General features: G+C 36.4%; 54 protein-coding genes (1 of these 54 only partly in view). 19 read left to right on the top strand and 35 right to left on the bottom strand.

Going from position 1 to position 57,671, the window contains the following annotated elements:
• Positions 1–160: 160 nt before the first annotated feature.
• The gene (locus G440_RS0103950; RefSeq protein ID WP_026450110.1) at positions 161–1,000 is read right to left on the bottom strand and encodes a 1,4-dihydroxy-2-naphthoyl-CoA synthase; all 840 of its coding nucleotides are present in this window, start codon (positions 998–1,000) and stop codon (positions 161–163) included.
• A 189-nt stretch (positions 1,001–1,189) separates the two neighbouring features.
• Here G440_RS0103950 and G440_RS0103955 point away from each other — a divergent pair, with 189 nt between their 5' ends.
• Both G440_RS0103955 and G440_RS0103960 read left to right on the top strand, forming a co-directional pair.
• Positions 1,190–2,308, top strand: a complete 1,119-nt coding sequence (locus tag G440_RS0103955) for a C1 family peptidase (RefSeq protein ID WP_026450111.1) — start codon at positions 1,190–1,192, stop codon at positions 2,306–2,308.
• A gap of 109 nt (positions 2,309–2,417) precedes the next feature.
• Positions 2,418–2,897: a hypothetical protein gene (locus G440_RS0103960; protein ID WP_026450112.1), complete on the top strand. Its 480-nt coding sequence runs from the start codon at positions 2,418–2,420 to the stop codon at positions 2,895–2,897.
• Here the strand turns inward: G440_RS0103960 and G440_RS0103965 are convergent.
• From G440_RS0103965 to G440_RS0103980, 4 genes are all read right to left on the bottom strand, one after another.
• Positions 2,889–3,719: a CvfB family protein gene (locus tag G440_RS0103965; RefSeq protein ID WP_026450113.1), complete on the bottom strand. Its 831-nt coding sequence runs from the start codon at positions 3,717–3,719 to the stop codon at positions 2,889–2,891. The genes G440_RS0103960 and G440_RS0103965 overlap by 9 nt on opposite strands.
• A 129-nt stretch (positions 3,720–3,848) precedes the next feature.
• Positions 3,849–5,513 (bottom strand): 2-succinyl-5-enolpyruvyl-6-hydroxy-3-cyclohexene-1-carboxylic-acid synthase, encoded by a 1,665-nt coding sequence (menD, locus tag G440_RS0103970; RefSeq protein WP_026450114.1) that lies wholly within the window; start codon positions 5,511–5,513, stop codon positions 3,849–3,851.
• 31 nt (positions 5,514–5,544) lie between these two features.
• Positions 5,545–6,609 (bottom strand): isochorismate synthase, encoded by a 1,065-nt coding sequence (locus G440_RS0103975; RefSeq protein WP_026450115.1) that lies wholly within the window; start codon positions 6,607–6,609, stop codon positions 5,545–5,547.
• On the bottom strand, positions 6,609–7,034 hold the full coding sequence (locus G440_RS0103980; protein ID WP_026450116.1) for a PaaI family thioesterase: 426 nt from the start codon (positions 7,032–7,034) through the stop codon (positions 6,609–6,611). Before G440_RS0103980 ends, G440_RS0103975 begins: the two co-directional genes overlap by 1 nt.
• A 45-nt stretch (positions 7,035–7,079) precedes the next feature.
• On the opposite strand from G440_RS0103980, the gene G440_RS0103985 reads away from it, so the two are divergent.
• Together G440_RS0103985 and G440_RS0103990 are read left to right on the top strand one after the other, a co-directional pair.
• Entirely contained in the window at positions 7,080–7,721 is a 642-nt protein-coding gene (locus G440_RS0103985; protein ID WP_026450117.1) for an alpha/beta hydrolase, read from the top strand.
• Between the two features lie 350 nt (positions 7,722–8,071).
• Entirely contained in the window at positions 8,072–8,488 is a 417-nt protein-coding gene (locus tag G440_RS0103990) for an SRPBCC family protein (protein ID WP_026450118.1), read from the top strand.
• A 272-nt stretch (positions 8,489–8,760) separates the two neighbouring features.
• Here the strand turns inward: G440_RS0103990 and dnaK are convergent, their stop codons facing one another.
• On the bottom strand, positions 8,761–10,674 hold the full coding sequence (dnaK, locus tag G440_RS0103995) for a molecular chaperone DnaK (RefSeq protein ID WP_026450119.1): 1,914 nt from the start codon (positions 10,672–10,674) through the stop codon (positions 8,761–8,763).
• Between the two features lie 272 nt (positions 10,675–10,946).
• Between dnaK and G440_RS0104000 the strand changes: the two genes are divergently transcribed.
• The 5 genes from G440_RS0104000 (at position 10,947) to G440_RS0104020 (ending at position 19,415) form a co-directional block, all read left to right on the top strand.
• Positions 10,947–12,218, top strand: a complete 1,272-nt coding sequence (locus G440_RS0104000; RefSeq protein ID WP_026450120.1) for an MFS transporter — start codon at positions 10,947–10,949, stop codon at positions 12,216–12,218.
• Between the two features lie 270 nt (positions 12,219–12,488).
• Positions 12,489–13,247 carry an SDR family oxidoreductase gene (locus tag G440_RS0104005; RefSeq protein WP_026450121.1) on the top strand — a complete coding sequence of 253 codons (759 nt, stop codon included), beginning with the start codon at positions 12,489–12,491 and terminating at the stop codon, positions 13,245–13,247.
• A 123-nt stretch (positions 13,248–13,370) separates the two neighbouring features.
• Entirely contained in the window at positions 13,371–16,421 is a 3,051-nt protein-coding gene (locus tag G440_RS19445) for a DNA polymerase III subunit alpha (RefSeq protein WP_084426568.1), read from the top strand.
• A gap of 228 nt (positions 16,422–16,649) precedes the next feature.
• The gene (gene dinB / locus G440_RS0104015; RefSeq protein WP_026450122.1) at positions 16,650–17,867 is read left to right on the top strand and encodes a DNA polymerase IV; all 1,218 of its coding nucleotides are present in this window, start codon (positions 16,650–16,652) and stop codon (positions 17,865–17,867) included.
• Positions 17,868–17,990: 123 nt separating this feature from the next.
• Positions 17,991–19,415, top strand: coding sequence for an L-serine ammonia-lyase (locus G440_RS0104020; RefSeq protein ID WP_026450123.1), 1,425 nt, complete (start codon positions 17,991–17,993; stop codon positions 19,413–19,415).
• Position 19,416: 1 nt separating this feature from the next.
• Here G440_RS0104020 and G440_RS0104025 read toward each other — a convergent pair whose 3' ends face one another.
• A complete protein-coding gene (locus tag G440_RS0104025; RefSeq protein WP_026450124.1) occupies positions 19,417–19,881 on the bottom strand; it encodes a nuclear transport factor 2 family protein in 465 nt (154 codons plus the stop codon).
• A 71-nt stretch (positions 19,882–19,952) separates the two neighbouring features.
• Here G440_RS0104025 and panB point away from each other — a divergent pair, with 71 nt between their 5' ends.
• Entirely contained in the window at positions 19,953–20,771 is an 819-nt protein-coding gene (panB, locus tag G440_RS0104030; protein WP_026450125.1) for a 3-methyl-2-oxobutanoate hydroxymethyltransferase, read from the top strand.
• Positions 20,772–20,940: 169 nt separating this feature from the next.
• Positions 20,941–21,597: an RluA family pseudouridine synthase gene (locus G440_RS0104035; RefSeq protein WP_245574822.1), complete on the top strand. Its 657-nt coding sequence runs from the start codon at positions 20,941–20,943 to the stop codon at positions 21,595–21,597.
• Here G440_RS0104035 and G440_RS0104040 read toward each other — a convergent pair.
• The 16 genes from G440_RS0104040 to G440_RS0104120 form a co-directional block, all read right to left on the bottom strand.
• Positions 21,594–22,247 carry a response regulator transcription factor gene (locus tag G440_RS0104040; protein WP_026450127.1) on the bottom strand — a complete coding sequence of 218 codons (654 nt, stop codon included), beginning with the start codon at positions 22,245–22,247 and terminating at the stop codon, positions 21,594–21,596. The genes G440_RS0104035 and G440_RS0104040 overlap by 4 nt on opposite strands.
• On the bottom strand, positions 22,247–23,044 hold the full coding sequence (locus G440_RS0104045; protein ID WP_026450128.1) for a sensor histidine kinase: 798 nt from the start codon (positions 23,042–23,044) through the stop codon (positions 22,247–22,249). Before G440_RS0104045 ends, G440_RS0104040 begins: the two co-directional genes overlap by 1 nt.
• A gap of 664 nt (positions 23,045–23,708) precedes the next feature.
• Positions 23,709–24,059, bottom strand: a complete 351-nt coding sequence (locus tag G440_RS0104055; protein ID WP_026450130.1) for a hypothetical protein — start codon at positions 24,057–24,059, stop codon at positions 23,709–23,711.
• Between the two features lie 154 nt (positions 24,060–24,213).
• Positions 24,214–25,347, bottom strand: coding sequence for a DUF2891 domain-containing protein (locus tag G440_RS0104060; RefSeq protein ID WP_026450131.1), 1,134 nt, complete (start codon positions 25,345–25,347; stop codon positions 24,214–24,216).
• A gap of 143 nt (positions 25,348–25,490) precedes the next feature.
• Positions 25,491–28,358 (bottom strand): M16 family metallopeptidase, encoded by a 2,868-nt coding sequence (locus G440_RS0104065; protein WP_026450132.1) that lies wholly within the window; start codon positions 28,356–28,358, stop codon positions 25,491–25,493.
• 244 nt (positions 28,359–28,602) lie between these two features.
• A complete protein-coding gene (locus G440_RS0104070; protein ID WP_026450133.1) occupies positions 28,603–30,144 on the bottom strand; it encodes a YifB family Mg chelatase-like AAA ATPase in 1,542 nt (513 codons plus the stop codon).
• Positions 30,145–30,262: 118 nt separating this feature from the next.
• Positions 30,263–30,640: a hypothetical protein gene (locus tag G440_RS0104075; protein ID WP_026450134.1), complete on the bottom strand. Its 378-nt coding sequence runs from the start codon at positions 30,638–30,640 to the stop codon at positions 30,263–30,265.
• Between the two features lie 197 nt (positions 30,641–30,837).
• The gene (locus G440_RS0104080; RefSeq protein ID WP_026450135.1) at positions 30,838–31,692 is read right to left on the bottom strand and encodes an N-acetylglucosamine kinase; all 855 of its coding nucleotides are present in this window, start codon (positions 31,690–31,692) and stop codon (positions 30,838–30,840) included.
• Between the two features lie 3 nt (positions 31,693–31,695).
• On the bottom strand, positions 31,696–32,691 hold the full coding sequence (gene gap / locus G440_RS0104085; protein ID WP_026450136.1) for a type I glyceraldehyde-3-phosphate dehydrogenase: 996 nt from the start codon (positions 32,689–32,691) through the stop codon (positions 31,696–31,698).
• Positions 32,692–32,753: 62 nt separating this feature from the next.
• Entirely contained in the window at positions 32,754–33,737 is a 984-nt protein-coding gene (gene pfkA / locus G440_RS0104090) for a 6-phosphofructokinase (protein WP_026450137.1), read from the bottom strand.
• Positions 33,738–33,984: 247 nt separating this feature from the next.
• Positions 33,985–35,829, bottom strand: coding sequence for a CocE/NonD family hydrolase (locus G440_RS0104095; RefSeq protein WP_026450138.1), 1,845 nt, complete (start codon positions 35,827–35,829; stop codon positions 33,985–33,987).
• Positions 35,830–35,835: 6 nt separating this feature from the next.
• Positions 35,836–37,146, bottom strand: coding sequence for a tRNA lysidine(34) synthetase TilS (gene tilS / locus G440_RS0104100; protein ID WP_026450139.1), 1,311 nt, complete (start codon positions 37,144–37,146; stop codon positions 35,836–35,838).
• 12 nt (positions 37,147–37,158) lie between these two features.
• Positions 37,159–37,863: a DUF3307 domain-containing protein gene (locus G440_RS0104105; protein ID WP_026450140.1), complete on the bottom strand. Its 705-nt coding sequence runs from the start codon at positions 37,861–37,863 to the stop codon at positions 37,159–37,161.
• Positions 37,864–37,865: 2 nt separating this feature from the next.
• A complete protein-coding gene (locus G440_RS0104110) occupies positions 37,866–38,555 on the bottom strand; it encodes a hypothetical protein (RefSeq protein WP_026450141.1) in 690 nt (229 codons plus the stop codon).
• Between the two features lie 119 nt (positions 38,556–38,674).
• The gene (locus G440_RS0104115; RefSeq protein WP_026450142.1) at positions 38,675–39,982 is read right to left on the bottom strand and encodes an anthranilate synthase component I family protein; all 1,308 of its coding nucleotides are present in this window, start codon (positions 39,980–39,982) and stop codon (positions 38,675–38,677) included.
• Entirely contained in the window at positions 39,970–40,524 is a 555-nt protein-coding gene (locus G440_RS0104120; protein ID WP_026450143.1) for an NADPH-dependent FMN reductase, read from the bottom strand. The genes G440_RS0104115 and G440_RS0104120 overlap by 13 nt, the downstream gene beginning before the upstream one ends.
• Before the next feature lie 282 nt (positions 40,525–40,806).
• Between G440_RS0104120 and G440_RS0104125 the strand changes: the two genes are divergently transcribed.
• The 3 genes from G440_RS0104125 (at position 40,807) to G440_RS0104135 (ending at position 43,890) form a co-directional block, all read left to right on the top strand.
• On the top strand, positions 40,807–41,340 hold the full coding sequence (locus G440_RS0104125) for an RNA polymerase sigma factor (protein WP_026450144.1): 534 nt from the start codon (positions 40,807–40,809) through the stop codon (positions 41,338–41,340).
• 6 nt (positions 41,341–41,346) lie between these two features.
• On the top strand, positions 41,347–42,141 hold the full coding sequence (locus tag G440_RS0104130; protein ID WP_026450145.1) for an anti-sigma factor: 795 nt from the start codon (positions 41,347–41,349) through the stop codon (positions 42,139–42,141).
• Positions 42,142–42,684: 543 nt separating this feature from the next.
• Positions 42,685–43,890 carry an LETM1-related biofilm-associated protein gene (locus G440_RS0104135; protein ID WP_026450146.1) on the top strand — a complete coding sequence of 402 codons (1,206 nt, stop codon included), beginning with the start codon at positions 42,685–42,687 and terminating at the stop codon, positions 43,888–43,890.
• Between the two features lie 99 nt (positions 43,891–43,989).
• Here the strand turns inward: G440_RS0104135 and G440_RS0104140 are convergent, their stop codons facing one another.
• The 10 genes from G440_RS0104140 to G440_RS0104185 all read right to left on the bottom strand — a co-directional run bounded on the left by G440_RS0104140 (position 43,990) and on the right by G440_RS0104185 (position 52,129).
• Positions 43,990–44,745, bottom strand: a complete 756-nt coding sequence (locus G440_RS0104140; protein ID WP_026450147.1) for a LytR/AlgR family response regulator transcription factor — start codon at positions 44,743–44,745, stop codon at positions 43,990–43,992.
• A gap of 284 nt (positions 44,746–45,029) precedes the next feature.
• Entirely contained in the window at positions 45,030–45,335 is a 306-nt protein-coding gene (locus G440_RS0104145) for a 2TM domain-containing protein (RefSeq protein ID WP_026450148.1), read from the bottom strand.
• Positions 45,336–45,346: 11 nt separating this feature from the next.
• On the bottom strand, positions 45,347–45,664 hold the full coding sequence (locus tag G440_RS0104150; protein ID WP_026450149.1) for a 2TM domain-containing protein: 318 nt from the start codon (positions 45,662–45,664) through the stop codon (positions 45,347–45,349).
• A gap of 1 nt (position 45,665) precedes the next feature.
• Entirely contained in the window at positions 45,666–45,968 is a 303-nt protein-coding gene (locus G440_RS0104155) for a 2TM domain-containing protein (RefSeq protein WP_026450150.1), read from the bottom strand.
• A 99-nt stretch (positions 45,969–46,067) separates the two neighbouring features.
• Positions 46,068–47,396, bottom strand: a complete 1,329-nt coding sequence (locus G440_RS0104160) for a histidine kinase (protein ID WP_026450151.1) — start codon at positions 47,394–47,396, stop codon at positions 46,068–46,070.
• A 210-nt stretch (positions 47,397–47,606) separates the two neighbouring features.
• Positions 47,607–48,269 carry a tetratricopeptide repeat protein gene (locus tag G440_RS0104165; RefSeq protein WP_026450152.1) on the bottom strand — a complete coding sequence of 221 codons (663 nt, stop codon included), beginning with the start codon at positions 48,267–48,269 and terminating at the stop codon, positions 47,607–47,609.
• Between the two features lie 91 nt (positions 48,270–48,360).
• Complete coding sequence (locus G440_RS0104170) at positions 48,361–48,777, bottom strand: DUF2141 domain-containing protein (RefSeq protein WP_034258938.1); 417 nt, start codon at positions 48,775–48,777, stop codon at positions 48,361–48,363.
• Positions 48,778–48,949: 172 nt separating this feature from the next.
• Positions 48,950–51,106 (bottom strand): TonB-dependent receptor, encoded by a 2,157-nt coding sequence (locus G440_RS0104175; protein WP_026450154.1) that lies wholly within the window; start codon positions 51,104–51,106, stop codon positions 48,950–48,952.
• Positions 51,107–51,398: 292 nt separating this feature from the next.
• A complete protein-coding gene (locus tag G440_RS0104180; protein WP_026450155.1) occupies positions 51,399–51,602 on the bottom strand; it encodes a helix-turn-helix domain-containing protein in 204 nt (67 codons plus the stop codon).
• Positions 51,603–51,604: 2 nt separating this feature from the next.
• Positions 51,605–52,129 carry a DUF2975 domain-containing protein gene (locus G440_RS0104185; RefSeq protein WP_026450156.1) on the bottom strand — a complete coding sequence of 175 codons (525 nt, stop codon included), beginning with the start codon at positions 52,127–52,129 and terminating at the stop codon, positions 51,605–51,607.
• Positions 52,130–52,347: 218 nt separating this feature from the next.
• On the opposite strand from G440_RS0104185, the gene G440_RS0104190 reads away from it, so the two are divergent.
• The 3 genes from G440_RS0104190 to G440_RS0104200 all read left to right on the top strand — a co-directional run bounded on the left by G440_RS0104190 (position 52,348) and on the right by G440_RS0104200 (position 54,499).
• Positions 52,348–52,944 (top strand): YdeI/OmpD-associated family protein, encoded by a 597-nt coding sequence (locus tag G440_RS0104190; protein WP_026450157.1) that lies wholly within the window; start codon positions 52,348–52,350, stop codon positions 52,942–52,944.
• Complete coding sequence (locus G440_RS20570; protein ID WP_051285137.1) at positions 52,945–54,060, top strand: adenylate/guanylate cyclase domain-containing protein; 1,116 nt, start codon at positions 52,945–52,947, stop codon at positions 54,058–54,060.
• A 79-nt stretch (positions 54,061–54,139) separates the two neighbouring features.
• Complete coding sequence (locus tag G440_RS0104200; RefSeq protein WP_026450158.1) at positions 54,140–54,499, top strand: hypothetical protein; 360 nt, start codon at positions 54,140–54,142, stop codon at positions 54,497–54,499.
• Between the two features lie 16 nt (positions 54,500–54,515).
• Here the strand turns inward: G440_RS0104200 and G440_RS0104205 are convergent, their stop codons facing one another.
• Positions 54,516–55,844, bottom strand: coding sequence for an NAD(P)/FAD-dependent oxidoreductase (locus G440_RS0104205; protein WP_026450159.1), 1,329 nt, complete (start codon positions 55,842–55,844; stop codon positions 54,516–54,518).
• A gap of 113 nt (positions 55,845–55,957) precedes the next feature.
• Between G440_RS0104205 and G440_RS0104210 the strand changes: the two genes are divergently transcribed.
• Both G440_RS0104210 and G440_RS0104215 read left to right on the top strand, forming a co-directional pair.
• Entirely contained in the window at positions 55,958–56,452 is a 495-nt protein-coding gene (locus tag G440_RS0104210) for an RNA polymerase sigma factor (RefSeq protein ID WP_026450160.1), read from the top strand.
• A 5-nt stretch (positions 56,453–56,457) separates the two neighbouring features.
• Complete coding sequence (locus G440_RS0104215) at positions 56,458–57,102, top strand: hypothetical protein (RefSeq protein ID WP_026450161.1); 645 nt, start codon at positions 56,458–56,460, stop codon at positions 57,100–57,102.
• A gap of 281 nt (positions 57,103–57,383) precedes the next feature.
• On the opposite strand, the gene G440_RS0104220 is transcribed toward G440_RS0104215, so the two are convergent.
• Positions 57,384–57,671 carry the end of a lysophospholipid acyltransferase family protein gene (locus G440_RS0104220; protein WP_026450162.1) on the bottom strand. 516 nt of this gene lie beyond the right edge of the window, so 288 of the gene's 804 nt are visible here — the last part of the coding sequence; the start codon falls outside the window, past its right edge; its stop codon occupies positions 57,384–57,386.

Genomic DNA, 57,671 nt, shown 5'->3' on the forward strand with positions numbered 1-57,671 from the left:
GTATTTTGCAAATGTTAGATTATAACTGTTTTTAATAGCATCGTTCTGCCTGAGGAGTTAGCAGACAATTGCAAAGTATCATAACTTCTAATTAACAAGTCCGTTTTCTTTACTGAACACTGAATACTGAACATTGATCACTGATCACTGATCACTAAATTTAAGGCAACCACTTCTTATCAAAATTCGGTTTGCGTTTTTCGAGGAAAGCGTCACGGCCTTCTTTCGCTTCTTCTGTCATATAAGCTAATCTGGTAGCTTCCCCAGCAAATACTTGTTGACCGACCATGCCATCATCGGTTAGGTTCATTGCAAATTTCAGCATTTTTATAGAAGTTGGGCTTTTTTCAAGAATTTCCTGTGCCCATTCATAAGCAGTATTTTCCAATTCGGCGTGTGGAATTACGGCATTTACCATTCCCATTTCATAAGCTTCTTGCGCAGAATAGTTTCTTCCGAGGAAAAAGATTTCTCGAGCCCGCTTCTGCCCTACCATTTTGGCTAGATAGGCACTTCCGTAGCCACCGTCAAAACTGGTAACATCGGCATCGGTTTGTTTAAAGATTGCATGTTCTTTGCTTGCCAACGTAAGGTCGCAAACTACGTGTAAACTATGTCCGCCACCAACGGCCCAGCCCGGTACCACACAGATAACGGCTTTTGGCATAAAACGAATCAATCGCTGTACATCAAGAATATTTAAGCGGTGATATCCATCTTCACCTACGTAACCTTGATGGCCACGTGCTTTTTGATCGCCACCACTACAAAAGCTATAAACACCATCTTTTGAAGAAGGTCCTTCCGCAGAAAGCAGCACAACGCCAATAGAAATGTCTTCTTGGGCATCGTGAAAAGCATCAAGCAATTCCGCAGTGGTTTTGGGGCGAAACGCATTTCGAATATCGGGCCTATTGAATGCGATACGAGCCACTCCATTCGATTTTTTATAGGTTATATCTGTATATTCTTTTGCTGTTTTCCAGTCGGGAGAATTCATATTTCTTATTTTTGTTTCCAAAGATAGAAGATATTGTTTAGTATCATTTTCTATTTTCTTTGAAATTCCATATAAAATCTCTGCGACCTCTGCGTCTCTGCGGTGTCAAATTTACCGCAAAGGCGCAAAGTTGGCAAAGAAAAAATGTCTTAAACTCTTCAAATAAATAATAACAATAAAAAATAAACAATGCGCAGCCTTCTTTTTTCCCTAGCAATCCTCTTCACCTTAAGCCTTTCGGCGCAAGAAACATATAAATTTACAACGATTACGGATCTTGAAACCTCGCCTGTAATTAGCCAAGGAATTACGGGAACCTGTTGGAGTTTTAGTAGTATTTCATTTTTTGAAAGTGAAATTGTTCGGTTAACAGGAAAGCTGATCGATTTAAGTGAAATGTACCAAGTGAGAAACACATATCCCTTAAAAGCTGAAAACTATATTATGCGTCAAGGGAAAGCGCAGTTTGGCGAAGGTGGCTTGGCACACGATGTGATAAATTCTGCAGCTAACTTCGGATTAGTTCCTGAAGCAGCTTTTAGCGGGCTTTTTGCTGGAGAAACAAAGCATAACCACGCCGAATTGGCCGCTGTTCTTGAAGCAATGCTGAATACTTACGTAGAAAATCCAGGGAGAAAACTCAGTAAAAAATGGCGTCAGGCTATTGACGGAGTTCTAGATGTTTATATCGGTAAGAACGTAGCTAATTTCACTTTCGAAGGAAAACAATACACACCGCAGACATTTATGGCGATGACAAAGATTAATCCTGAAGATTATAAAAGCATTACCTCCTTTACTCAGGCTCCGTTTTATTCGAAATTTATTCTGAACATTCCTGACAACTGGAGCAATGGCAGTTTTTATAATGTACCCTTAGACGAAATGATGGCAACCATAGACCATGCATTGGAAAAAGGTTTTACGGTAGAACTGGATTGTGATGTTAGCGAACGGAGTTTTTCTTCCAAAGAAGGAATGGCAGTGATTCCAAAAAACCCTGAAAATAGTTTAAAAGCATTAAACCAAATCTATCCTGAAAAAGAAATTACACAGGAATACCGCCAAGACGAATTTGAAAATTATGAAACCACAGACGATCACTTAATGCATATTACTGGATTGCTTCACGATCAAAACGGCACAAAATATTACAAAGTTAAAAACAGCTGGGGAAGCGATGAATCGCGCGTGGCAAATGGAGGTTATGTATATTTTAGTGAGGCCTATATGCGTTTAAAAGCTATTAGTATTACGGTTCATAAAGATGCGCTTCCAAAAACTATCACTAAAAAATTAAACCTATAATTTCAGACTTTCTAAAGTTTAAAATACCGGAAGCGCTCAGTTTCACATCTCAAGTCTAACATCTCAAAATCTATTTAAACTTGGCTTAACTTTTGTTATCTTTGTTGCGATGAAAAAATTGCTGTTTCTTTTATTATTATTTCCTTTGATTGCTTCGGCACAGTTAGACTTTGAGACCAATAAATTTAAATTGGACTTTGTCAAGCTTCCCGAAATTGAAAGCTTGATGACAACTTCCTTGCCTTCAAATTCAGGTTTTTCTAATAAATATTCCAAAAAGCTTCCTTCTTTTAAAATGAGCAAGGATAACTATCGCGAACCGGTGAGTATGTATGAAGCAATGGCTACCAGTGATAGCTATGTGAAATCTGACCTTAAAATTTCGTTGGATCCAAGAGAATATGGAATTTACGGCGGCAATAGCAGCTACAGTGCAGATGGCTCCACAAAGGTTAAAAACATTTCCTATAAAGAATCGCGAGGATATTTAAGACCGGAGCTTATGCCCTATTCTTACGGCTTTTACCAACGTCCTAGACGTAGCGGTTTCTATGTGGATTATGGAATGTATGGTACGCCATCACAATAATTCTATACCGTCTTCCTTGATTTTAATTTGCTTGTCTTTGTAAAGTGTTCCAATTGCTTTTTTAAAGCTTTTTTTACTCATTCCCAATAGATTCTTTATTGAATCGGGATCAGATTTATCGTGAAGCGGTAAAAACCCTCCAGCTGCCTCCAACTCTTCGCGAATAAATGTAGCATTAGGCTCGATACTTTTGTAGCCCACCTTTTGCAAAACTAAATCGATTTTATTATCGGGACGAATGTTTTTGACGAAGGCTTTCATTCTATCGCCAGTACGGATATCTTCAAAAATATCCTCAATGTAAATAAGACCTTTATGAACTCCGTTAACTATAACGTTTGCACCTTTTTCAGTTAAATGCGTCACTAAAATATCAACTTCTTCGTATGGCTCAACCGTTAAAGTATCGTTTTGAAGAAAATGATTTGTTTTACTGGAACCTACAAGACGAGTTGTTTTTTCATCAATATATAGGTACACAATATACCAATTCCCCGTTTTCATCGGGCGCGCCTGTTCCTTGAAGGGTACAAAAAGTTGTTTTTCCAAACCCCAATCCATAAATGCTCCGTATTCAGTAACATCGCTGCAATGCAGATAACCAAAAGTGTTTAGCTTTAGAAAAGGTTCCAAGGTTGTAGCAATGGGTCTTTCCTCATTATCAAGGTAAATAAAAACTGAAATCTCATCGCCTATTTCATATTCCTCAGGCTTATATCTATGTGGCAAAAGCACCACATTTTCATCTTCATCACCCAAATATAGACCCGGTTCAGTTTCCCGAAGAATCTCTAAAGTATTGTATTCGCCCAATTTTATCATAAATGCAAAGGTACTGTTTTAAAGTAAAAATAAATGTGAAATAAACTACGGATAATTATTCCTCAGCGTTCCCATAAAGGTTCACAGAGATACGTATAATAAATAATCGATTCTTATGAAATATATTTTTTATGAAATAAACTTAAAATAGTCCAACAAGACTTTATCATTAACGTTTGACGGCGTAAAAATTTCCAATAATGAAGGACCTTCATTTTGGTTGAAGAAATCTTTTAATTTCGTTGTTAAGTCTTCCTTTTTATCAATAGCTTCATAATTGAAACCATACATTTCTGAAAGATATTTCGCAGTCAGATTATGTTTTGTCTCAAAAAAAGTGTCATAAACATCGGAATCTTTTTCCCCGGGAAGTATTCTGAAAATACCTCCGCCACCATTATTGACAACAATTATTTTAAAATTCTTAGGAATATAATTGTTCCAAAGGGCGTTGCTGTCATAAAAAAAGCTGACATCTCCAGTTATAAATACGGTAGGTGATTTTGAAGCGTAAGCCGCACCAATAGCAGTGCTCGTGCTGCCATCAATCCCACTTGTTCCTCGATTACAGAATACTTCGGTGGAAGCATCAACATTAAATAATTGCGCATAGCGAATAGTGGCACTGTTGCTTAATTGCAGTTGCACGTTCTTTGGAAGTTCGTGGAACACTTCACAAAAAATCATAAAATCTGAATAAGGAAGATTTTCTTCAAAAGTTTTCTGGCGGAGCAATCGGTGTTGTTTAATTGCTAACCAATGCTTTTGATAATCGCTATTCAATTCTATAGTCTTCGGAAGAAATTTAGATAAAAAATAATTGATATTCGTTTTAAAATGATGTTTCAATGCGAAAAATGTATCGTAGGCTTTTTTAGTATCCACATGCGAATGTTCTTTTGGCGGGTAACTTCGCAAAAAAGCCTTTATCCTTTTTGAAACGACCATTCCGCCGAAGCTTAATAAAATATCAGGTTGCAGCTCCTTAAAACCTTCATCATCCAATGGACTAATCAGGACGTCTATAGCCGAAATAAATTTTTCATTGTAAAGATTCGAAGTGGTTTCGGTCAATACCAAAACACTTTCATCTTTTGCCAATTGTTCAACAAAGCGTTGTTCTATGCTGTTTGGATCCAGGACGCCAACCAAAATTATTTTCTTTTTACTCTTGTTCCAAGTGTCTATAAAAGGAGTTAATTCTTCTTCAAAAGTTACAATCGCCTCACGAGATGGAACGTTTTGCGGCCAAACCAATTGGTGTTCGGTGGTTTGATACAAGGGCTCCGAAAACGGAATATTAATATGAACAGGTCCGCTCAATTCTATAGCACTATTTAGCGCAGTATTTATTTCAGTCTCATTTTTTATTTGAAAATCTTCCCCCTCAATGCAATTGGCACTGTAAAGAATATGGTTTGCAAAAACATTTTCTTGACGGATGGTCTGTCCATCGCCTATGTCAATTCTATCGGCAGGTCTGTCTGCAGAAATAACCACTAAGGGAATATCGCTATAAAACGCTTCGGCAACAGCGGGATAATAGTTGAGCAACGCCGAACCAGAAGTACAAAGAACGGCTACAGGTTTCTTCAGTTGTTGTGCCATCCCGAGTGCAAAAAACGCAGCAGAGCGCTCATCAACAACACTAAAACACTCCATATCTGGATGCTCACCAAAACCAATAGTTAGTGGCGCATTTCGAGATCCTGGAGAAATTACTATATGATTAATCCCTTTTTCTAAACATAATTGAATAAGGGTTTGTGCGAGGATTTTATTTGAGAATTTCATACCCTACAAAGGTACGAAGTAAACGAAAATATTATAGCATTGGCTGCAATACTTGTAGCATGGTTTGCATTTTATTTTGGGTTTCTTGCCACTCTTCTTTTGGGTTTGAATCGCTGGTTATCCCACCACCTACATAAATACGAGCGGTGTTGTCTTTAATTTTCATACAACGAAGGTTAACCATTAGGGAAGCAGAGGAACCATTGTTAAGAATTGGACCTACAAAACCTGTATAAAACTCGCGGGAATAGTCTTCATTTTTAATTATAAATTCTTGCGAAAACTTTTTAGGATTACCACCTACCGCGGGTGTTGGATGAAGTGCTTCGGCTATTGCCGTTAACGTTGTCCCATTGTTCAGTTTCCCTATTATGTCAGTTCGAAGATGTAATAAAGATCCAGCCCGATGGGTATAAGTATCTGAAACCTCCAGAGATGATGTAGCCAGTTTCAGTTTATTCACTATCATATCTGTAACCTGTTGTTGCTCGTTCTGTTCTTTCGCGCGCCAAATAACGGGTTCATTATTTATGTATGGCTGCGTACCAGCTAATGCCATGGTTTTAAATAAATTATTTTCCATTTCAACCAAAATTTCCGGAGTAGCGCCACACCATAATCCAGTTTCAGGGTGGTACCAGATATATCGAAAAGCCGTGGGATAAGCTGAAAACAATCTTTTAATCAATTTTTCAATTGAAAAACCTTTAAGTTCAAAGGCTTTTGGGCGTGCAATTACTATTTTACTTGCTTCTCCCCTCTTTATAGTATCAATTGTTTTCTGTAACAATTTGATATAAATATTCTCTTCGTCTTCGTTGCTCGGTATAGCAACGGGAATGGTCTCAAAAATATCTTTTTCAAATTCCGTTTGAAATGCTTCTGATTCTTTTTCAGAAATAAAAAAAGAAGATTCTTTATAATCAAATGGAGCGAGAACGAAACCACTTTCGTTTAACTCTTTTATGGCATGCAACCTGTCATCCTTTTGAAATAAGGCCTGCAGCCTATCTTTTTCGGGTAAAGAATAAATTACAAACGGCAAGTTTTTGTTATACTGTTCTGCAACTTTTTTAGATAATAAATTAAAGTCCATTAGTTGGGTTTCGGTAAGCTAAGTGTTGTGAGTTTTACGAGAGAGACAAGTTCGCCGTCTTCGTTCGTTATTTTTATCTGCCAGAGTTGGGTGGTTCTTCCTTTATGGATGATGCTTGCGTGCGCATATACATAGCCGTCTCGCACACTTTTTACGTGATTGGCAGCAATTTCAATTCCTCTAATAATAAATTTATCTGAATCCAGAAAAAAGTAAGCGCCTGCACTACCAACGCTTTCAGCCAAAGCCACAGATGCACCGCCGTGTAAAACGCCGTCCGGCTGATGTACTCGCGGGGTCACCGGCATTCTGGCTATCAAATAATCCTCGCCAACTTCTGTAAATTCTATTTCTAAGGTTTCCATTAATGTGTTTTTACACATTTTTTTGGAAATAGCTAATATTTCATCTTTAGTATACTTCATTCTATTCATTTACTTTTGTAAAAATACAAAATTGAAACTTACAAAATGAGTATCCAGAAAGAAGCATCATACAACACTACAAACACTTATTCAACATTAAACACCTTTTCAGAAAACACCAAAAATGTTTGGCTTGTTTTTCACGGATTGGGCTATTTGAGTAAATATTTTATCGACTATTTTTCAGAATTGAATAGAGATGAAAACTATATTATCGCGCCACAGGCTCCTTCAAAATATTATCAAGATAAAAAATTTAAACATGTGGGTGCTTCTTGGTTAACTCGTGAAAACACAATAGCAGAAACCGAGAATATTTTAAATTACGTAGATGCGGTTTTTGAAAAAGAACTTCCAGAAACCATTCCCAACCTCATTGTTCTGGGTTATTCACAAGGAGTTTCCATTGCAGCAAGATGGGTAGCGAGCCGCAAGATTCAGTGTGATAAGTTGATTATGCACTCTGGCGCAGTTCCAAAAGAACTACAACCTAAAGATTTTGAATTTCTAAAAGCTTCAACTGAAGTGATTTATCTTTACGGAAATAAAGATCAATACATTACAGAAGCTCGAAAAACCGAAGAAGAATTAAAAGGAAGCAACCTCTTTCAAAACCGTTTGAAGATCGAAGTTTTTGATGGCATTCACGAAGTAAACCGTGAATTCCTTTTAAAGATTTCACAATAATTTTCACCTAAAAAGATCGAAATTACTCTGATTTTAGATTGATATTTATAAAAACACCCGAAATAGATCAGCTAAATATCGATTTAAAACACGATTAAAGTCATATTTAATGGTTAAAATACATTGCAGTTTAAAAAACTTTTATTAGATTGCCTGCGGACCTTTGATTCAAGTGGCCTCACCCACTTCAAAGTCCTTAAAGCTTAATATTTGGTTAGAAAATAGCTTTTAAATTGGAGCGGCCTTTTATAGGTCGCTCTTTTTTTTGCATACGAGATGTTTTATTTTTTTAAACTTCGATTTAAATTTTACTATTTTTGAATAAGAACCCTATTCTTAAAAATAAAACAATGAATACGGCCAAAATCACTGTTGAAAACCCAATAAACGTAGAGACCAATAAGGTTTGGGATTATTATAATCAACCCGAACACATTGTTAATTGGAACTTTGCAAATGCCGATTGGTACTGCCCAAAAGCCACGAATGATTTCCGTGTGGGCGGAAAGCTAGCTACACGAATGGAAGCCAAGGATGGCAGTTTCGGATTTGATTTTGAAGGTGTTTATGATGAAATAATCCGGCAAAAGAAAATCAGTTATATCTTGGAAGATGGCAGAAAGGTCTCTATCACTTTTGAGGATCTTGGTGACAAAACCAAAATTTCCATAAGCTTTGATACCGATTCAGAAAATTCTGTAGAAATGCAGCGCGCTGGTTGGCAGGCTATTTTATACAATTTTAAAAAATACTCGGAAGGCAATTAAATAGCTTTTCTACTTCTGCCGCGTGTTTAGGTTTACCACCGTAAAATTTAGTCTCAACTGCGCTCGACTGAAGATTGTAATCTGCGATTAAGCAAGTATACAGTGAGTAATAGCGGAAAATTATTACCCAAGGCAGATCAGTGAAAAATTTGTGAAAAGCTTTTAATTGAAGTTAGATTTATAAAATAAAAAACCGCAACCCTTTCAGGTTACGGTTTTTACATTATAAATCTCGGTGTCCCAAGTTCTCCGCCGCGGCGGATTAGGGGGTTTTATTTCACTTCTTCAAAATCTACATCCTCAACATCGCTGTTTTCTTCTCCATTAGAAGAAGCATTCTCAGCATCTGGTGAAGCATCACCGGTTGGGGCACCTTGGCCATCGGCTTGGGCTTTGTACATTTCTTCAGAAGCTACTTTCCAAGCTTCGTTTATTTTATCTAAAGCTGGTTGAATGGTTTCAACTTCTTTAGTTTCGTAAGCTTTTTTCAGTTCTTCCAAAGCATCTTCAACTGGTTTCTTTTTATCATCAGATAATTTATCGCCAAATTCTTTAAGTTGCTTTTCTGTCTGGAAGATCATTCCATCAGCTTCGTTCAATTTATCTACTTTTTCTTTCGCACTTTTATCACTTTCAGCGTTTGCTTCTGCATCTGCTTTCATCTTTTTGATTTCATCTTCAGTCAATCCAGAAGAAGCTTCAATACGAATATCTTGTGATTTATTGGTAGCCTTATCAGTAGCACTTACTTTAATGATACCGTTGGCATCAATATCAAAGGTTACTTCAATTTGTGGCGTACCGCGCTGTGCTGGTGGAATACCGTCTAAGTGAAAACGACCAATTGTTTTGTTATCGGTTGCCATTGGACGCTCTCCTTGCAATACGTGGATTTCAACACTTGGTTGATTATCTGCTGCAGTAGAGAATACCTGACTTTTCTTAGTAGGAATAGTCGTGTTGGCCTCAATTAATTTGGTCATTACACTTCCCATAGTTTCAATACCTAGAGAAAGTGGCGTTACATCTAAAAGAAGTACGTCTTTTACATCTCCAGTTAATACCCCACCCTGAATAGCGGCACCTACGGCAACTACTTCATCTGGGTTTACACCTTTGTGTGGTTTTTTTCCGAAGAATTTCTCAACAGCTTCCTGAACTGCAGGAATACGTGTAGAACCACCTACAAGAATTACTTCATCGATATCACTCTTGCTCAATCCAGCAGCTTTCATTGCAGTTTCGCAAGGCTTCATTGTTCTTTTTACCAAATCATCGATCAACTGCTCAAACTTAGCACGAGATAAAGGTTTTACCAAGTGTTTTGGTCCACTTGCAGTAGCAGTGATATATGGCAAGTTGATTTCAGTTTGTGCTGCAGAAGAAAGCTCAATTTTCGCTTTTTCGGCTGCTTCTTTCAAACGTTGCAATGCCATAGGGTCTTTACGAAGATCGAAATCTTCTTCAGCCTTAAACTCGTCTGCCAACCAGTTGATTATCTTTTGGTCAACATCATCCCCACCTAAGTGCGTATCACCATCTGTTGCAAGTACTTCAAAAACTCCATCACCTAATTCAAGGATACTAACATCGTGCGTACCACCACCAAAGTCAAATACTACAACTTTTTGGTCGGTACCTTTTTTGTCAAGACCGTAAGCAAGTGCTGCCGCTGTTGGTTCATTAATGATTCGCTCTACTTTAAGACCAGCAATCTCACCCGCTTCTTTAGTTGCGTGACGCTGACTGTCGTTAAAGTATGCAGGAACTGTAATTACCGCACGGGTAACATCTTGCCCTAAATAGTCTTCAGCTGTTTTCTTCATTTTCTGAAGAATCATCGCGCTCAATTCTTGTGGCGTGTACATACGGCCGTCAATATCTACACGAGCCGTGTCGTTATCACCTTTTACCACTTTGTACGCTGCATGTTCCGCTTCATTTTTAGACTCGGAATATTTGTTCCCCATAAATCTCTTGATAGAGCTAATGGTTTTAGTAGGGTTGGTAACAGCCTGACGCTTTGCAGGATCACCTACTTTAATTTCGCCACCTTCCACAAATGCGATTACGGATGGAGTTGTTCTTTTTCCTTCGGCATTAGGAATAACCGTTGGCTCGCTACCTTCCATTACAGCAACGCAGGAGTTGGTTGTACCTAAGTCGATTCCAATTATTTTACTCATAATAGTATTGTTTGTTGTTTATAGTTTATTGTTGTGTATTCTTATTTTCAAGTTGTATAAGTCAATGATTGTGCCAGCCAAAAGATTATGACATCATGGCAGAAATAAGTTTGTAGTGGTCAGTAACAGTGAGCAGATTGCTTTTAACAATTAAGACATACTTTAACTCCGTACAGGTTTCTTTATGTAATTTATAGAGAGAAAAAATGAAATAACATCTCTTTTTTAAAATCATTACTTTTACCAGACGCATAATTCCAAAAAACGCTTCATTGAATATTAAAGAAGTTTCGCGACAACACATATTATATATTGTTCTGCTCATTCTTGCTGGGGAAGCTGTTTTCATTTTACCTTTTGTTCTCGCTCGGGTTTTTCGCGCCACTGTACTGGAAGTTTTTCAGATTAATAATACTGAACTAGGTCTGTGCTTTTCGGTTTATGGAGTCGTAGCACTTTTCTCATATTTATTCGGTGGTCCCTTGGCAGACCGATTTCCTCCCCGCAAATTAATGGGAACAGCTTTGATACTTACAGCATTGGGCGGATTGGTCTATGCGAGCTCCCCTAGCCTTCAAACATTAACTATTCTCTATGGTTTCTGGGGGTTTACAACTATTTTTCTTTTTTGGTCAGCCATGATAAAAGCTACTCGTGTTTGGGGCGGCACGGAAAACCAGGGAAAGGCATTCGGGTTTTTAGACGGCGGTCGCGGATTGGTAGGAGCGCTTTTTGGATTGCTGGGAGTAGTAGTATTTTCATTGTTCGTTTCAGATTCTCACATAACATTGAATGAGCAAGTAGAAGCATTTCACTACGTTATATATGTTTCCTCAGCTCTCGTCGCTTTAATAGGAGTTATTGTATTCTTTTTTCTAAAAATTGATAATGAAGCCGAAGTTACCACTCTCGATAAAATTACTCTTAAAAATATAAAAACAGTTTTAAAACTCCCTGCAATTTGGTTGATGATGATTATTATAATATGTGCGTATGTTGGTTATAAAATAACCGATATATTTTCACTTTATGCCAATAACGTTATGGGTTACAATGAAGTGGATGCCGCCAAGACCGGAACTTTTTTATTGTTTATTCGTCCTGTTGTTGGGGTTATTATTGGAGTTCTTGCAGATCGTTCCCGCGCTTCCATTTATCTGTGTCTGGGGTTTCTGCTCTCTATTTTTGGAGCAATGCTCTTTGCTTCTGGAATTGTGGATGAAGGGACCAATATCTTGTTTTTCCTTTCAATAATCATCGTTGCTGTTGGAGTTTATGCCGCGCGTGTTCTTTATTTTGCGGTTATGGAAGAAGGTAATATTCCATTGGTATTGACAGGAACAGCAGTTGGTATTATATCTTTTATCGGCTACACACCAGAGGTTTTTGCAGGTCCAGCCATTGGATATTTTTTAGATGCTGCGCCCGGAAAAGAAGGACATCAGGCAGTATTTTGGATGTTAGCTATTTTTTCAGTTATAGGGTTTCTAGCTTCGTTTATTTTTTATCGAATCTCTAAAAAAAGTGGCAGTAGGCAAAATTAAAATTCCAAATTACAAGCTCCAAAACCCATATCAAATAGACATAGGAACGCTTCATAGATCCTAAGACTTAAGATTTTATTGTGAATGATTAACTAGATTGATTTTTTATCGGTTTTAGAAAAGCGGTTTCCTTTTAACTTTCTTTTCAATTCTAACTAAATTACAATCACTACTTTTAAAATTCTCTAAAATAAGCTCATCTGACGAACATCTAGACTACAAGCTTATTTTTTTGGAATTTGGATTTTTTTAATTTGGAATTTAAAAAGTATGTGGAATTTAAAAAATAAAAAAGCCGTCATAACTGGTGGCACCAAAGGAATAGGAAAAGCAACGGTATTGGAGTTTCTCTCCCTTGGCGCCGAAGTTATTTTTACTTCTCGAAGCAAAGAAGATGTAAATGCTTTTGAAAAACAACTTCAAAATGATGGGCATAAAACCTTTGGAATTGTAAGCGATGTTTCAGAAAAAGAAGGCATTGAAGCTATTTTTTCCGAAGTAAAAAAACGTTGGGATACTCTCGACATTTTGGTAAATAATGCAGGTATCAACATCCGGAAAGCGGCCGTAGATTATACCGAAGATGAGTACCAAAAAATAATTGGAATCAACCTTACGGCTCCTTTTCTTTTAAGCCGAAAACTATATCCATTTCTAAAAAAATCTGGGAATGCCGCTATTGTAAACGTCGCTTCTGTTTCGGCGGTTGTGGATACAAAAACCGGTTCTCCATACGGAATGTCCAAAGCCGGATTGGTGATGCAGACCAAAAATTTGGCTACGGAATGGGCGGAAGACGGGATTCGTGTAAATGCAATGTCGCCGTGGTTTACTGAAACTCCCCTAACCCACGATCTTTTAAAACTTAAAGAACGTATTGATCCGGTTTTAAAACATACCCCTCTTGCCCGCGTTGCCCAAGCGGAGGAAATGGCTAATATAATTGCCTTTCTCGCAATGGATAAATCCTCTTATATAACCGGACAAAATCTGGTTGTGGATGGCGGAATAACCATTACAGCCATTTAAAGCAAAAACAACGAACAAAATTCTAAATCCCATCCCAATAATTATCGGAACGGGATTTATTTTTGTGGAAATTTGTTTTCTTATTTGGAAATATTCCATAATTTTGGAATAAATCCAAAGTAGATGTTTTTGAATAGCCACAGTTATTACAGCCTTCGTTATGGAACCCTGAAAATCAGCGATCTGCTGGGTTTAGGGCAGCAAAACGGAGCGACTTCTATGGCGCTTACTGACATCAATTCTACCTCTGCTTGTTTGGAATTTGTCAGAATTGCATCTGATTTCAATGTAAAACCTATTTTAGGTGTCGATTTTAGAAATAGCGCAAAGCAGCAGTTTATAATGTTGGCAGAAAACAATAAAGGTTTTCAGAATATAAATGAATATTTATCCGAATTCCTTCATCAACGTGAAAGTTCTAAAAATGCTGAAATTCCTTCGAAAGCAAAACAGATTCCAAATACATTCGTGATTTATCCATTTGCTTCTTTTAAAGATGAAGCGCTTTTAGAAAATGAATTTCTTGGCGTAAAAATCGAAGATATCAATCGTTTTAAATTTTCGTCGTGGAAAAAAAGACAGGAGAAATTGGTCATTTTGCAAACGGTAACTTTTCAGAATAAAAAAGGTTTTAACACACACCGATTACTTCGTGCCATTGCCAATAATACATTGTTGAGCAAATTGCCAACTTCAGAACAGAGCAGTGAAAATGATGTCTTTGTTTCCGAAGAGAAACTTAGAACAGCTTTTGAGGAATTTCCGCAAATAGTTAAAAATACTGAAACACTTTTAGACCGCTGCAGCATTTCTTTCGACTTTTCAAAAGAAACCACTTGCAACCAAAAATCATATACCGCCAATGAAGATCTGGATTTTCGTCTACTGAAAAAGTTGGCATACGCGGGAATCAATTACCGTTATAAACGTCCGGGTGAACGCGTGATGCTACGGATGGAAAAAGAATTGGGAATTATAAAGGAAAAGGGCTTCGTTTCCTATTTCCTCATCAATTGGAAAATCCTGAAATACGCCCGTAGCAAAGGTTATTTCTATGTGGGTCGTGGAAGCGGCGCCAATAGCATCATTGCTTATTTACTTCGAATTACAGATGTTGATCCCGTGGAACTCGACCTATATTTTGAACGTTTTATAAATCTATATCGAAAAAATCCGCCTGATTTCGACATTGATTTTTCTTGGCAGGATCGTGACGATATTACTGACTTTATTTTTAAAACATTTAAAAATACGGCACTTATAGCCGTTTACAATACTTTTAAATTCAAAGCCTCTGTGCGAGAATTGGGAAAGGTTTTTGGATTGCCAAAGGAAGAAATCGACAGACTTTCTAAGCAAAATTATAATTTTGAAACCTTAGACAAAATGTCCCAATTGGTAATCGTTTACAGCCAATACATTCAAGGTTTTCCAAATTACTTGGGTATTCACGCTGGTGGAATTTTGATTTCGGAAAAACCGATCCATCATTATATCGCCACTTTTATGCCTCCGAAAGGCTATGCCACCACACAGTTTGATATGGTAATTGCTGAAGATATTGGACTTTATAAATTCGATATTTTAAGTCAGCGTGGATTGGGAAAAATAAAGGATGCCGTAGAAATCGTGAAATACAACCACCCTGAAATTCCATCTTTTGACATTCACGATATCAAGCGCTTTAAAAAAGACGAAAAAATAAAAACACTATTGCGGAATGCACAGGCAATCGGCTGTTTTTACGTGGAGTCGCCCGCTATGCGAATGTTGCTTCGAAAATTACAGGTAGATGATTATTTGGGTTTGGTAGCTGCCAGTTCCGTAATCCGACCAGGAGTTGCTAAAAGCGGGATGATGCGCGAGTATATTTTGCGGTATCGCTATCCCGAAAAACGAAAAGAAGCGCACCCTGTTTTGTTGGATATTATGCCAGAAACCTACGGTGTGATGGTTTATCAAGAAGACGTTATAAAAGTAGCGCACCATTTTGGCGGACTCAACCTGAGCGAAGCAGATATGTTACGAAGAGGAATGAGCGGTAAATTTCGTTCGCGGGAAGAGTTTCAAAAAGTGAAGGATCAGTTTTTTGAAAACTGCAACAACTCTGGAAAAAATGAAGTATTAACAGCTGATGTTTGGCGGCAGATTGAAAGCTTTGCTGGCTATGCCTTTGCGAAGGGACATTCCGCTTCTTATGCTGTGGAAAGTTATCAAAGTCTTTTTCTGAAAGCTTATTTTCCGTTGGAATATATGGTAGCCACGTTAAACAACGGCGGTGGTTTTTACAGCGTAGAACTTTATGTACACGAAGCACGAATGCACGGTGGAAATATTCTGCAACCTTGTATTAATCGTAGTTATAACAAAACTATTATTCAAGGAAAGGATATTTACATCGGTTTCGGGTTTTTACAATCTTTGGAATCAAAACTTGCTGAGAGAGTAATTGTCGAACGCGACAAAAACGGCTTCTTTGAAAGCTTAGACGATTTCTTGGATCGCGTTTCCATTGGGATGGAACAAATGACGATTCTTATAAAAATAAATGCTTTCCGCTTCACAAGAAGAAACAAGCGGGAACTGCTGTGGGAAGCCTATATGAAAATAAATAAAGTGAGTTTTGAAGAGAATGTTTACACACTTTTTAAACCTAAGAATATTGATTACAAAACCCCTTCCCTACCGCACACTGTGCTGGAAGATGCTTTTGATGAAATGGAACTTTTGGGTTTTCCATTGTGCAGTCCTTTTGATTTACTGACAGTTCCCTCAGAAAATAAATTGCGGGCAATACATCTTCCGCAACTTATAGGAAAAATAATCACTATTGAGGCCTATTTGATAACAACCAAAAGAACGCGCACCTCGAAAGGTGATTATATGTATTTCGGAAACTTTCTGGATCGTAATGGTGACTTTATAGACACGGTACATTTTCCGCCAGTTGCAAACAAATATAGTTTCCGCGGAAAAGGAGTTTACAGTATTACCGGAAAAGTAATTGAAGAATTTGATTGTATAAACATTGAAGTTACAAAAATGGAGCGATTGGCAATTATTCAGGATCCGAGATATAGCCCCCTAACCCCTTCCTCGGCAGGCAAGCCCGAAGGGGGAACTGTTACGGACAATAGACGCAAAACAATAAGACCTAAGACAGCTGCGCTATAGGACGTAAGACGTAGAACCAAACCTGTAAGGTAACCACCGAAGGCCTCCTTATAGGTTTCAATGAGAAGAAAGGAGAGTAGGACTTAAGATATATTAACGATAGAGAAACTTGGCGTCTTTGCGACTTTGCGAGAAAAATTGCATGCGAAGTCGCAAAGACGCAAAGAAGCCTCAATTAAAAAACAGTCTTATATTCTACGTCATTTAGTCTTCAGTCTCAAATCGATTATGAACGACAAAAGAAACATAGTACACATGGATTTGGACACATTTTTTGTGTCCTGCGAACGCTTGTTAGATAGCAGGTTAATTGGAAAACCTGTGCTAATTGGTGGCACAAGCGACCGAGGCGTGGTGGCTTCCTGCAGTTATGAGGCAAGAACTTTTGGAATCCACTCTGCTATGCCAATGAAATTGGCCAGACAGTTATGTCCCGAAGCAATTGTAGTTCGCGGCGATGCTGGCACCTACAGCAAATTTTCAGAAAACGTTACCGATGTCATAAAAGAAAGTGTCCCGCTTTACGAAAAAGCTTCCGTAGATGAATTTTATATCGATTTAACAGGAATGGACAAGTTTTTTGGTTGCGAGAAATTAGCTTCGGAATTACGACAACGGATTATAAAAGAAACCGGATTGCCCATTTCCTTTGGGCTTTCTGTAAATAAAACGGTTTCAAAAATAGCAACTGGCGAAGCGAAGCCAAACAATCAAATTTATATTTTAAAAGGAACCGAAAAACCTTTTCTTTCACCTTTATCAGTTAATAAAATACCAATGGTAGGGGAAGTCACTTATCGTGCTTTTTGCGATTTGGGCATAAAACAGATAAAAAACGTACAGGAAATGCCCGTGGAAATGATGGCAAAGGTTTTTGGAAAAAACGGACGGACCATTTGGCAGAAAGCGAACGGAATTGATAATACGCCGGTACAGCAATATACCGAACGCAAATCCATTTCCACCGAGCGCAGTTTTGACCGTGATACCACCGACGTAAAAAAGTTGGAGGGCATTATCATTGCGATGGCAGAAAATTTGATTTTTCAACTTCGTCGTGGTAACAAACTTACTGCCTGTGTAACGTTCAAAATTCGCTATTCAGATTTTCAAACTTATACTATGCAACAAAAAATACCTTACAGTTCAGCAGATCATAAAATTATTCCAATAGTTATGGAGCTTTTTAAGAAATTGTATCAACGCCGGCTTTTAGTGCGGATGGTTGGCGTTCGGTTTAGCCATTTGGTAGAAGGAGGTTTTCAAATAGACTTATTTGACGATAACGAAAAGATAATCAATCTCTATCAGGCTATGGACAAGATGCGGGACCGTTACGGCGATCGTGTTGTGATGCGAGCCGCGGGGATGGAAGCCAAGAGCATTGGGCGTTGGAATCCATTTACGGGAGCTCCGCCGCCGTTGTTGCCTAATAGAAGGAGATGAATTCAGTGTTCAGTGTTCAGTGTTCAGTGTTCAGTGTTCAGTGTTCAAAAATAAAATTCATAATTCTGAATTCTTCATTCAGAATTAAATAAGATGCTATCTTTGTTTTCAAAAGAAATATTTATGGAAAGCATCAGTGTTTTTGACATGTTATCAATTGGCGTTGGGCCATCGAGTTCACACACATTAGGACCATGGCGCGCAGCCTTGCGATGGATTGACGAGTTGAAAGAGAAAAAACAATTTAATGAAGTAGTGGGAATTACAATAGATCTCTATGGCTCACTGTCACTTACAGGTAAAGGCCACGCTACTGACTTAGCAGTAATGTTAGGTCTTTTGGGCTATGATCCTGTGACGTTTCCTATAGAAAACATTGAAAAAGAAATTGATATTATCACTTCGGAAAATAAATTAAAACTTAACGGAGAACGTGATGTCGCCTTTGTTCCTAAAGAAAACATCATCTTCAACAAAAAATTCCTCGAGTTTCATCCCAATGGAATGACTTTTACAGCAACTTTAAAAGACGGTTCTAAAAAATCTTCATCATTTTATTCTATAGGTGGCGGATTTACCATAAAAAAAGAGCGTAAAAGCAAAAAGATTAAGCTTGAAAAATTTTCGAAATTTCCATTTCCAATCCAAAAAGGAGCGGAACTAGCAGCATATTGTAAAGCCGAGAATAAAAGTATTTCAGAAATAGTGCTTGAAAATGAAAAATCATTGCGAAGTGAAACTGAAATAACCGACGGTTTGAAAAAAATATGGGAGGTAATGCTCGACTCTATGTATGTGGGATCGCATACTGAAGGTATTCTGCCAGGAGGACTTAACGTTACCCGAAGAGCTTTTGAGATGAACAAAAATCTTATTGGTGATTCAACCTACAATAATGCAGAAGAATGGATAGGCGCCATTAGAAATACGGAAGTAAAATTCCGTCAAATCCTAAAATGGGTTTCGTGCTTTGCCTTATCAGTAAACGAAGTGAATGCTTCATTGGGAAGAGTTGTCACGGCTCCAACTAATGGAAGTGCTGGTGTAATTCCTGCGGTTATGATGTATTATATGGTTATAGAAAACCACGATGCAAACTTTGACGACGTTCAAAGATATTTGCTAACAGCTGGAGAAATAGGAAGCCTTTTCAAAAAAGGTGCAACCATTTCAGCAGCTTTGGGAGGTTGCCAAGCCGAGATTGGAGTTTCCTCTTCCATGGCCGCTGGTGCGCTATGTGAATTGATGGGCGGAACGCCAGATCAATGCTTAATGGCTAGTGAAATTGCGATGGAACATCACCTAGGGCTTACTTGCGATCCAATAGCAGGACTAGTACAGATTCCGTGTATTGAACGAAACGCGATGGGAGCTATAAAAGCTATTAACGCTTGCGAAATGGCGCTTAACAGTGATCCTGCAAAAGCGAAAGTACCTTTGGATAAAGTAATAGCAACAATGTGGGAAACCGCTAAAGATATGACCTCGAAGTATAAAGAAACGAGTGAAGGAGGTCTTGCCGTGCAGGTAAATGTGAGTGATTGCTAAGTTATTCGGGATTACAACTTCCTATACGACGTGAATCAATTATGTTTAAAATTTTCCAACTTTCGTCGGTGTAAACCAAAGTGAAAGAAATGGCTCCACAATGGCTAAATTTATCATTCGCATAAAAGTCATAAGGAGCCCAAACATGGGCTATATTGCCATCACTGTTAACAATATAGTCTTTAATCTTTTCACTCCACTTTTGCTCTTTAGCCGATGCAGCAGTGTATTTCAATAAATCAGAAGGACTTAAGTAAAGTACTAAATTCTTCTGATCTTTACTCAGGTAAGCAGTCTGTATCGAAATATCAGGATGCATAACTGATTTCATTTTTAAGGTATCGCCAGATTGATACCCATCGACATAAATATCAATAATTATTTTCCCGTTTTCTTTAGAAAGTGGATCTTGTGCAAAACAAGTATAACAACAGAGGATTGAAAAAATGAGTAATATGGATTTCATATTGAAAAATTTAATTGATTCCTATTCAAAAATAGTATTTTTACACCTTAAAGCATTTATTTTTTAGAAATATGTCAACAGCAAAGAAAGATTATAAACGTATCACTACCAAAACATTGGTAGATATGAAGAAGAAAGGTGAGAAGATTTCCATGCTTACTGCCTATGATTATACCATGGCGAAAATTGTGGACAGTGCCGGGATAGATGTAATATTGGTGGGTGATTCTGCTTCAAATGTTATGGCAGGCCACGAAACAACCCTTCCCATAACCTTGGATCAAATGATTTATCACGCGGCCTCTGTTGTTCGTGCTATAGAAAGAAGTTTGGTTGTTGTAGATTTACCCTTCGGAAGCTATCAAAGTGATCCTAAAGAAGCGCTGCGATCTGCCATTCGCATTATGAAAGAAAGTGGTGGACATGCGGTAAAACTTGAAGGAGGAAGAGAGATAAAGGAATCAGTAAAACGAATTCTAAACGCAGGTATTCCGGTAATGGGCCATTTAGGTTTGACGCCGCAATCTATTTATAAATTTGGCACCTACACGGTACGTGCAAAAGAAGAAGAAGAGGCTGAAAAATTAATTGATGATGCAATGTTGCTTGAGAAAGTTGGTTGTTTCGCAATTGTGTTGGAAAAAGTTCCTGCTAAATTGGCAAAAGAAGTAGCTGACAGAGTAAGTATTCCTGTGATTGGTATTGGGGCTGGAAACGGTGTTGACGGGCAAGTTTTAGTCGTTCATGATATGATTGGGATGACACACGAGTTTAATCCGCGTTTTTTGCGCAGATATCTCGATCTATATACAGAAATGAAAAATGCATTTAGCCAATACAGCGTCGATGTAAAAAGTGGTGATTTCCCGAATGATAGTGAACAGTACTAAAGCCCCCCTAACCCCCAATGGGGGAATTTACGGATGTTAAATACATCACTAAACACTTATCAAAATCATCTATAGTTACCAACTCTTAAACATCTAAACTCATCAACTCATAAACTTCCCTCCTATTTCAACTTCCAAATTCCATAGTACCAAGGACAATCTTCAGGTTTTGTTTGAAGACAATCATATAATTGTTGTCAACAAACGTCCTGGCGATCTAGTTCAAGGTGACAAAACGGGCGATGCTCCACTTTCAGAAGTGGTAAAGGAATATATTGCCGAAAAATACAATAAGCCGGGAGCGGTTTTTCTTGGCGTTGTGCATCGTTTGGATCGTCCCACGAGTGGAATAGTTGTTTTTGCAAGAACCTCGAAGGCTTTGGCACGCTTAAATAAAATGTTTGCCGAGCGAGAAACTGAAAAGATATATTGGGCCATTGTGAAAAACACGCCACCAAAACTAGAAGACACGCTTGTTCATTTTTTAAAACGAAATCCAAAGCAAAACAAATCTTACGCCCACATAAAAGAAGTGCCAGAAAGTAAACGCGCAGTCCTTCATTATAGGGTGCTAAAGAATCTTGAAAATTATTTTTTACTGGAAATTGTACTGGAAACTGGAAGGCATCATCAAATCCGCTCGCAACTTTCAACTATTGGCTGTTCAATCAAAGGAGATTTAAAATACGGTTCAGACAGGAGTAATAAAGACGGTAGCATTCATCTTCACGCACAAAAATTGACGTTCATTCATCCAGTTCAGAAAGAAGAAATAATAATTATTGCACCAGCTCCAGACGATTCACTTTGGAATGCGTGTTCTTAGATTTTTGTCAAATTATTTTTTAGGGCAAACATCACGAGTCCTACTCTATTCTTAATGTTTAGACGTTTAAAAAGATCTTGTCTATATCCATCGATAGTTTTCGGACTCAAATTCATTATAACCGCTATTTCTTTATAAGTCATTTCTGAACAAGCCAATTGAATAAATGTAAGTTCATTCTCTCTAAAATCGAGGTTCTTTTGATGATTATTTGGGTTTAATGAATTTAATAAGGTTTCTGATACTTTTTCGGAATGATAGTATCCTCTTTCCATAAGCTCATTAAGTGCTTGGTTCAAAATCTCTGGATGAATATCTTTAAGCAAATAACCTTTTACTCCCTTTCTTAGCATTTGCAAGATGGTTTGTTCATCATCTTCCATGGAGAGTGCCAAGGTTTTTATTTGTGCATGGTTTTGAGAAAGCCATTCCGCAGTTTCAAAACCATCCATGACTGGCATATTGATATCTAATAAAATAATATCAGGCATTTTATTTTCTTTCGAAATCTTTTGCTGAAGATCTTGACCATTTTTGGCATTATAAAGAACTCTGAAATTAGAAAAAGTATTGATTAACTTCTCTAGCGAACTTGCAAAGAGTGAATGATCATCAACTATTACAACGGTATAATTTTCTTTCTGGCTCATTATAAACTTCTATAGGGGTATTTGAGAAATAACTGGGTGCCTTTACCTATTTCTGAAATTATCGAATATTCAGCATTCAAAATCCTAGCTCTACCTCGCATAGTTTCCATTCCAGAGCTATCGGTTTTTTGTGAAGTATTAAAACCAATACCATCATCTGTTACCGATATATCCAGCGTTTTTTCATTATAATCTAAATATACGCATAAATTTGACGCTCGTGCGTGTTTAATTACGTTTGAAAGAAATTCCTGAAGAATACGGAAGATAATTATTTCACTTGCACTTTTTATAGGCACAGGATCTCCTAGCACCTGTAAAGAAACATTTAGATAACCAAGACGTTTAAACCTATCTAATTCAACGTGTAATGATTCTAAAAGTCCATTTTTAAGAACCACATCATTGTTAAGCACTTTAGAAAGTGAACGAATTTCTTGAACGCTTTCCTGAACTACACCTTTTGTCTCCTTTAATTGGCCAAGTATAGATTCTGGCGCAGCATTCATTAATATGTTTAACTGTATATTCGCTACAGAAAGCAATTGTCCTACGTTGTCGTGAAGTTCCCAGGCAATATTTTTAAGTGTTTGTTCCTGTATTTCTATTTGTGAGTTGGCTAATTCTCGATGGTATCGCTGCTCGGCGTCATAGCGTTCCTTTAAGAATTTATTTTTTCTACGTTGAAATGCGATTACAAAAATGATGGAGAATATGGCAAAGAATAACAATACTGCTATAAAATAAACTATTAAAAGTTTTTCTTGATTGAGTAAGGGTTCTTTGTCTGAGAGCATATTAAAAATCCAGCGATGTAGATGGAATACAACAAAATGTTGATACCAAAGATAATATGTCTATATAAATTAACAAAGCTGGGATCAATTGAATTGCTATAATATACACTATAAATAAATATGGGCGTGGTACATAGGTGGAAAAGTAATGCTCCTACGGAAACATAGAAAGGCAAACTATACTGTATCATGAGAATTTGATCACTTTTAAGTAACTCCAAATAGTAAAAAGCAATGCTTATTACAACAAGCAATGTTCCCACTACATTTGAAATTGGCATAATTCTCTCATAAAATCCACCTATGAAAAGAATCTCAATAATACTAACTATCAAAAATAGACCTAAGAATAAATTAAGAATGTTTATTGACTTTTTTTTTATTAGATACCATTTAAAATAACTGATATAAAACAAATAACTAATTATTCCATAAGAATTTGACAACCAATAATTTTTTTGAAATACGGTACCTTTTAAAAAACTTAAAAAATCAGCGTTGATAAAATACGCATACCAACTTATAAGTTCAGAATAAAGGGTAATTCCTAAAAATAAAACGAAATAAAAGGTTTGTTTCGATTTATTTTTCAAATAGTAAACTACACCAAAGACAAATGCCAAAAATTCAAAAAGATTTATTATAAGTCCTAGTGTCACCCTGATTAGTAGTTATTAGGTGGAAATCCGCTTATCCCACGATTCAAAGGTTTCAAATTGTAATTATTGGCTGCCCCGGCAGATGTTCCAATGGTAGGAGCTAAGAAAACAGTTGCTTTATCAGAATTTTCATTATCGTAGGCTCCAAAATAGATGCGGATCCCAGATTGGGTTGTTCCCACACTTTCCTTTTTTATATAATCTAGAAATTCTTGGAGTTCAGCAACACTGAATAGAAATTCACGAGAATCTACAGAACCTTGAGATTGTTCAATATCCAGAGCGCGACTGGCTACCCAATTATCCTGTAATTGCCTCGCCTCTTCGACGGTAATGCAATTTTTTAGTTTTGACATAATTAAATTACTTAATTGATTAGTTAAGAACGAATGTAGTCAAAACAATCAAATTAGTTTTTCTTTCATTAAATAAACAGGGAAAATCCCTTTGCCCCAAGGTTTTACCCCTTATAAAATCGTAGGATTTATCCGACTTTAAATAAAAAGAAAATTATTTGTTATGCAATACGTTCAACGTATAAATGGCAAAGCTTCCCAACCAGTGGCCGCCTTCATAACTATCTCCCACAAGGTTTGGATAGGAATATATTACATGCTCGTTTGCCAAGTTTTGGAGATGTTTGTATTTTGGAAATTGGTTCGATAATCCATAAAAAACCCATGCACGACTAAAGTTCAAACCATCAAGATGCACCAATTTGCCATCAGTTCTGTCGCTTACTTCTCCTACTTTAAGATGATAATTTTCATCGGCAAGCTGGGGTAAAAAACCATCCATCCACCCAATAAACTCTTCCGAAGTAAGTACCCGGCGCATTATATCTACTTCCTCTAAACATGGCGATAGAAAATCGTTACCACTAGGCTCCCAAGTTATAGGACAATTTTGGTCATTGAAATAAAAAGCTTTCGCTCGTTTATTTATTAATTGTTCCAATTCTTTATCTCCCGTGGCTTTTGCGTAATCGTAAGCAAAAGTTAATGCAAAGGCAGTATTAGCGTGTTCTCCCACGCGAATTGGATAATTTAGTTTGGGAAGAAATTCCTTAAATCGAAGTACTATTATATTCGTCAGTGGCTTTAAGTTCTCTTCCAATTCCCTTGCCAACGGATCGTCCCAACTGTGGAGTTCTTCCGAAAGTTTTAACAACCAAGCCCAGCCATAGGTTCTTTCGAAGGTTTTATTGATAGGCCTTTTAAAGTATTCCGCTTCTGTGGCAACATTTTCAGAAGTGATTTTTTCTTTAAGCATATTTCGCACTTCATCGGCTTTGTCCATTTCGGGAAATTGTATTAGAAGCGTAACCATAGACCAATATCCATGAACGGCACTATGCCAATCAAAGCAGCCATAAAATATAGGATGTACTGAGATTGGTGCCACCAAATCCGCATTACTTTCTAATGTTTCTCCAGGTTTATAAGGATATTCAGTACCTACGCAGTGTAAAGGCAATTCGATAAGCTTATTTGCTTCAGCCAAAGTAAAGCTTGGAGCTTCAAATTTTTTTATTTGTGTTTCTTCTGTTTTAGAAGTTTCTGAAGTTTTTAGATTTTCCTCTGGATCGCTTTTACAACTAAAGAGTAGGCTTAGTGGCAATAGAAAAAGTAAGATTTTATTCATAGACTGGTTATTTGAAATAATGATAAAAAATAAAACCACGAATAAACGAATCATTTAAAATCTACAAGGAGAGTGTCTGGTGGCTCGCAATGACACCTTGCAGGATATTCGTGTATTCGTGGTCAAATTATGCTCAATTGGTTTTATAACTTTACATCCTCAAGCTTCACTTCCTCGCCATTTTTATCGAGAAGTTTCACTTCGTCAAAACCCATTTTTTTGAATTGCTCATATTGTGTTGCAGCATCCCCCACAACTACGTACGCCATTTTGGAAGCATCCAGATATTTACTGGCAAGTGCTTGATGCTCTTCCAAAGTCATATTTCTTACCACGTTTTCTTCATCTTCAATATAATTGGCTGGAAGATTATAGAGGTTCATTTCCTGTAACATTCCTAATAAAGCACGTTGCGTTTCAAAACGGAGCGCGTTCGATTTTATAAGTGCATTTTTTGTAAACGCTAGATCTTCAGCCGAAATGCCTTCTTTATATTTTGAAATCTCATCTCGAAAAATTTGAACGGATTCTCCAGTAGTATTTGTCCGCACACTTGAAGAAGCCGTGAAAGTTCCAGGAATTTTACTTCCGCTAAAATAGGTACGCGCGCCATACGTATAACCTTTTTCCTCCCGAAGGATCAAGTTTACATTTCCGGAGAAAGAACCGCCTAATTTATAATTCATTACTTCCGCTGGATAAAAATCGGTATCCGTTCTTGGCATAGAAATATAACCCACGTTGATAACGGATTGCTTCGCATTTGGCATATCTACAAAGTACAAGGAAGCCATATCACGCGTATTAGTTGCAGGGAATTTAGGAATCGAAACCTCCTTGGCAGCCCATCGCTCTTCAAGACCATTCAGGTCTTTTAAAACAGCCGCTTTGTCAATTTTTCCAACTACTTGAAATGTACTCACAGAAGGTGAAAAATTCTTGTTGTAATACGCTTTCAAATCATTTATGGTAATCGCTTTTACAGATTCTACTGTACCTTCCGTTGGATAACTAAAAATATGATCTTCGCCATAAAGGATTTTTTTATAAACACGATTTGCGACGGCATTTGGATTAGCGCCTGAGCGTTCAATTTCATTGATTGTTTTGGTCTTTATACGTGCCAATTCATCCTCGTCCCACCGTGGTTCAAGAAGAATTTCAGTAACCAAATCCATTGTTTTATCGAAATTTCGAGTCAAGGTGTTTCCACGAATTACTATTGATTCCGTAGCAGTATACATATTTATGCTCGCTCCCAAAAGATCAATGGCCTCTTCTAATTCTTCCGGAGTTTTGTTGGCGGTGCCTTCCATTAAAATAGAGCTCACTAAATTGGCTACACCATTCTTTTTCATATCATCAAGCAAATGGCCTCCTTCAATAACCAAACTGAAGTTTACGGTTGGAATCTCATTTTGCTCAATTCCTGAAACTTTTATACCGTTTTCCAAATTAGCAGTCCACATTTCGGGAATACTTAATTCTGGTGAAGCTCCTTGAACAGGTGGTGTTGAGCGATCAAAGTTGGAAGGTGTTTTAACAATTTCCGTGGTTGCTTCCTCTACTTCTTTAGTGATGTTCTCCTTAATTTCTTCTTCAACAACATTTGCTTTTTCTGAATTTTCTGCTATCAATTCCACTTGTCCTTTAGGAACAAAGCTTGTCATAACATAAGGTTTATCTTTAATATATTTATTGTAGACACGCACAACATCTTCCTTGGTTACCTTCTTTATGTTTTCGATATCTTGTGTTATAAAGCTAGGATCACCAGTAAATACGTTATAACTGGCCAGCTGAAATGATTTCCCTAAAACACTGCTAATTCCATTATAAAATTGGGTTTCTAAACCTGCTCTAATTCTTTCAATATCACGATCGGTAACACCATTTTTTTCAAATAGTGCAAATGCCTCATAAATTCCACTTTCAATAGAATCTAGGTCAACGCCATTGTTGGCGGTAATTGTAATTTGAAAATCACCCGCTAATTCATTTGAGTTGTTATAAGCCGTTGTTCTAGAAGTTAAATCCTTTTCTTTAACCAATATTTTATAAAGCGGTGCTTTCTTTCCTTCAGAAAGAATTTCACCTAGAAAGTCTAGGGCATAAGCATCATCCGTATATTGTTCCAAGGTTGGCCATACCATATTGAGTTGTGGTGCGGTGGCAAAATTATCTTCGTGATATAGTCGTTTGGTTTTAGCAAGGGTTACAGGCAGCGGCTTTAACGGTTCTACTTCTTGACGGCGTTTAATTTCGCCAAAGTATTTTTCAATCATCTTTTTGGCTTCGGTAGTATCAAAATCCCCAGCCAATACTAAAGTCGCATTATTTGGACCATAAAAGCGGTCGTAAAATTCCTTTACATCTTCTACAGTGGCATTTTGAAGATCTTCCAGTTCGCCAATTACTTGCCAATTGTACGGGTGTCCTTCTGGATATAAATTTTTGTCAATCACCCAGCTTGTGTGTCCGTAGGGATTGTTGTCCACACGTTGGCGCTTCTCATTTTGAACCACTTCTTGTTGGTTTTCAAAAGCAGTTTCAGTTACAGTATTAATTAAATAGCCCATTCGGTCGCTTTCTAACCACATTACCGTTTCCATGGCGTTTTTTGGTACAATTTCGTAATACACCGTTCCATCTTTCCAAGTTCCACCGTTTAACGTACCTCCGGCATCTTGGATTGTTTTAAAGAATTGATCCTGCGGCACATTTTCAGATTCTTGAAAATGCATATGCTCAAACAAATGAGCAAAGCCAGTTCTACCCGTTTTTTCACGGTTGGAACCCACGCCATACTGAATGGCCAAGGAAACAATGGGATCGCTTTTATCTTGATGAAGAATTACATCAAGACCGTTTTCGAGTTCATACTTTTCAAAAGGAACGGAGAGTTTCGCGTTTTCTTCAGAAGCAACAGCTTTTTCATTTTTACATGAAACAGCCAAAAGAGCAACGGCAGCCAAGGCTACAAAGCTCATTTTAAGAGTGTTTTTATTCATAATATGATGATTTTTGTAAAAGTTTTAAAGATACTATGTGGAGTAAGCTTTAGTCTTAAAAATTCGTTAAAAGGAAAGTAGGGATAACTATAGATAAAATACTGAGGTCAAGACTTTGTTAAAACCTCGATGAATACAGAAATCTTTGAGTACTTCTTACTTCCTACTTAATTCAGACTTCAAGGCAACTTTTTTCCTTTGGTGGAAAAACTAACTACCTATGACAGGCAAGCTTATCCACCTTTTACCCAAACCAACCATCACGATCCAGGCTTCTATACTGAATAGCTTCAGAAATATGATTTCCAGTAATATCTGGAGCAGCTTCCAAATCTGCAATTGTTCTTGAAACTTTTAAAATCCTATCGTAAGCACGCGCCGAAAGATTTAAACGTTCCATTGCTGTTTTTAAAAGTTGAAGTGAGGCTTCATCCAACTTACAAAACTGCCGAATTTGCTTCACTCCCATTTGTGCGTTGTAATGCACTTTTTCAAATTCCGTAAATCGTGCAGATTGAAGTTTTCTGGCATTGGTAACTCGTTCCCGAATAATTATGCTGGATTCGCCACGGCGTTCATCGCTTAACTTTTCAAAAGGAACTGGAGTTACTTCAATGTGAATATCAATACGATCTAAAAGCGGGCCCGAAATTTTACTCAAATAACGTTGCATTTCAGCTGGAGAGGACATAACGGGCGCATCGGGATCGTTAAAATAACCGCCCGGACTTGGGTTCATGCTAGCAACTAGCATAAAACTGGAAGGATAGGTTACTGTAAATTTCGCACGAGATATAGTTACGTCACGATCTTCCAAAGGTTGTCGCATTACTTCCAATACACCGCGTTTAAACTCTGGTAGTTCATCTAAAAACAAAACGCCGTTGTGAGCTAAACTTATTTCGCCGGGTTGCGGGTATTGTCCTCCTCCGACTAGGGCGACGTCGGATATAGTATGGTGTGGACTTCGGAAAGGTCGCGAAGTCATTACTCCAGCCTTTTCCATTGTACGTCCTGCCACACTGTGTATTTTTGTGGTTTCCAAGCTTTCTTGTAAAGTCATTGGAGGTAAAATACTTGGTAAACGTTTGGCGAGCATTGTTTTTCCTGAGCCCGGCGGCCCTATTAAAATAATATTGTGTCCTCCAGCAGCGGCGATTTCCATACAGCGTTTAATGGATTCTTGACCTTTCACATCGGCAAAATCGAATTCAGGATGTTCTAGTTGATCATAAAATTCAGCTTCAATATCAACGATTGTCTGTTCTAAGGGAATACCTTCATTAAAAAAGTCAATCACTTCCCTTATATTCTCAATTCCATAAACTTCAATTCCTTCAACTATGGCTGCCTCTTTTGCATTTTGCTTGGGAAGAATAAATCCTTTATAGCCTTCTTCCTTCGCTTTTAATGAAATTGGTAATGCCCCTCGAATAGGTTGGAGGTTTCCATCCAAAGACAATTCGCCCATGATGATATATTCAGACAGCGGGTTTTTCTCTTGAATTTGTTCTGTAGCAATAAGGACTCCCATTGCCAAGGTAAGATCATAGGCAGAACCTTCTTTCCGAAGATCTGCGGGAGACATATTGAGAATTAGTTTCTTTCCGGGAATTTTATAGCCATTATTTTGTAAGGCGGCTGCAATTCTATAATTACTCTCGCGAATGGCGTTATCGGGCAGACCGACCAGATGATAGCCAATCCCCTTATCCACATTTACTTCAACCGTAATTGTAGTAGCTTCAACTCCAAAGACGGCACTTCCAAAGACTTTTGTTAGCATGAACTAATTAATTAGGTTAGTTCATTAAAGGTACTGATTTTTGAATGAATACGCTGATAGATAAATACATATGAGTATTTAATGAATTATACGTTTCATCTTAACAAGATAAACACACTTATTTTACTATTTGAAGAGTTTCTATATGTTCTGATTTTGAAGTGTGAAAGGCCTTATAAATAGCCTTTTTTTCTTCAAAGCTAAACTCCCTTTCATTAAACCAATCGTCAATTTCAATTTTTTTATTCTCTATCTGGGCTTTTCTAATAACTTCCAACGTCATTAAATGCCAATGTGTACTTTTATCTCTATTGACTGAATAACCTATAGCTTCAAAAAACGAAGTCTTTGGTTTATTGATGAGTTTTACACCATTTTTTAAAACTGCCAGCGTTTTTGTGAGTTCAATCACTTCAGAAAAACTGTAACGCATAAAGTCGTTAAAGCCTTTCTGCTTGACATTGTACATCTTATCTCCTATCTCTAATTGTTTCATTTTAGAAACCAAAATTGAAGAAAAATATAGATTTAAAAAACTCTTTTCATAGAATGTTATTGACAATAAAAAAGCCTCAATATCTCTGCTAAGGCTTTCTATCAAGCAGACAAAAGAATACTTTACAACCTATTTCTTCAACATAGATTTATCTGAAACTATTGAAACAACATATAGAAAGGTTTATGCGTGGATTACTAATTAGAAGTTTTATTTTTATAATACTCAATCATTCCATCTATAGGACGTTGTATGATATTACCAAGTTTAAGATTGCGCTCCTGAAAGCATTCCTTGATTATTTCTTCGGAAAAATGTGCTATGGAACCAATAAAATGCACTGGAACTTTATGTGATTCTTCAAAAGTAAGAATCCTGCATTCAATAAAAGTTTCAATTCCTTCTTTTATGAGCTTATGAAAATAAGGAGTTATTTCATTTTTTGTAAATATGAATTCGGCAAATGAAGCTAAATACGCGTTTGGATTGGGCTTTTTATAGATATTCATTTTTATTTCATCTGCTTCGAGGTTAAAGTTTTTTTCAAATTCAGAAGCAATATCAGCAGGCATTCTTTTATAGTAATAATCGCGGATCAGTCTTTTGCCAAAGTAATTACCGCTTGCCTCGTCCATTAAAGAATACCCTAAGGAAGCAATAGGTGCATGGATTTTTTTCCCGTCAAAATAGCAGCTATTGCTTCCTGTTCCCAAAATACAAACAATACCAGGCGTTGTGGTTACTGCATAAACTGCAGCAGCCAAATCTTCTTGAACACTAACTTTTGCATTTGGAAATATTGCAACCAGAATCTTCTTTAAATTATCCCGAGGAATTGTAGTACCACATCCTGCGCCATAAAAATCGAGGATTTCTACTTTATGTGAAATATTTGTGAGTTCTATGTTTCCCGAGATTCGAGAATTTAATTCTTCGCTATCAATTATTGCGGGGTTTAGGCCTTTGGTTTTTGTTCTAAGCAAGACATTACCTAAAGCATCTATTAATACCCAATCGCATTTTGTAGAGCCACTGTCAGTTATTAGGGTCATAATTTATAAAGTTTCCATGTAAATAGCCAAATCAATCATCTTAGAAGAGTATCCGTATTCGTTATCATACCAACCCACTAACTTAAAGAAATTATCATTTAGAGCAATGCCCGCGTCAGCATCAAAGGTACAGCTATAAGGGTCCGAGACAAAATCTTGTGAAACTACTTCATCCTCCGTATAATTAACAATTCCCTTATACTCGTTTTCGGATGCATTTTTGAAAATAGCTTTTATCTCTTCGTAAGTAGCTCCTTTTTCGGTTCGCACCGTTAAATCTACAACTGAAACATCTGCAGTAGGCACTCGAAAAGCCATTCCTGTCAATTTATTTTTTAACTCTGGAATTACTTTAGTTACCGCTATCGCAGCACCTGTAGAGGTAGGAATTATATTATTAAGCGCATTTCTCCCTATTCGGTAGTTTTTCTTTGAAGGTAGATCTACGGTAGATTGCGAAGAAGTAACGGCGTGCACCGTGGTCATTAGGGCTTCAACAATGCCCAATTCATCATTAATTATTTTTGCCATTGGGGCAAGGCAATTCGTGGTGCAAGAAGCATTGGAAATTACCGTGTCGGTAGGTTTTATATCTTTATGATTTACGCCCATCACGAACATGGGAACCGTTTTGGAAGGTGCGGAAAGAATAACTTTTTTAGCTCCAGCTTTTAAATGTGCTGAAGCCGAATCCATTTCTTTATAAACGCCAGTACATTCAAGAATAGTTGTGGCGCCCACCACATCCCATTTTAGGTTTGCTGGGTTTCTTTCAGAAGTAACTCTTATCTCTTTCCCATCAACAACTAGGCTATCATTTTCGATTTCTACTTTCCCTGGGTATCTTCCGTGCACGGAATCATATTTCAATAAATATGCAAGGTGTTCAACATCAAGCAAATCATTTACCGCTACTACTTCTATATCCTTTCTTTGTGATGCTATTCTAAAGGCTAATCGTCCTACTCGGCCAAAGCCATTGATTCCTATTTTTATCATTGATTCTATAATTATTTGTTACTAAAATTTGAAAAGCCATTTGATTCTGTATGTCTTGCAGATTATATAGAAATTATATCCGCAACACGTATTAATTCCTCATCAATGGTATTGTCCCCTTTTATTGCTTCAGAAAAGGGAATAGATATTATTCTGTTATGAATTATGCCCATCATAACATTAGTCTCACCGCGTAACAAGGCATCTACAGCTCCCACACCAAATCTACTGGCAAGAACACGATCGTAACAACTTGGTACGCCTCCACGCTGAATATGACCAAGAACAGTAACTCTAACTTCATATTCTGGGAGGTTTTTTTCAATATATTCGGCTAGTTCTAATATATTCTCTCCAATTTTTTCACCTTCTGAAACAACGACTATACTTGATGTTTTACCCGATTTTTTACTTCGGTTTAATGAATCTAAAAGACGTTCGAGCCCCATATTCAGTTTTGGGATGAGGATTTCTTCCGCACCCGCTCCAATCCCGGCGTTAAGAGCGATATCTCCCGAGCCCCTACCCATCACTTCAACCAAGAAAAGGCGGTTGTGCGAATTTGCGGTATCTCGAATTTTATCAATCGCATCTACCACCGTATTTAACGCAGTATCATAGCCTATGGTATAATCAGTTCCATTTATATCATTATCAATTGTTCCAGGAATACCTATAACAGGAAAGTTGAATTCTTTCCCAAAAACGGATGCTCCAGCAAAACTTCCATCGCCACCAATAACAATCAATGCATCTACATTTTCCCTCTTCAAGTTGTCAAAAGCTTTTCTCCTCCCTTCGGCATTTAAAAAATCTTTACAGCGTGCAGATTTTAAAAAAGTACCACCTCTGTTAATCATATTTTTAACAGTTCTAGCATTTAACTCTTTAAAATCGCCCTCTATCAGACCTTGAAAACCTCGATAAACTCCAACTGATTCAAGATTATTATAAGCACAAGCTCGTACCACTGCTCTTATCGCGGCATTCATTCCAGGTGCATCACCGCCACTTGTGAGCACACCAATTTTATTAGGTAATTTCATAGCTGGAAAGTTACTATTAATGTTTTCAATCTAAAATGATATTAATCACAAAATATACGTGTAAGTACGTATTGTGAGGATTTAATAAACGTATTATATTTGACATATAGAATTAGTGGATAATGCACTAAAGTTATATTTTTTGTGGGGATAGAAAATATTCTTAGTGCTATTTAAAGTTTACTAAGTTAGGTTTGTTAAAGAATCCCGGCCATTGGTCGGGATTCTTGTTTTTTGACTATTCTCGTTATTTCTTGAAAATGGTAAATTCTATTGAAGAGTCACTATAGACTCTATGGATTTGCTTTGTAAAGTCTTCCTTTCTTGCCTCAAAAATGTTTGGGACATAGGTTTGTGGATTTAAATCAATCAAAGGAAACCACGTACTTTGAACTTGGATTTGAATTTTATGCCCTTTTTTAAATGTATGAATTATATCTTGGAGTTTTATATTTACTGGCGTTTTTCTGTTTGGAACAAAAGGTTCGGGGTTACTAAAACTATTTCTAAATCTGCCACGCATTACTTCACTCCGAACCATCATAAAATAATTGCTCATTTTTAAGTATTCCTGCGTTTCTGGATAATCTTCGGCATCTTCGGGAAAAACATCTATCACTTTTACAATCCAATCTGCATCTGTTCCAGTGGTTGAAACATTCAGTTTTGCGAGAATTGGGCCGGCCATGGTAATATCTTCCTCAAGTACGGGAGTTTCAAAAACCAACACATCTGGACGTCGTGCGGCAAAACGCTGGTCGTCCGTCATATATTTTCGAGGTGTAAAAACCACTTTAATGTCTTCGGAATATGGCACCGGCTTCTTAGGATCACTGATGAACTCTTCAAAAGTGGAACTTTTTTCCATCTTATTATTTAGACGCTGATTATCCTGAAGATAATAGCTCTTGCGCTCGCTGTTTTTTGGTGGCCATTGGTCATAGGAGTTCCATTTCCTTGAACCTGTATCAAACACATAAGCTTCCGGAAGACCGGAGTCTCCTTTGCCGTCATTCTTTAAAAAATGATTAAAAAACTTTGTTTCCACATCTCGCTGATAATCCAAAGAAATATTATCTCCAAAATATACATTTCCAATAGCTTGTCTTTTTGATGCGCGCGCCCAATCTCCATGACTCCAAGGGCCAAAAACCATTGTGTTGTAGTTTTCACTAGTCTTTTCAATCGTTTTATAGGTTTGAAAAGGGCCATAAAGATCTTCAGCATCAAAGAGACCACCAACAACCATCACGGCAGGTTTTATGTTTTCCAAATGTTGAATAATCCCGCGGAATTGCCAAAACTCATCGTAATTGGGATGTTGCTTAAGTTGTTGCCAAAAAACATTATCCTCTTTATAATATTTATCTAAATTCGATAATGGCCCAATATCCAAAAAGAACTGATATTGATCTTTTGAATCAATATCAGGAAATGAATACCAAGGTTTATCAGTAGGTTTCGATTTTTGATAACCGAAGAGTGCAGTCGCTCGCCAATAACTAAGCAAATAGGCGCCGTTATGGTGGAAATCATCAAAAAAGAAATCGCCGATAGGAGCTTGCGGAGAAGCGGCTTTTAATGCTGGATGGGCATCTAGCAAGGAATATGTAGTGTAAAAACCAGGGTAACTTATTCCCCAAGTTCCCACATTTCCGTTGTTGTTTGGAATGTTCTTTATCATCCAATCTATAGAATCATATGTATCGCTCGCTTCATCAACTTGACCTTTTGTTTTGTTGGGAATGTAAGCGCGCATATTATCAAAAGTGCCTTCACTCATCCAGCGTCCGCGTACATCTTGATAAACAACGATGTTTCCTTCTTTCATTAAAAATTCGTTCGGACTTATTTTAGAACGAAATTGATCCTCACCATACGGTTGGCAACTATACGGCGTTCTTTGAAAAAGTATGGGATACTTTTCTGAAGTATCTTTTGGAGCGTAGATTACGGTAAAAAGCTTGATGCCATCCCGCATGGTTATCGTGGTTTCCGTTTTGGTATAATTTTCTTTTACGTAATTTTCCTCTTGCGCAAATGAAGCAGCGATTATAAACAGAAAAAGAAATGTCATTTTTAGATGTTTCATCATATATTATGATTTTGAGTTAAAGCTGATTTGTAAAATTTTCTTTGTGGTTTCAGTTACTCTAAAACGGTTGTCCATTCTGTAACCAACGACCCAAACTATTTTTTCATCACTTAAAAGCAGCCAAGTTTTATCCTTTTCGGTTAAAGGAATTTTTTCGTCTTTAAAAAACTTACTCAGTTTCTTTTTTCCATTCATTCCAAAGGGTTGAAATATGTCACCACTCTTCCACTTTCTTAGTTTTAATGGAAATTGCAAGGTTTCAGCAGAAACGTAAATCAGATTTTTTTCTGTTTCTCCTATATATTCTGAAACCTCAATTTTTAAATTAATTGGCGAAATGATTCCTTCATCTGAAACCAAAAACGTTTCGTTTATTTCTTCTAAATCAATTTCAGAAAGGATCAATTCCTCGCGATTCTTCAAAAGTTGATGCGTTTTAGAAAAAATTTGCTTTCCTGTTTGCGCATGGAGTAAATGTGAAATATCCCGCCATTCAGTAAAACCAAAACCATTTAATAGTTCATAAAGTAATTGGTCAGTATGTGGAAGTTCCTTAAGTTTTTGGATATTTATTTTATACGAATCTCCCTCTTGTGAAACCACAAGATTATAAATCAAGGCCATATAATCCTCAACCAGAGTTTGTGAAGCTTGTAGGTTCTTTTGTGTTTTTTGAAAGTTTTTTAATAGCGTTTCATTCGTTTCTTTGAATTGTGGCAAAACTTCCAGACGCAATTTATTCCGAAGATAATCTGTTTTTTGGTTTGTGCTATCTTCTCGCCATTGCAGTTTATTTTTTTTAGCATATTTCAAGATTTCTTCACGAGAAAAGTCGAGGATTGGTCTTATAATTTTATTGTTTTTCTTCGGAATTCCTAATAGCCCATTTAAGCCGGTGCCACGGGAAAGGTTTATAAAAAAGGTTTCTAAATCGTCATCCAGATGATGCGCGGTTAAAAGATAATCAAATTTGAAATCTCTTAATAGTTCATCAAACCAATTATAGCGTAATGTTCGAGCCGCCATTTGGGTGGAAACTTTATGTTCTTCAGCAAATTTATGTGTGTCAAAAGTTTCAGCGAATACTGAAATATCCAATTGCTTTGCCAAACCGATAACAAACATTTCATCACCATCGCTTTCCTTTCCGCGGAGCGAAAAATTGCAATGCGCTAAAGCGATGTCAAAACCAGCTTCTTTCATTAAATGTGTTAAAACCACACTGTCTAAGCCACCACTGCAGGCGATGAGTAATTTTTTTTCTAAGAGATATTGAAAATTGGAGGTAATATGTTCTTTAAAATTAGCAATCACTTTAAATATAATTTAATACAGATTAATTATAATTCCTGCGATAACGGCGATTCCAAAACTGAGCATGGTGCCTATAAGGACGTATTCCGTTTTTAGGGTTTCGTCATTTCTATACCGCAAAATTGATTTGGCCGCAATAAGAAAACCAACGGCTGAATATTGCGAAACGATAATAAATGTAAGCGTTAAAATTCGTTCCAAAACCCCGATTACTTTTCCTGCATTTGGCATCTCGTTATCGCTGCTCACTTGAATTTCAGTTGACTTAAACACTTCTTTTATAAAAATATTAGCGGGTTTTAGGCATACCAAATACCCAGTTATTATCAATAGATACTTGAAATTAATGGAAACCTCAACAGAAGGATTTATTCCGTGCCATTTGTCAAATAAAATAACCACTACGGTCATTATAACTAGGTGTAGCGCTTGATCTATAAAATAGGCATAACGCCCCAAAAGCTTACTATCATTGAGATAATGCTTAAAGCCATCCATCAAAAAATGAGTAACGGTTATAACAACTGCCCCAAAAAAGAAACCAAACTGAAGGGAAAACAACCACGATAAGATAAAGCATGTGAGTGCATGCCAATATAAAAAGGGGCTTTTAAAACCTATTGCATTTTTTTGTTTAGCGAGTTTATCGGTTTGAAAAAAGTAATCCAAACACAAATGTGCAATAAACTGAAGCAGTAAAAACTCTCCTATTCCCATTGTTATTTATTTGAGATTATCATTTTAAAATAGTTTACCGCCTCTTCTATCGCATTCCAACCAACACTTGTAGAGTGCTGATTAACGGCAGATTGACCGATGCCCAGCCGTTTTGCTATTTCCTCCTCTTGATTGTTCATCAGCTTTAAATACAATACTTCACATTGTCTTGCGGTTGCTTTGCTGATCAAAACATCCAATAGCGCCAATAAAGGTTTAAAATTTTTATTTAATACTTCGCTTTTTGAAGCAAAAAATAAAGTGTTCTTTATTACAATCCGCTCTTTATCGTATGTAGTTTCTCCGCTGATTTCGCGACCGGAAAAATAAATGGCTTCTCCATCTATTATACCCTCATCAGGTTGGTAACGGCTTAATTCGCCATAACCAATAGCTAGCCTGATTCCGTGTATTTTGAATTGTTTAATTCTATTCTCGGTACTTTTGTAGGTGTTTAAATCAATTGGAATTGCTTTAATAAAGCTCTTCATGGCCAATGCCACTCGCAAACCTTCGGAAGCGTCTGGAACTACACATTCCAAATAGTCACCTTTTATTACGCGACCATAAACAAAAAATTTCTGCTTTAGTTCTTTAAGTAGCCTACTTATATTTTCTTCAACAAGTTTCCGGTCTTCATGATTCAGACTTGTAGAGGAAACAATATCTCCAGAGATAACAGAATAGTTCATTCCTTATAGTTTTATTCAAATATATAAATTTATTAGTTAATATACTAATAAACACATAATATAAGTTTAAACACTAATAAATACTCAATATAAGCTTAAACACTAATAGAAATCATTTCCTAAGAATCCGAAGTTATATGCAATACTTGTCGCATTGCTTTTGCCTTTAACAAACACTCTTCATACTCATTTTCGGGAATGGAATTTACAGTAATCGCACTGCCAACAGAAAAACTGACGTATTCCTTTTCTGAGTTATAGAGAATACTTCGGATAACAACATTAAAATCAAAGTCTCCATAAGGTGTGAAATAACCAATTGCGCCACTGTAAAGCCCGCGTTTGGCATCTTCAATCTCTTCAATTATTTTCATTGCTGAAATTTTTGGAGCGCCAGTCATACTGCCCATTGGGAAAGTCTTTCTCATCACCTCAACACTGGATAATGTTGGAGTAACTTTGCAGGAAATCGTGGAAATCATTTGATGTACCTGTTCAAAAGTATAGATCGCGCAAAGCTCCTCCACGATGACACTTCCTTTTTCTGCGATGCGCGAAAGATCGTTACGCACCAAATCGGTAATCATTATATTTTCGCTGCGCTCTTTTGGATCAACCGCTAATTGCTGAGCCATCTTAAGGTCATCTTCTTTATCTGGCAAACGTTTTGCCGTACCTTTTATAGGTTGGGAGATAATCTTATTACCACTTCTTTTTAAATAACGTTCCGGCGAAGCAGAAAGTGCGTATTGTTCTTCCAGTTTCATAAATACTGAAAATGGAGGTTCCGAAATTTCATTTAGATGAAGAAAGGTGGCTAAGGGGTCTATCTGCGATACTTCTGAATAGAATTCCTTACAGAGGTTTGCTTCATAGATATCACCTCTTTTTATATGATCAAGCAGCTCATTTACTTTGTGAATATAGTTTTCCTTTGAAGTTCGAGCGTGTATTTTAACTGGCTTTGAACTATCTACTTCCTCAGGTTTATAGATTATTTCAGAAATTACTTCCCAATCTTTGGCTATTTCATCTGCAACCATATTCAAGTAATGAATCTCAAGGTTTTCTTCAGAAAAAAGAAATATTTTTTTAGGTTGGAAAAAATATAATTCTGGAAAATTCAAACCATCAAAATTATTGGAAATCAATCGTTCCACATCATTTTTAAGGTCATAGGAAAGGTAGCCGAAGATCCAATCTGCTGTGGTTTCTTGATATTCCTTTAATTTATCAAAAGCACTGTGTGTATCGGTTTTTATACTTGTAAAAGCATCAACTGCAAGAATCGCCTGATAGCTTCCATAATTTTTTGAATGTTTGTTACTATCTAGCCAAACAACTTCCGTAAACTGCTGCGCCCAAAATAGAAATCGCTTTTTTGCGGCTTCGGTTAAAGAAAAAGGGTATTTCTTTACTGTACGCATTCATGAGCTATTTGATGTGTGAAATTCTGAACTACATCTATAAAGCCCAATGATAAAATTTCATCAGAAATTGACTGGGAATCTTCTGAAAAGTTAAGAGCAAACGAAGGTATGCTAAAACTTTCCACTATAATAGCTCCAAACTTTGGAAGAATGTACTTCATATATTCCAGCGCTCCAGCACCACCACGTTTTCCAGAGGAAGTACTCATCAACAATATTTTCTTTCCTTCTAAAAACTTTCTATCCAGTCTTGACAACCAGTCTAAGATATTTTTAAAGAATGCTGAAATCATTCCGTTGTGTTCATTTACAGAAATAATAAGTGCATCTGCCTCCTTAATTTTATTGTAAAGCAGGTTCAAGTCTATGGGAAAACCTCTTTCGTTTTGAATATCTTCACTGTATAGAGGCAAGACATAATCCGCCAATTTGATGATCTCAATATCATGACCAACAATTTGTGAAGCTGCAAAGCTTGCGAGTTTATGATTGATTGATTTAGTGCTATTACTACCCGAAAAGGAGAGGATTTTTTTCATTCGCCAAAGTTATTAAAAAAACCCACTCCAAATAATGTGGTACGCGTTCTTTAATAATTGAGATTTTGCAACTGCAATATAAAGGCCTATAACCGAGAAATTGTTTGTTGATAAATTAAGTATTAGCACTCGTAAAACTCTTTTATATCAGATTTAAATTATAGAACTAACAAGAAATATTTTCTTGAAGACGAATTACAAAAGCTGTATTCTAAATAAACTAAGTTCAACTTTAAAATCAAAATTGATTATTTTTATTACATTTACGTTCAAAAAAAATCTATGGAACAACCCGATGATCTCATCATTGCCATGCAAAATGGAGATGAAAAGGCCTTTTCCCGCTTATACTCAATGTATAGTCAAGCTATTTACGGAATAATATACAGCATTGTTTTGGATGAAAAAATAGCAGAAGAACTCCTACAGGACGTATTTATAAAAGTTTGGAACAATGCCAAAACCTATTCTGTCAATAAAGGACGATTTTTTACTTGGCTTTTAAATATTGCAAGAAACACAGCTATAGATGCAACACGTTCCAAAGCATTTAAAAACTCCAGAAAAAACCTTAGCACAACAAACTTCGTAGATATATTGTCATCGTCTGATAGTTTAAACAAAAAGACGAACGCAATTGGAATAAAAAAGTTTGTAAATGCACTAAAACCGGCCTGTATAAAGATTATTGATCTTTTATATTTTAAGGGATATACCCAAGCTGAAGCTTCAAAAACTTTGGAGATACCTTTAGGAACAATAAAAACAAGAAACAGAACCTGTATCAAAGATTTACGGGTTATGATATTAGGATAAAAAAATATGACTCTCGAAGAAATCATAGAATCAGGAAAATTGGAAATGTACGTCTGTGGCGCGCTGCCACCAGATGAAGCATTGGAGGTGGAAAATGCCATTGAAACCTATCCAGAAGTTAAACGAGAAACCGAACTTATAGAAGAATCGTTACTACAATTAGCAGAGACCGTTTCGCCTCCATTGCAGGTAATGGTATGGACAAATATATTAAATGCAATTAGGAATATAAAAACCATTGACAAGAGTAAAGTGCGTAAACTCAACTTACCCGCAATTATTGGGTGGGCTGCCGCTATTGTGTTTATGGGTGGAATAATGTGGATGCTGAAGCAAACCAATGACTTAAACAATAGCCTTAGAGTTACAACTACTGAGAACACTGTTTTAAAGGAAGAAAAGAATAAAGTTGAAACCCAGCTTGCTGAATCTTCTGAAGTACTTGATGTTTTAAGATCAAAAGATTATCAGTCTTATACACTTCCAGGAAACCAAGCTGTAGCACCAGACGCTTTTGCAAAAGTTTATTTAAACAAAAAAGAAAGCGTTGCATATATAGATACAAAAGGACTGCCCATACCTCCACGAGGAAAGGTTTATCAAGTCTGGTCTCTTAAAATGGAACCCTTAACGCCTACAAGTGTTGGTTTAATTTCACCGGAAAACCTAAAAGGGGATGGAATCTATAAGTTTGTAGATTTTCCAGATCCAGAAGCTTTTGGAATCACGCTTGAGCCCGCAGGTGGTAGCAAGACTCCTACCCTATCTCAGTTATATATCTTAGGAAAAGTAAATATTTAAAACAAGAAATAAAGAACTTCAAAAAGCCTGGACAAACGTTCAGGCTTTTTTATTAAAACACTTCTAAAAAAAAAAGCGTTCACCTTAATGGCGAACGCTTTAACTAACAAAAAAACTCTGAAAAACCGATTCTAAAATCGGTTTCATTAAAATCTATCAATTTCTTGATAGATAACCAACCTCACTACTATTTACGTAAGAATTAGCGAGTTGGTTTTATATTTAAGGATAATTGTTCCATATCTTTTCTGTTTTCTGCCCTTTATTTTCAAGATATATGTGGAATCAGTTTTAAAATGTTGTAGTCAAACGTGTGTTTTTACCTATACACAGCTATATGTTAGCGTATTACGCCTTTAAAAACAAGTTGTAATCTTTGACATTAGTGGTTTATTCATCTTTTCTAGTTGATTTTAATTAATTACTTTTACTTGTAATTAAACACTGATGTTTAGATAAAAAATTTGTGCTTAGACAGATATTTGTGTTTTACCAACAACACTATTTTTTCTCTAATTCTCTATAATAATTATTAGTAATTGCATGAATCCTTCTGCACCTGATTGGATCTTAAAATATTTTAATCTTTTTGAAAAGAAGGAGCTCATAGATATTTTCGAAAATGAGCATAGGTTTTACGATGCTTTAAAGCAAACTGGATTTGTTTACGGGGTTTCGGTTTCATCCATGACCAATAAATCTCTTGGCAATTTAAAGCTTACTAAAGAAGAACTCACTAAAATAAATCTTTTCCATGCACTCCTCTTTCAGTTTTTTCAACAAAATCCAGAGGCCAGCAATCAAGAGGCTATAGCTGATATACTTTCGTTTTACAGAACTATCGAAAAAGGAAAGACAGGTTTCTTCCATAAGTTTTCAATAGTTCAAAGTCCATCCAATGCATTGGAGCATATCTTATCTGCGAGATTGCAAGAAGCCAATTCCTTATTAAAGAAAAATACAATTTCACTTCTCACCTATTCCTTGTTGTTTTTAGATGTATTGGTTTATAAACAATGGCGAAAAGATCCGGGTTCGGCAAAGGCTTATTATATTCTAAAAGAAAAAAATGTCCTTACTTCTTGTTTTTACACCTTAAAATCAAAAAAGAAAAAGTCGAAATACGATAAATTACTTATTGAGCTATTTGAAACCTCTTCGGAATATCTTATCGATGAAACGGATGTAGGCTCCGCTACTTTTCTGGAAAGCCTCAATTATTTAGATAGGGATCGTTTTTCATTGGAAAGGAGATATATGCTGGATCTTTGCTGTCTTACCGTTTGGGAGGATTTAAAATTAGACGAAACCGAACATCAATTTCTACAGCAACTTCTGGTAATACTAAATTTTTCAGAAGAAGATTTAGAAAGGAGCTTTACTGCTTTGACTAACTTTTCTGAAAAGTATAGTGAAAAGATTCTTCTTTTTGAATATGCACATCCAATTAAAAAATTCTATAAGCAATCTGCTTCCACAGTAAAGCTTTTGATTATTCGCAACAAAGACCGATTGGCACGTGAGCTTGAAGAAAGCGGCGAATTGGTAGTGCTATTAGGCCAATCAACCGTAAGAGATCTTTCTGCTGAAGAAAAGGTAAAAGTAAAAGAACAGTTATTGGATATTTGTAAAAGCATCCCTTCACTCACTATTTTTCTGCTTCCTGGCGGAACAGTGCTCTTACCATTATTGGTGAAGTTTATTCCAAAGCTTTTGCCTTCTTCATTTCAGGATAATAGGATTAAGTAAGTAGTGATTAGTGAACAAAAATGAAGGAATCAGGAAAGTTGATTGTAACCTGCAACGTTGAATATTGAATCTTAAATCTTGAACCTGCAACCTTGAACCCTACTCCAACCATAGTTTAAAATCCTTCACGCGTTCACGGGCAATAATTACCTCTTGTTCTTTAAAACTGTTCAGCTTTAATTGAAGACGTGAGTTTGTGTATGAAATTATATCTTTTATGGAATTGATATTGATATAGAATTTTCGGCTAATTCTAAAAAATGTTTCCGGTGAAAGTTCCTGTTCCAATTGTTCTAAGGTAGTTTCCAAAAGATAGTCGCGTCCGTCTACAGTATGTGCGTAGGTACCTTTGTTTTCAGAATAAAAACACTCAATCTCATCTACAGAAATCATTTTTATATGTTGCCCAATCTTTGTAGTAAATCGCTTTTTGTATCCACGTTCCATAGGGTTGACAAGCAGTTTTTTAATATCCTCAAAATTGAATTGTACATTTTTTGAGGATGGTTTAAATGATTTATATTTTTTAACGGCAGCTTGTAATTCTTCTTCGTCAATAGGTTTTAATAAATAGTCTATACTATTTAACTTAAAAGCTTGAAGCGCATACTCATCAAAAGCTGTGGTGAAAATGATAGCGCTATTCACTTCAACTAAATCAAAAATTTCAAAGGAAAGTCCGTCGCTCAACTGAATATCAAGAAAAATCAAGTCGGGGTGTTCGTTATTCTGAAACCATTCCACAGATTCCCCAACACTGTGCAGCATTTGATTCACGTTAACATTCAGTTTCTTCAGCATTCGCTGTAGATACCGGGCAGATGGTTTTTCGTCTTCAATTATTAGTACGTTCATTGGCTTCGATACAATTTTATGGATGAGGTTTTGGCTTTTTGATTAAGATTACTTCGCCATAAAATCACTCAGCCACCTTTGTTATTGCTTTTTTTAAAGTTTCAGTATTCAATCCAATTTTATGGTTGATGTTTAGGATATTTCGATTGATTTTACTTCGCCATCATCCTCCTACGGCGGACAGGGGCAGCCACCAATAATTGTTTGTTGTTTATTTTTTTGGACAATTCGAATTTCAGCTATATTCATACTGTAATACTGTCAACTGAATACTGATCACTTTTTTAATTATCTTCTTCTAAAATTTCCCTTATTTTCTTCTCTTCCCAGCGTTTTAAAAAGTTATTTTCAACATTCATTACGAAGAAAACATAAATTGCATGAGATACCAAACCTATGCCCCAAAAAAAAGCGGTTAGGTAATTGCTCCAGTGGGAAAAATCAATTGGTTTATCATTAAATACATTTGCCGAAACAAGAATGAGCGCTGTATTCACTAAAACATAAACAACTAAATGACTATAGAATCCCTTTAAGGTTTCTACTTTTTTCTTTGCTCTTAAATAACCTAAACTTTTCTCTGATTCCATCTTGATTCTTTTTATTGTTCATTAAGAAACTTCTCCATTTGTCTTTTCTCCCAATTTTCTATAAACTTTAGTTTGTAGCTAAACACTTTTGCAGCGTGAAAAAGTAACCAAATTCCCCAAAAAACTGGGACAATCAAAATATTCCAATCGATCCATGCTATAAAGTTTTTATCGGGTGTTTCACTTTGAAAAAACTGTAAAATGTTGCCTCTCACAATAAATAAAGCAAGGTTTACGATACAGTAAATAAGCAGGTGTTTATAAAAACCTTTTAGAGCTTCTACTCTCTTATGCGCTCTTCTCAACTTTATTCTATCAGAATATTCCATACTACTCCCAGCGTTTTTTATTGTTTTCTTCCTCCATAAATTGCTTAATCTTTCTTTCTTCCCAATTTCTCCCCATAAAAGGAGTCCAATTGAATACTTTTATTGCCTGAAAGAAGATTCCAATTCCCCATCCAAAAGCGGCCCATAAAAACCAAGGATTACGCAACTCATTTACATAATAATTAAGGCCTGCCAAAGCACATATAAAAATTACATACATCATAACATTGGTGTAGAAGCTTTTTATTTCTCCAACCCGTTTTTTGGCCTTTAAATATTTCTGATCATTTTTATTGATTTCCATTATTGTGATTTTTAAAACTACAGGTTAAAAGTAGCAAATATTGAATTTGATAAAAAAGAGCAATTCCTGAACTGTTCATTTAGATGGATGAAGTGTAAATTATTCTTCCTTATTCATTATTTCGCGAATCTTGCGTTCCTCCCAATTCTTTCCCAACAAAGGACTGTAATTAAAGGTTTCAGACGCATGACCCAATATACCAAAACCCCAACCCAAAATTGGGAAAAGTGCCCAGGGAAATCCCGCCATTGAAAGAAAATTCAAATAAATAAGAACAGGTATAAATAGTATATAAATAGCTAAGTGCACGTAGAACCATTTTAATTTCTCCACCTGCTTTTTTGCAATCTTATATCTTTTTTCTGAAATAAAAGTTTCTGGTGTATTCAAGATTTCCATATTTGCTCCAAGAATTGGAATAGTGATACTGAACTCGTTTTCGTTTTCTTTAATAATAACTTCCCGCTTCGTTAAAAGGGCATAGCGATCGCGGATGTTTCGTAAGCCAAAACCAGTGCTTTCCTTTAAAACTTGTTTTGGCTGAATGTTATTGGTAACAACCAAGTTTCCATTTTCTTCTGAAATAGTAATATACAGTTTTTTGGAAGGCATAACCTGGTTGTGCTTAACTGCATTCTCCAATAAAAGTTGAAGTGATAAGGGCACTACTTTCGCCTGTGGATTTTCCAATTGTGAAGGGAGCGTAAAAACAATACTATCCTCAAACCGAACCTCCAATAAAGACATATAAAGTTTAGCAAATTTCAATTCCTCTTCCAAGGTTACCAACTCTTTGTTTTTCTGTTCCAAAACGTAACGATACACTTTGGAAAGCGAAGTAGTGAAACGTGTTGCAGCTTCTGGGTTCTCTTCAATCAAACTGGTAAGCACGTTCAAACTATTAAAAAGAAAATGCGGATCCAATTGGTTTTTAAGGGCATCAAATTTTGCTGAAGCTGTTCCCGCAATTATCTTTTGCTCAGTTACAATAGTCTCCTGTTTGTTTCGGTAATAATAGACTATATAGAAAATAGCGGTAACTACTACAGAAATTATAAACCCGACATAGTAAAAAGCGATTCTTTCAGTTTCAATAAATTGCGATACGGTTTGACTTCCAATTACAGTTTTAACAAAAATTCGTATCACAAATAAGCTCAAAATTGTAAGCGCAATTCCTCCCAATGCACCTTTCAATAGATTTTTAACTTTAAAAGCTTGGTTTGGAAACCATTTAAGTAAAAACCCAAAATACTGGGCGTTCACCATATAGAGTACAACCGCGTAAATTTGGTTGTACATAAACATTACAAGAACTTCTTTAGAGTTGGAAAATGTATAACCGTTTAGATATTGAATAATAACCAAAATGATAAACACCAAGGTTCCAACAAAAAAAGCTTTTCCGAAATCTTTTAAAATGCGCATTGAAATATTTTAGATTGACCACGAATGCACGAATAATGTGTGAAAACCTGGGTTTATAGGGATTAATAATTATTATTCCAGAAATGGACTTATTTCATTTTTTTTTGTGAAAAGTTGTGACTCTTTGGGCACCGCTTCGGAATAACTATATTACAGCCTTGCACGGGAAGTTTAGCACCAAAAAATAAATTCGTGAATTCGAGGCATTTTTTATTTACAACTCTCCGCGAGTACTTGCTTCGCACGATCTTTACCAAATGTTGGGTAAAATTCACCTTCTGGTTTAAAGGTAGCAAAAAGATCTATGGCGCGCTGAATGTCTTTACAGTAGGAGTCTATAGAGCCGCCAAAGTATTGAGCACTTCCAATATCCCACTGCGCCTTTGCAAAAATCATACGTGGATTCTCAGGTGCTAGCGCTAAAGCTCTGTTGTAAAGCTCTGAAGCCTTTGCCGAATATGCCATCCCATATTGTTGCCCGTCATAAACAATCCAAGCGGTGTATAATTGCGCTTGCAAAACAAGTAAATCCGGATTCTCTTTAGAAATTGCGGTTGCATCATTTATAAAATCTTGGGCTTTCTCCAATTGAGCTTTCAATTTAGTTCCATCTTTTTCTGTAAAACTATTAACCACATTTATCTGCGCTACATAATAAGGCGGCAACCAATTATCAGGTTCTGCCGTGGCAATGCGCTCAAAAATATTTGCGGCTTCCCAAGGTTTGTCATCATGCCATAACTGAAAGGCTTTTTGCATTCCTTGTTGGTATGGTGTCGGTATGGTGTCTGAAGTTGAAACGGTCGTTTCAGTCTGTGCTTGCATTACAATTACAGTAAAAAATAGGCTGAGGTAAGTAAGTACGTTTTGCATGATTATAATTTTTATTGGTTATTAATATTATTTAATGGGTATTATTATTAATTATCGATAAGAACCATTTTAGGTTATCATTTTCATAAAATCACATCATTTTAATATTGATATTTTTTATTTCACCTCCTTTAATTTCAAACTTTGCATCATCCCATTTAGGAGGTCCAAATCTTGGTGGTACGTTGTTTGAGTTTCCATAATCTTCCATTGGAATAAAGCCAAAAAGCATATCAAATTCATTATCATTGTCTTCGTCGTGAAAAACAGAAACAGCATATATTCCGTCCGGAATATCTGTAAACAAGGCGGTGGAATGTTTTTTAATAATCTCAGATGTAGCTGATTTATATTCTTTCTCTAGGAAATCACTTTCTGTGTTATAGAGACCGATTATAGCTTTTCCAATATTGTTGTCAAATCCAGAAATAGAAACTTCAATTGTATTCTGAGCTTGTAAAACCAGCGTTGTTGAAAAAAGAAGGATTAACGTAAATATTGTTTTCATGATATTTGGCTTAAAGGTTTTAAAGTTAAATATTTATTCAAATTTCCTTCAAAATAACTATTCTAGGAAAATATATAAACCCAACTGTTGAAATATGCGGTTGAATTGTAATATATTTTTATTTTTGAGAAAGTTCATTTTTCGGCATCAAGCATCGAACATCCGTCATATTTTATAAATTATCCAACTGATTATCTCTGCCATTATCACTAATGGTCCAAAAGAAACCTATAAAAAAGAATTGATCTGCGGCAGGAAGTAATTCCCTACGAGCAAAATTTCCACTCGCATCTGGCCTGTTCGCGTATTCATATCCATTTACATTCTTAAATGCAAATACATTGTTTACAGAAGCATAAATAATTTTTTGCTGCGATAATAAATACGCCCAGTTTAAACTAAGACTATTATAGCTTTTGGTTTTATTCTGAAGAAATCCTGGCGTGTTCAAATCGGTGTAAGTTCTTCCGCTACCGTATTGATAAGTGAAGCCAATTTGACTTTTCCAATCATCAATCCAATATTTTGCAACCACAGAAAGGTTATGAGTGTTTGCAAAGTTGGGGGTAGCTTCAATGGGGTAATTTTTATATTTTCGTTTTGTATCCAAATAGGAATAACTCACCCAATAATCTACGTTTTTAATACTCTCATTGTCTCTCCAAAAGATATCGAGACCCTGTGCAAACCCATCACCATTATTTGAAAATGTACTATTTACATCCGGAGTCGCTTCATTATAGGTCACGAGGTTACTGTAATCCTTTCTATAAACCTCTGCGCGAAAGATTCTATTGTTTGCTGAATATTGATAATTCATAATATAATGCTGAGTGTGCTGTGCTTCCAACTGAGTCGAGAATTTTAACTCCTCATTATCCGGTTGCTGAAAGAAATCGCCATAAGCCAAAGAAAGCTGACTTTTCTTTCCAGTTTTATAAGCAAATGAAATTCTTGGTGAAACTGTAAATTCCTTGAACAACTCACTGTATTCCCCACGAAGTCCAAGTTTTAATGCGAGTTTCCTAGAGAAAAGCATATCAGCTTCTGCAAAAGCTACTGAAATATTATTGTTAAATCCAAGCTTCGCTTCCAAATTAGAGTCATCGTAATTTTCACTAAAATCAGTTACAAACTGCTCTGCACCAAAATTCAATTTAAATCGATTACTGAAGCGTTTTTTTAACTTCAATTTAAAATGTGCCGAGTTTTCAACATCTTTAATATCCGCATCATCAATCCCCACTTTGGTTTTTGCGTACGTATAACTGCCACCGCCAAAAATGGACCAGCCTTTGTTCAGCCTTTCGCTATAATTAATATTAGTGTAAAAATTCTGGTTGTTCAGTTTAAACCGAACACCCTCTGGCTTGTTAATATCTTCTTGCGTTAGTTCAAAATTAGAAGTTTCAAAAGCACCATAAATTTTTAAAAGCCCATCGCCTATTTTCTGACGGAAAACCGCTTCCCCTGAAGCTGTTTCATAAGGTTTTTTCCACGTATTCCTGTCGGGTAAAATGGCTATATATGGCGCTAGATTTATATAGGAAGCATTCAAGCTTAAAGAACTAGATTCGTTCCATTTTTTTGTGTGCCCCAAGCTACCGCCAACACTCATAATACCAATATCTGTCTTATCATGTGTAGGTTCGTCAATAGTGTTCAAAAGTAAAACGGATGAAAGTGCCTGTCCAAATTCAGCAGAATATCCGCCGGTGGAAAACGTAATTCCATCAAACAAAAACGGACTATAACGTCCGCGCGCTGGAACGTTGTTGGCTGTAGGTGTATAAGGTGTAAAAACGCGAATACCGTCAATGAAAATCTGAGTTTCGCCAGCATCTCCTCCACGAACAAACAAACGGCCATCTTCTGCAACTGTGGTCGTGCCGGGAAGGGTTTGGAAGGCTCCCACAAAATCACCAACAGCACTGGCAGTTGTAACAATATCCAACGGTTTTAAAACAGAAACCTTGCTGTTATCACCTGCAGAAAAGGAACCTGCGGTTATAGTCACGGTTTCCAAGGAGTTCAAATCTTCGCGAAGAACAATCTTGAGGTTGTTCATATTCGAAACATCTTCTGTAAGTTTAGCAGTTTCAAATGAAATGTAGGAAACGTTTAAAGTTTGTGATCCCTTTTCCGAAGTTTTAAACGAGAAGTTTCCTTTTTCATCGGAAGTACTTCCATCATAAGCTCCTTCAAGATAGACATTGGCTCCCATGATGGACCTTCCTTTATTGTCTATCACAGTTCCTGAAACTGTAGTTTGCGCCAAAATTGAACTTGGAAAAACAATGATTAAAAAAAATAGGACTGAAATTTTCATGAGATGGTTGGTTTAATTTTCAGTTCAAAGGTGGAATTTAGGGATATCATTTTAGAATAAAACAATCTGAACTGTGAGAATTGACGGTTCAATTGTAATTTTTATTAAACTGCTATTAGAATTTTGCGTCTTCGCACCTTTACGAGAGGAAGTTGTTACACATAGTTGCGTAAAGGACCACAAAGGTTCGCAAAGAAATGCTTCTAGACAATTCGAAATAAACAGAATTACTACTTTGCGGCTTCGCGCCTTTGCGAACTGATTTTTTTCTCGCAAAGACGCTAAGAACACATCACTCAACATATTCCAAAATATCTCCTGGCTGACATTCCAAGACTTGACAAATTGCTTCCAACGTACTAAAACGAACGGCCTTTGCTTTTCCGGTTTTTAAAATGGAAAGGTTAGACAAGGTCAATCCTACTTTTTCGGAAAGTTCATTTAATGACATTTTTCTTGTCGCCATCATTACGTCTAAGTTTACTACTATTGGCATAATTATATTGTTAATTGGTTCTCCTCTTGCATCTCCACTCCTCTTTTAAAAACCAATGCTAGAATATAAATAATTCCTGCAAAAAACAGAAATTCATGCGCCCCCCAATCCAGTTGTGAGATATCAGCACCTCTTTTTACGATTCCTTCAGTATAATCATCAGCTACTAAGGCAACAATACCAATACTTAATGCAAAATAACCGATTTTTGAAATAACATCTGTAACGTTTTTATTGAACGGGTGATCTAGGTCAAATTTCATAAAAAGTTTAACTGCGAGAAAAGCTAAATAGGCTTTCATTCCAGTCAAAACAATTAAAAAGCTTACCACTTTAACGTAAGAGCTGAGACCCAGTTCATATATATTAAAAAGGTCAAAACCAAGATAAAGATCTTTAGCTGCTTCCGGATTTACAAAAATACTCACCAAAAACGAAGTTAAAATCGCTCCGGTTTTAATACATAAGCCAACTAAGATTATCCAGAAAATAACATTCATCACTTTCATTATAAGATTTGTTTTCATTTTTATTGATTTAGAATTACTTTACGAATTTAAATAAATATTTATTGATAAACAATAAATATATTTTATATTTCGATAAATATTATTCCTTACGTCATAAAGGTTCTTAGTTTAAGGAGCGAAACACCTTTACTTTATTGGTTTTTAACAAAAATTCAACACCAGATTCTTACTAAGTAAAAAGTGGAAAATTGTATCTTCGGAAAAAAGAAAAAGTGATGAGTGATTCGGAAAAAGTTGATGCCTTCATCAAAAATCATACGCAATGGAAGGAAAAGCTACAACAGCTTCGTGGAATTATACGAGAAACTGAACTAAAAGAAGAAGTGAAATGGGGCAAACCCACTTACACTTTTAACGGAAAATCGGTGGTTGGTATGGCCAGCTTTAAAAACCATATTGCGCTGTGGTTTCCGCAAGGTGTTTTCTTGAAAGACGAACACAATAAACTCATCAATGCGCAAGAAGGCATTACTAAAGCCCAACGGCAATGGCGGTTTACTACTAATGATAAAATTGAGCACAACCTAGTTTTGAAATATCTTGAAGAAGCCATTAGCAATTCAAAAACAGGAAAAGAATTAAAACCGGAGCGAAACAAAGCTATAATTGTCCCACCTTTGCTCAAACAGGAATTTCAAAAAGATTTCTCACTAAAAAATAATTTTCAAGACCTTAGTCTTGGGAAACAGCGTGAATATGCCGAATACATAGCACAAGCTAAGCGAGCGACCACCCAACAAAACCGGTTGCAAAAATGTATCCCGTTAATAAAAAGAGGAATGGGACTTCACGATAAACACAAAAACACCTAAATGGCTTTAAAACCTAATTTTAAAAGATATACCACTCACCAGCTTTGGTTTTATACGCGCCGTGCATTTTGGATTTTGGTGGCCTGGGTACTTATTTCAAATATTATGTTTTTTTATGAATTTATCACCCTTAAGAGTAATGGGGTGTTAAGTTCTAGTTACGACCTTTATTCTGCGGTCATGGCAAATCTGATCGTAGCGATTTCTGCTGGACTCATTGGTGGTATTGTTACGGTAAACCTTATGGAACGCTGGTTACGACGTTTGGTTTTTTGGAAAGCGCTCCTATATTTAATTCTGGCCTATACATTAACAGCTTTTCTTGTTGGCTCCTTTGGTGCAATATACATAACCAGTGAAAACTTAGGGGTGCCGTTCTATTCTTCGGAAGTAATGCAGGAAACATTCTTCTTCTTCGGCTCTTGGCTCTTTATCAAAAATTATATCATCTGGCTTTTTATAGTGCTTGTCACCTTAATCGTTTTGATGGTAAATGATAAATATGGTCCAGGGGTTTTTCCAGATTATTTGCTTGGAAGATATTTTCGACCCAAACACGAACGCCGTATTTTTATGTTTGCCGATATTAAAAATGCTACAGGAATTGCCGAAAGCCTAGGTGAAGAAAAATATTTCAATTTCTTAAAGGATTTCTTTCGTCATATTGCGCCGGCAATCGTGCAAACAAGAGGCGAGGTTTATCAATACGTAGGCGATGAAGTTGTTGTTTCATGGAAAATGAAGTTGGGGCTGAAACGTGGAAATGCGATTCAATGTTTCTACAGTATGAAAAAAATCATTAAGTATAAATCACCGAAATATTTAAAACGCTATGGCGTTATTCCCGAGTTTAAGGTTGGTCTGCACTACGGCACAGTGATGGTGGGTGAGATTGGACAAATAAAACGCGACATTGCTTTTTCTGGTGATGTATTAAACACAACCTCGCGCATTCAAGCGATGTGCAATGAACTTGATGTTGAAATCTTAGCCTCAAAACCATTCGCCGATATCGCCTATAAACTACCGAAAGGAGTTACCAAAAAAGAAATGGGAAAAGAACAACTGCGTGGAAAAAGTGAAGAAATTGAGTTGGTGACCTACATTAAAAAGTAATTATCTGTTATTGTATGGAAGCTTTAACTTGTTTCCTTTTTTGTATCTTAAACGCTATTAATCTTTAAACCTTTAAGTTATGAAAACCGATAAATACACAAAAACAGTATTGACTATTATAGCCATTTGTTTAAGCATCAATGTCGCAAAAGATTTTAATTTTATTCCTTCGGCCTTTGCCAATGAAACCGAAAAGACTCCTCAAATTCCAGACGGTCATATAATAGTTCCAGAAAATCAAGTTATGGATGTTCGGCTGGTAAATATAAACACCTCTGATAAATTGAACGTCAACTTAAAAGGAGTCGATACTTATGACGAACTAAAAGTAAACGTGACCAAAATTGAAACTAAAGATCTTTTAAACGTAAATCTTCATAGCCTAGGAGGAAGTTGGGTTTCAAGTGGCGGACCACTTCCAGTGAAACTGGAACGTTAATATCCAAAAACTCTCGCTAAGCCTCCACGGAAGAACTCACAGCCGCTTCCTCTTCTTTGTGAAGGCTGGGAGACTTTTTTTTGTACGGTCTAATAATGAGCCTTGCAGCCCTATCGTAATTTATATAACTATAGGTCCAATTAAAAAAAGTGATCACTCTATTTCTAAAACCGACCAAAAACCAAAGGTGGACAAACATCCATAAAAACCAAGCAAAGGCACCTCCAAAATGCATTTTGCCAATGTCGACCACTGCCTTATTTCTACCTACGGTTGCCATTGTACCTTTATCAAAGTATTTAAAAGGTTCCAATTTATCGCCCTTCAATATTTTTTTGAAGTTCTTCCCAAGGTTTTCACCCTGTTGAATAGCGGGCTGAGCAACTTGCGGATGTCCTTTGGGGTATTTTTCAGATTTCATAAGGGCAATATCCCCCAAGGCATAAATATTCTCAAAGCCATTCACTTTGTTAAATTGGTCTACACTATATCGATTTGCTTTCTCTACCAAAGCTTCACCATTAATACCTTTCACGGGGGCGCCAGTTACTCCAGCTGCCCAAATAAAAGTGGCCGTATGAAATTTCTTTCCATCTTTTGTAGTCACCGTCTCCCCGTCAAAATCACTTATCAGGGTTTTAAGATGAACTTGGACTCCAAGTTTTTCAAGAAAATGCTGCGCCTTTTTTGAAACTTTCTCGCTCATTGGAGGTAGAACTCTATCCTGCCCTTCAATAAGGTGGACGTGCATTTCGTCTTCATCTAGTGATGGGTAATCATTTTCTAAAATTCCTTTTCTGAATTCTGCCAAAGCACCTGCCAATTCTACTCCCGTTGGTCCTGCGCCAGCAATTACAAAGTTGAGCAGTCGTTTTCTTTCAACTTCATCTGGCGTAATATCAGCTTTTTCAATATTCTGAAGAATTAAACTCCTAATATTCAATGCCTGAGGCACCGTTTTCATAGGCATGCTATTTTCTGCGATGCTTTCATTTCCGAAGAAATTAGTACGCGTACCCGTTGCAAGAACCAAATAATCGTATTTCAAGCTTCCAATGGAAGTTTCTATAGTATTGTTTTCCGTATTTATATTTTCAACTTCAGCCAGGCGGAAGTGAAAATCAATATTTCTTCTAAAAATTTTCCGAAGTGGATACGCTATGGAATCCGGTTCAAGTCCAGCAGTAGAAACCTGATAAAGCAAAGGCTGAAAAGTATGATAATTGTGGCGATCGAAAAGGACAATCTGCACCTTTTGTTTTCTAAGCTGTTTTATAAAAGAAATACCGGCAAAACCTCCACCAATAACAACAATTCTAGGGAGACCAGTTTCAGGGATGTTCATCTACTTAATTTTACTGCAAAATTAAACATTGTAAAAGTAGTTCTCTTTAATTTTATCACTTTTGTAACAAAGCACTTCTTTCGAACACTAATAAGAAGCCAAGAGAAAAACCATTGAACAAAGAACTTGAACATAGTTTTGTAAGCCTATTAGAGGAAAATCAAAACATTGTACATAAAATCTGTAGGTTATACACCAATGACAGTGACGCTCACAACGATCTGTTTCAGGAAATAACTATTCAGCTCTGGCGTGCATATCCAAAATTTAGAGGCGATTCTAAATTTAGTACGTGGATGTACCGCGTTGCGCTCAACACTGCAATTACGCTTTACAGAAAATCAAAACGAAACATAAAAACACAGGATTATGAAGGCGTGAGCTTTAAGATTTCTGCGGTGCCCTATGACGATACCGTGGAGCAACAATTAAAGCTGATGTACAGTGCAGTAAAAGATTTGAACGATATTGATAAGGCATTGGTTTTTCTATACTTGGAAGACAAAAACTATAAAGAAATTTCTGAAACCTTGGGTATTACCGAAGTAAATGCACGTGTGAAAATGAATAGGATAAAAGGAAAATTACGAACAATTTTAAATCCGTAAGCGTTATGGATCAATTAGAATTATTGAAAAAACAATGGCAAACCCAGGAGCAAGAGCTTCCACATTTGTCCTATAACGATATTTATAAAATGGTGCTGAAAAAATCTTCTTCTATTGTGAAGTGGATTTTTTACATCAGTATAGCCGAAATTCTGTTTTGGACCATACTCGCTTTTTTCATTCCCGAATCCAGCACAAGGTTTACAGATGATCTCGGGCTCCATAACACTCTATTGATTGCCAATATTTTGAACTATTTGGTTTTTGGATTCTTCATTTTTATCTTCTATAAAAATTATCTAAGAATCTCGACAACAGACTCTATTAAAGATCTGATGAAAAATATTTTGCGAACGCGAAAAACAGTTAGGTATTTTGTGATCTATAACGTGCTGACCTTTATTGTATTATTTACAATTGTCAACATCATTTACTACCTAAATCAAGATGAGATATTTAGATATATGACAGAAGATTATGGAATTATAAATATTTCTCAAGAAAAGTTCATGAATATGTTTTTCCTTATCCAAATAGTTGTTGGGGTTGTAATGGCAGTTCTTGTTCTTTTATTCTACCGACTCGTTTATGGAATTTTACTGCGAAGACTTTACAGAAATTATAAGGAATTGAAAAAGATTGAACTTTAAAGGAATTAGCGGTTGGCAGTGACAGTAGGCAGTAGAATCATTATTCACTTTTGTCCTCCGAAGCTTTAGTTTAAGTGGAAAGCACTCTATATTTACCGCAGAAGTCGCAGAAAACACAAAGTTAATTTGAAGATGAAATTGAATTCGATATTAAATTGATGAGCTACACTTATGAAACATCCCTGGCAGACGAGTTTGGTTCTTGTTTTTGAAATGTTTTAGTACGTACCACTGCTCACTGTCACTGCCTACTGCTACTTCACTGATTACTGAACTGAATCTCAATACCTCCACTGACGTTCTTTATTCAACTCTTCTTCACTCTGTATTACCGAAGAAGGAATAACTTTAAGAAAAGATGGATGTTGTTCAATTGCATATTCCAATTGCTCTACAATTTTCTCCATAGAATCATTTTCATAATCAATTTCCAAAGGTGGTTTCACTTCAAAAGTTTGAAGAATACCTCGCTTTTTGATGCGTAAGCCTTTTTTATCAAAAGATCTTCTAAAACCATCAATAACTATTGGAACCACAATAGGCTTATTCTTTTTGATGATATGAGCTGT

Source organism: Aequorivita capsosiphonis DSM 23843 (genome assembly GCF_000429125.1).
GTDB classification, from domain to species: domain Bacteria; phylum Bacteroidota; class Bacteroidia; order Flavobacteriales; family Flavobacteriaceae; genus Aequorivita; species Aequorivita capsosiphonis.

Bases quoted from the DNA above. Each gene is read 5' to 3' on its own strand.
- dnaK (WP_026450119.1), bottom strand. From the start codon at position 10,674: ATGAGTAAAATAATTGGAATCGACTTAGGTACAACCAACTCCTGCGTT.
- G440_RS0104135 (WP_026450146.1), top strand. From the start codon at position 42,685: ATGAATCCTTCTGCACCTGATTGGATCTTAAAATATTTTAATCTTTTT.
- G440_RS0104215 (WP_026450161.1), top strand. From the start codon at position 56,458: ATGGATCAATTAGAATTATTGAAAAAACAATGGCAAACCCAGGAGCAA.
- G440_RS0104065 (WP_026450132.1), bottom strand. From the start codon at position 28,358: ATGAATAAAAACACTCTTAAAATGAGCTTTGTAGCCTTGGCTGCCGTT.
- G440_RS0104190 (WP_026450157.1), top strand. From the start codon at position 52,348: ATGAGTGATTCGGAAAAAGTTGATGCCTTCATCAAAAATCATACGCAA.
- panB (WP_026450125.1), top strand. From the start codon at position 19,953: ATGTCAACAGCAAAGAAAGATTATAAACGTATCACTACCAAAACATTG.
- G440_RS0104175 (WP_026450154.1), bottom strand. From the start codon at position 51,106: ATGAAAATTTCAGTCCTATTTTTTTTAATCATTGTTTTTCCAAGTTCA.
- pfkA (WP_026450137.1), bottom strand. From the start codon at position 33,737: ATGAAATTACCTAATAAAATTGGTGTGCTCACAAGTGGCGGTGATGCA.
- G440_RS0104080 (WP_026450135.1), bottom strand. From the start codon at position 31,692: ATGACCCTAATAACTGACAGTGGCTCTACAAAATGCGATTGGGTATTA.
- G440_RS0104045 (WP_026450128.1), bottom strand. From the start codon at position 23,044: ATGCTCTCAGACAAAGAACCCTTACTCAATCAAGAAAAACTTTTAATA.
- G440_RS20570 (WP_051285137.1), top strand. From the start codon at position 52,945: ATGGCTTTAAAACCTAATTTTAAAAGATATACCACTCACCAGCTTTGG.
- G440_RS0103960 (WP_026450112.1), top strand. From the start codon at position 2,418: ATGAAAAAATTGCTGTTTCTTTTATTATTATTTCCTTTGATTGCTTCG.
- G440_RS0104070 (WP_026450133.1), bottom strand. From the start codon at position 30,144: ATGCTAACAAAAGTCTTTGGAAGTGCCGTCTTTGGAGTTGAAGCTACT.
- G440_RS0104005 (WP_026450121.1), top strand. From the start codon at position 12,489: ATGTGGAATTTAAAAAATAAAAAAGCCGTCATAACTGGTGGCACCAAA.
- G440_RS0103965 (WP_026450113.1), bottom strand. From the start codon at position 3,719: ATGATAAAATTGGGCGAATACAATACTTTAGAGATTCTTCGGGAAACT.
- G440_RS0103985 (WP_026450117.1), top strand. From the start codon at position 7,080: ATGAGTATCCAGAAAGAAGCATCATACAACACTACAAACACTTATTCA.
- G440_RS0104075 (WP_026450134.1), bottom strand. From the start codon at position 30,640: ATGAAACAATTAGAGATAGGAGATAAGATGTACAATGTCAAGCAGAAA.
- G440_RS0103950 (WP_026450110.1), bottom strand. From the start codon at position 1,000: ATGAATTCTCCCGACTGGAAAACAGCAAAAGAATATACAGATATAACC.
- G440_RS0103980 (WP_026450116.1), bottom strand. From the start codon at position 7,034: ATGAAGTATACTAAAGATGAAATATTAGCTATTTCCAAAAAAATGTGT.
- gap (WP_026450136.1), bottom strand. From the start codon at position 32,691: ATGATAAAAATAGGAATCAATGGCTTTGGCCGAGTAGGACGATTAGCC.
- G440_RS0103955 (WP_026450111.1), top strand. From the start codon at position 1,190: ATGCGCAGCCTTCTTTTTTCCCTAGCAATCCTCTTCACCTTAAGCCTT.
- G440_RS0104025 (WP_026450124.1), bottom strand. From the start codon at position 19,881: ATGAAATCCATATTACTCATTTTTTCAATCCTCTGTTGTTATACTTGT.
- G440_RS0104180 (WP_026450155.1), bottom strand. From the start codon at position 51,602: ATGCCAATAGTAGTAAACTTAGACGTAATGATGGCGACAAGAAAAATG.
- G440_RS0104040 (WP_026450127.1), bottom strand. From the start codon at position 22,247: ATGAGCCAGAAAGAAAATTATACCGTTGTAATAGTTGATGATCATTCA.
- dinB (WP_026450122.1), top strand. From the start codon at position 16,650: ATGAACGACAAAAGAAACATAGTACACATGGATTTGGACACATTTTTT.
- G440_RS0104160 (WP_026450151.1), bottom strand. From the start codon at position 47,396: ATGCGCATTTTAAAAGATTTCGGAAAAGCTTTTTTTGTTGGAACCTTG.
- G440_RS0104110 (WP_026450141.1), bottom strand. From the start codon at position 38,555: ATGAACTATTCTGTTATCTCTGGAGATATTGTTTCCTCTACAAGTCTG.
- G440_RS0104155 (WP_026450150.1), bottom strand. From the start codon at position 45,968: ATGGAAATCAATAAAAATGATCAGAAATATTTAAAGGCCAAAAAACGG.
- G440_RS0104120 (WP_026450143.1), bottom strand. From the start codon at position 40,524: ATGAAAAAAATCCTCTCCTTTTCGGGTAGTAATAGCACTAAATCAATC.
- G440_RS0104055 (WP_026450130.1), bottom strand. From the start codon at position 24,059: ATGTCAAAACTAAAAAATTGCATTACCGTCGAAGAGGCGAGGCAATTA.
- G440_RS0104205 (WP_026450159.1), bottom strand. From the start codon at position 55,844: ATGAACATCCCTGAAACTGGTCTCCCTAGAATTGTTGTTATTGGTGGA.
- G440_RS0104200 (WP_026450158.1), top strand. From the start codon at position 54,140: ATGAAAACCGATAAATACACAAAAACAGTATTGACTATTATAGCCATT.
- G440_RS19445 (WP_084426568.1), top strand. From the start codon at position 13,371: ATGTTTTTGAATAGCCACAGTTATTACAGCCTTCGTTATGGAACCCTG.
- G440_RS0104095 (WP_026450138.1), bottom strand. From the start codon at position 35,829: ATGAAACATCTAAAAATGACATTTCTTTTTCTGTTTATAATCGCTGCT.
- G440_RS0104150 (WP_026450149.1), bottom strand. From the start codon at position 45,664: ATGGAATATTCTGATAGAATAAAGTTGAGAAGAGCGCATAAGAGAGTA.
- G440_RS0104185 (WP_026450156.1), bottom strand. From the start codon at position 52,129: ATGAAAACAAATCTTATAATGAAAGTGATGAATGTTATTTTCTGGATA.
- G440_RS0104170 (WP_034258938.1), bottom strand. From the start codon at position 48,777: ATGAAAACAATATTTACGTTAATCCTTCTTTTTTCAACAACGCTGGTT.
- G440_RS0104165 (WP_026450152.1), bottom strand. From the start codon at position 48,269: ATGCAAAACGTACTTACTTACCTCAGCCTATTTTTTACTGTAATTGTA.
- G440_RS0104060 (WP_026450131.1), bottom strand. From the start codon at position 25,347: ATGAATAAAATCTTACTTTTTCTATTGCCACTAAGCCTACTCTTTAGT.
- G440_RS0104140 (WP_026450147.1), bottom strand. From the start codon at position 44,745: ATGAACGTACTAATAATTGAAGACGAAAAACCATCTGCCCGGTATCTA.
- G440_RS0104115 (WP_026450142.1), bottom strand. From the start codon at position 39,982: ATGCGTACAGTAAAGAAATACCCTTTTTCTTTAACCGAAGCCGCAAAA.
- menD (WP_026450114.1), bottom strand. From the start codon at position 5,513: ATGAAATTCTCAAATAAAATCCTCGCACAAACCCTTATTCAATTATGT.
- G440_RS0104020 (WP_026450123.1), top strand. From the start codon at position 17,991: ATGGAAAGCATCAGTGTTTTTGACATGTTATCAATTGGCGTTGGGCCA.
- G440_RS0104105 (WP_026450140.1), bottom strand. From the start codon at position 37,863: ATGGGAATAGGAGAGTTTTTACTGCTTCAGTTTATTGCACATTTGTGT.
- G440_RS0104145 (WP_026450148.1), bottom strand. From the start codon at position 45,335: ATGGAATCAGAGAAAAGTTTAGGTTATTTAAGAGCAAAGAAAAAAGTA.
- G440_RS0103975 (WP_026450115.1), bottom strand. From the start codon at position 6,609: ATGGACTTTAATTTATTATCTAAAAAAGTTGCAGAACAGTATAACAAA.
- G440_RS0104125 (WP_026450144.1), top strand. From the start codon at position 40,807: ATGGAACAACCCGATGATCTCATCATTGCCATGCAAAATGGAGATGAA.
- G440_RS0103990 (WP_026450118.1), top strand. From the start codon at position 8,072: ATGAATACGGCCAAAATCACTGTTGAAAACCCAATAAACGTAGAGACC.
- G440_RS0104130 (WP_026450145.1), top strand. From the start codon at position 41,347: ATGACTCTCGAAGAAATCATAGAATCAGGAAAATTGGAAATGTACGTC.